This window comes from Algoriphagus sp. AGSA1, from assembly GCF_021390545.1.
Taxonomy (GTDB): Bacteria; Bacteroidota; Bacteroidia; order Cytophagales; family Cyclobacteriaceae; genus Algoriphagus.
On record NZ_JAJUWR010000029.1, the window covers coordinates 1 to 57,671 of the forward strand.

General features: G+C 43.6%; 45 protein-coding genes (1 of these 45 running past the window's edge). 22 read left to right on the top strand and 23 right to left on the bottom strand.

Annotated elements, in window-relative coordinates; all coding sequences use genetic code 11:
• The 3 genes from LZF95_RS20075 to LZF95_RS20085 form a co-directional block, all read left to right on the top strand.
• Positions 1-3,758 (top strand): gliding motility-associated C-terminal domain-containing protein (locus tag LZF95_RS20075; RefSeq protein ID WP_233756876.1); only part of this gene is annotated, 3,758 nt, incomplete at its 5' end.
• A gap of 5 nt (positions 3,759-3,763) precedes the next feature.
• Positions 3,764-4,735: a type IX secretion system membrane protein PorP/SprF gene (locus LZF95_RS20080; protein WP_233756877.1), complete on the top strand. Its 972-nt coding sequence runs from the start codon at positions 3,764-3,766 to the stop codon at positions 4,733-4,735.
• Positions 4,736-4,750: 15 nt separating this feature from the next.
• Positions 4,751-6,706, top strand: a complete 1,956-nt coding sequence (locus LZF95_RS20085) for an OmpA family protein (RefSeq protein WP_233756878.1) — start codon at positions 4,751-4,753, stop codon at positions 6,704-6,706.
• A 53-nt stretch (positions 6,707-6,759) separates the two neighbouring features.
• Here LZF95_RS20085 and LZF95_RS20090 read toward each other — a convergent pair whose 3' ends face one another.
• Positions 6,760-7,197, bottom strand: a complete 438-nt coding sequence (locus LZF95_RS20090; RefSeq protein ID WP_233756880.1) for a hypothetical protein — start codon at positions 7,195-7,197, stop codon at positions 6,760-6,762.
• Positions 7,198-7,933: 736 nt separating this feature from the next.
• On the opposite strand from LZF95_RS20090, the gene LZF95_RS20095 reads away from it, so the two are divergent.
• The gene (locus tag LZF95_RS20095; RefSeq protein ID WP_233756882.1) at positions 7,934-8,098 is read left to right on the top strand and encodes a hypothetical protein; all 165 of its coding nucleotides are present in this window, start codon (positions 7,934-7,936) and stop codon (positions 8,096-8,098) included.
• A gap of 227 nt (positions 8,099-8,325) precedes the next feature.
• Here LZF95_RS20095 and LZF95_RS20100 read toward each other — a convergent pair whose 3' ends face one another.
• The 4 genes from LZF95_RS20100 to LZF95_RS20115 all read right to left on the bottom strand — a co-directional run bounded on the left by LZF95_RS20100 (position 8,326) and on the right by LZF95_RS20115 (position 13,582).
• Entirely contained in the window at positions 8,326-8,922 is a 597-nt protein-coding gene (locus LZF95_RS20100; protein WP_233756884.1) for a hypothetical protein, read from the bottom strand.
• A gap of 185 nt (positions 8,923-9,107) precedes the next feature.
• The gene (locus LZF95_RS20105) at positions 9,108-10,241 is read right to left on the bottom strand and encodes a hypothetical protein (RefSeq protein WP_233756886.1); all 1,134 of its coding nucleotides are present in this window, start codon (positions 10,239-10,241) and stop codon (positions 9,108-9,110) included.
• Between the two features lie 76 nt (positions 10,242-10,317).
• On the bottom strand, positions 10,318-12,765 hold the full coding sequence (locus LZF95_RS20110; protein ID WP_233756887.1) for a glycoside hydrolase N-terminal domain-containing protein: 2,448 nt from the start codon (positions 12,763-12,765) through the stop codon (positions 10,318-10,320).
• Between the two features lie 244 nt (positions 12,766-13,009).
• Entirely contained in the window at positions 13,010-13,582 is a 573-nt protein-coding gene (locus tag LZF95_RS20115; RefSeq protein WP_233756889.1) for a TlpA disulfide reductase family protein, read from the bottom strand.
• A 307-nt stretch (positions 13,583-13,889) separates the two neighbouring features.
• Between LZF95_RS20115 and LZF95_RS20120 the strand changes: the two genes are divergently transcribed.
• The 4 genes from LZF95_RS20120 (at position 13,890) to LZF95_RS20135 (ending at position 21,165) form a co-directional block, all read left to right on the top strand.
• The gene (locus tag LZF95_RS20120; protein WP_233756890.1) at positions 13,890-16,151 is read left to right on the top strand and encodes a Tex family protein; all 2,262 of its coding nucleotides are present in this window, start codon (positions 13,890-13,892) and stop codon (positions 16,149-16,151) included.
• Between the two features lie 502 nt (positions 16,152-16,653).
• The gene (locus LZF95_RS20125; protein WP_233756891.1) at positions 16,654-17,217 is read left to right on the top strand and encodes a hypothetical protein; all 564 of its coding nucleotides are present in this window, start codon (positions 16,654-16,656) and stop codon (positions 17,215-17,217) included.
• Positions 17,218-17,499: 282 nt separating this feature from the next.
• Positions 17,500-17,982 (top strand): hypothetical protein, encoded by a 483-nt coding sequence (locus tag LZF95_RS20130; RefSeq protein WP_233756892.1) that lies wholly within the window; start codon positions 17,500-17,502, stop codon positions 17,980-17,982.
• Between the two features lie 765 nt (positions 17,983-18,747).
• Positions 18,748-21,165 (top strand): ABC transporter permease, encoded by a 2,418-nt coding sequence (locus tag LZF95_RS20135; protein ID WP_233756893.1) that lies wholly within the window; start codon positions 18,748-18,750, stop codon positions 21,163-21,165.
• Between the two features lie 318 nt (positions 21,166-21,483).
• On the opposite strand, the gene LZF95_RS20140 is transcribed toward LZF95_RS20135, so the two are convergent.
• Together LZF95_RS20140 and LZF95_RS20145 are read right to left on the bottom strand one after the other, a co-directional pair.
• On the bottom strand, positions 21,484-22,479 hold the full coding sequence (locus LZF95_RS20140; protein WP_233756894.1) for an LLM class flavin-dependent oxidoreductase: 996 nt from the start codon (positions 22,477-22,479) through the stop codon (positions 21,484-21,486).
• Positions 22,480-23,310: 831 nt separating this feature from the next.
• Positions 23,311-26,055: an outer membrane beta-barrel protein gene (locus LZF95_RS20145; RefSeq protein ID WP_233756895.1), complete on the bottom strand. Its 2,745-nt coding sequence runs from the start codon at positions 26,053-26,055 to the stop codon at positions 23,311-23,313.
• Positions 26,056-26,568: 513 nt separating this feature from the next.
• Here LZF95_RS20145 and LZF95_RS20150 point away from each other — a divergent pair.
• Positions 26,569-26,826, top strand: coding sequence for a hypothetical protein (locus LZF95_RS20150; RefSeq protein ID WP_233756896.1), 258 nt, complete (start codon positions 26,569-26,571; stop codon positions 26,824-26,826).
• The gene (locus tag LZF95_RS20155) at positions 26,823-27,596 is read left to right on the top strand and encodes a LexA family transcriptional regulator (protein ID WP_233756898.1); all 774 of its coding nucleotides are present in this window, start codon (positions 26,823-26,825) and stop codon (positions 27,594-27,596) included. The genes LZF95_RS20150 and LZF95_RS20155 overlap by 4 nt, the downstream gene beginning before the upstream one ends.
• On the opposite strand, the gene LZF95_RS20160 is transcribed toward LZF95_RS20155, so the two are convergent.
• The 4 genes from LZF95_RS20160 to LZF95_RS20175 form a co-directional block, all read right to left on the bottom strand.
• Positions 27,593-28,669: a toll/interleukin-1 receptor domain-containing protein gene (locus LZF95_RS20160; protein WP_233756900.1), complete on the bottom strand. Its 1,077-nt coding sequence runs from the start codon at positions 28,667-28,669 to the stop codon at positions 27,593-27,595. The genes LZF95_RS20155 and LZF95_RS20160 overlap by 4 nt on opposite strands.
• Positions 28,670-28,737: 68 nt before the next feature.
• On the bottom strand, positions 28,738-29,499 hold the full coding sequence (locus LZF95_RS20165) for a hypothetical protein (protein ID WP_233756901.1): 762 nt from the start codon (positions 29,497-29,499) through the stop codon (positions 28,738-28,740).
• Positions 29,500-29,533: 34 nt separating this feature from the next.
• Positions 29,534-29,962: a DUF2141 domain-containing protein gene (locus LZF95_RS20170; protein WP_233756903.1), complete on the bottom strand. Its 429-nt coding sequence runs from the start codon at positions 29,960-29,962 to the stop codon at positions 29,534-29,536.
• A gap of 134 nt (positions 29,963-30,096) precedes the next feature.
• Positions 30,097-31,185: an AMP-binding protein gene (locus LZF95_RS20175; protein WP_233756904.1), complete on the bottom strand. Its 1,089-nt coding sequence runs from the start codon at positions 31,183-31,185 to the stop codon at positions 30,097-30,099.
• A gap of 90 nt (positions 31,186-31,275) precedes the next feature.
• Here LZF95_RS20175 and LZF95_RS20180 point away from each other — a divergent pair, with 90 nt between their 5' ends.
• Entirely contained in the window at positions 31,276-32,109 is an 834-nt protein-coding gene (locus LZF95_RS20180; protein ID WP_233756905.1) for a 1,4-dihydroxy-2-naphthoyl-CoA synthase, read from the top strand.
• 175 nt (positions 32,110-32,284) lie between these two features.
• Here the strand turns inward: LZF95_RS20180 and LZF95_RS20185 are convergent, their stop codons facing one another.
• A complete protein-coding gene (locus tag LZF95_RS20185; protein ID WP_233756907.1) occupies positions 32,285-32,860 on the bottom strand; it encodes a DJ-1/PfpI family protein in 576 nt (191 codons plus the stop codon).
• 220 nt (positions 32,861-33,080) lie between these two features.
• On the opposite strand from LZF95_RS20185, the gene LZF95_RS20190 reads away from it, so the two are divergent.
• On the top strand, positions 33,081-33,917 hold the full coding sequence (locus LZF95_RS20190; protein WP_233756909.1) for an alpha/beta hydrolase: 837 nt from the start codon (positions 33,081-33,083) through the stop codon (positions 33,915-33,917).
• Here the strand turns inward: LZF95_RS20190 and LZF95_RS20195 are convergent.
• Positions 33,914-34,405 (bottom strand): VOC family protein, encoded by a 492-nt coding sequence (locus LZF95_RS20195; RefSeq protein ID WP_233756911.1) that lies wholly within the window; start codon positions 34,403-34,405, stop codon positions 33,914-33,916. The genes LZF95_RS20190 and LZF95_RS20195 overlap by 4 nt on opposite strands.
• A gap of 96 nt (positions 34,406-34,501) precedes the next feature.
• Positions 34,502-36,655, bottom strand: coding sequence for an alpha-glucuronidase family glycosyl hydrolase (locus LZF95_RS20200; protein WP_233756912.1), 2,154 nt, complete (start codon positions 36,653-36,655; stop codon positions 34,502-34,504).
• A gap of 128 nt (positions 36,656-36,783) precedes the next feature.
• Between LZF95_RS20200 and LZF95_RS20205 the strand changes: the two genes are divergently transcribed.
• The 3 genes from LZF95_RS20205 to LZF95_RS20215 are packed head-to-tail and all read left to right on the top strand — an operon-like array spanning position 36,784 to position 43,207.
• Entirely contained in the window at positions 36,784-40,047 is a 3,264-nt protein-coding gene (locus LZF95_RS20205) for an exodeoxyribonuclease V subunit beta (protein ID WP_306422376.1), read from the top strand.
• On the top strand, positions 40,040-42,904 hold the full coding sequence (locus tag LZF95_RS20210; RefSeq protein WP_233756913.1) for a PD-(D/E)XK nuclease family protein: 2,865 nt from the start codon (positions 40,040-40,042) through the stop codon (positions 42,902-42,904). The genes LZF95_RS20205 and LZF95_RS20210 overlap by 8 nt, the downstream gene beginning before the upstream one ends.
• Before the next feature lie 42 nt (positions 42,905-42,946).
• On the top strand, positions 42,947-43,207 hold the full coding sequence (locus LZF95_RS20215) for a hypothetical protein (RefSeq protein WP_233756914.1): 261 nt from the start codon (positions 42,947-42,949) through the stop codon (positions 43,205-43,207).
• A gap of 176 nt (positions 43,208-43,383) precedes the next feature.
• Here LZF95_RS20215 and LZF95_RS20220 read toward each other — a convergent pair whose 3' ends face one another.
• From LZF95_RS20220 to LZF95_RS20230, 3 genes are read right to left on the bottom strand one after another with little or no spacing between them, the layout of a single operon-like run.
• On the bottom strand, positions 43,384-44,079 hold the full coding sequence (locus LZF95_RS20220) for an outer membrane beta-barrel protein (protein ID WP_233756915.1): 696 nt from the start codon (positions 44,077-44,079) through the stop codon (positions 43,384-43,386).
• 28 nt (positions 44,080-44,107) lie between these two features.
• A complete protein-coding gene (locus LZF95_RS20225) occupies positions 44,108-44,728 on the bottom strand; it encodes a hypothetical protein (protein WP_233756916.1) in 621 nt (206 codons plus the stop codon).
• A gap of 7 nt (positions 44,729-44,735) precedes the next feature.
• Complete coding sequence (locus LZF95_RS20230) at positions 44,736-45,998, bottom strand: LVIVD repeat-containing protein (protein WP_233756917.1); 1,263 nt, start codon at positions 45,996-45,998, stop codon at positions 44,736-44,738.
• A 293-nt stretch (positions 45,999-46,291) separates the two neighbouring features.
• Between LZF95_RS20230 and LZF95_RS20235 the strand changes: the two genes are divergently transcribed.
• The 6 genes from LZF95_RS20235 (at position 46,292) to LZF95_RS20260 (ending at position 52,605) form a co-directional block, all read left to right on the top strand.
• Positions 46,292-48,955, top strand: a complete 2,664-nt coding sequence (locus LZF95_RS20235; protein WP_233756918.1) for a PQQ-dependent sugar dehydrogenase — start codon at positions 46,292-46,294, stop codon at positions 48,953-48,955.
• Between the two features lie 64 nt (positions 48,956-49,019).
• Positions 49,020-49,874, top strand: coding sequence for a hypothetical protein (locus LZF95_RS20240; RefSeq protein WP_233756920.1), 855 nt, complete (start codon positions 49,020-49,022; stop codon positions 49,872-49,874).
• 87 nt (positions 49,875-49,961) lie between these two features.
• On the top strand, positions 49,962-50,330 hold the full coding sequence (locus LZF95_RS20245; protein ID WP_233756922.1) for a hypothetical protein: 369 nt from the start codon (positions 49,962-49,964) through the stop codon (positions 50,328-50,330).
• A 52-nt stretch (positions 50,331-50,382) separates the two neighbouring features.
• On the top strand, positions 50,383-51,708 hold the full coding sequence (locus LZF95_RS20250; RefSeq protein WP_233756923.1) for a DEAD/DEAH box helicase: 1,326 nt from the start codon (positions 50,383-50,385) through the stop codon (positions 51,706-51,708).
• 181 nt (positions 51,709-51,889) lie between these two features.
• Positions 51,890-52,309 carry a VOC family protein gene (locus tag LZF95_RS20255; protein WP_233756925.1) on the top strand — a complete coding sequence of 140 codons (420 nt, stop codon included), beginning with the start codon at positions 51,890-51,892 and terminating at the stop codon, positions 52,307-52,309.
• Positions 52,310-52,323: 14 nt separating this feature from the next.
• A complete protein-coding gene (locus LZF95_RS20260) occupies positions 52,324-52,605 on the top strand; it encodes a GNAT family N-acetyltransferase (RefSeq protein ID WP_233756926.1) in 282 nt (93 codons plus the stop codon).
• 6 nt (positions 52,606-52,611) lie between these two features.
• On the opposite strand, the gene LZF95_RS20265 is transcribed toward LZF95_RS20260, so the two are convergent.
• The 4 genes from LZF95_RS20265 to groES all read right to left on the bottom strand — a co-directional run bounded on the left by LZF95_RS20265 (position 52,612) and on the right by groES (position 55,634).
• Complete coding sequence (locus tag LZF95_RS20265; RefSeq protein ID WP_233756928.1) at positions 52,612-52,755, bottom strand: hypothetical protein; 144 nt, start codon at positions 52,753-52,755, stop codon at positions 52,612-52,614.
• 366 nt (positions 52,756-53,121) lie between these two features.
• Positions 53,122-53,508, bottom strand: coding sequence for a response regulator (locus LZF95_RS20270; protein WP_233756930.1), 387 nt, complete (start codon positions 53,506-53,508; stop codon positions 53,122-53,124).
• Positions 53,509-53,684: 176 nt separating this feature from the next.
• Positions 53,685-55,316, bottom strand: a complete 1,632-nt coding sequence (gene groL / locus LZF95_RS20275; protein ID WP_233756931.1) for a chaperonin GroEL — start codon at positions 55,314-55,316, stop codon at positions 53,685-53,687.
• A gap of 39 nt (positions 55,317-55,355) precedes the next feature.
• A complete protein-coding gene (gene groES, locus LZF95_RS20280) occupies positions 55,356-55,634 on the bottom strand; it encodes a co-chaperone GroES (RefSeq protein WP_086542933.1) in 279 nt (92 codons plus the stop codon).
• Positions 55,635-55,849: 215 nt separating this feature from the next.
• On the opposite strand from groES, the gene LZF95_RS20285 reads away from it, so the two are divergent.
• On the top strand, positions 55,850-56,566 hold the full coding sequence (locus tag LZF95_RS20285) for a hypothetical protein (RefSeq protein ID WP_233756933.1): 717 nt from the start codon (positions 55,850-55,852) through the stop codon (positions 56,564-56,566).
• Positions 56,567-56,671: 105 nt separating this feature from the next.
• Here the strand turns inward: LZF95_RS20285 and secG are convergent, their stop codons facing one another.
• Both secG and LZF95_RS20295 read right to left on the bottom strand, forming a co-directional pair.
• On the bottom strand, positions 56,672-57,037 hold the full coding sequence (gene secG, locus LZF95_RS20290; protein WP_233756935.1) for a preprotein translocase subunit SecG: 366 nt from the start codon (positions 57,035-57,037) through the stop codon (positions 56,672-56,674).
• 12 nt (positions 57,038-57,049) lie between these two features.
• Positions 57,050-57,671 carry the 3' portion of a hypothetical protein gene (locus tag LZF95_RS20295; RefSeq protein ID WP_233756937.1) on the bottom strand. It continues 83 nt past the right edge of the window, so 622 of the gene's 705 nt are visible here — the last part of the coding sequence; its start codon lies off the right edge, out of view; the stop codon is at positions 57,050-57,052.

The following is a 57,671-nucleotide window of genomic DNA, read 5'->3' on the forward strand; positions in this document are numbered from 1 at the left end:
CTGCCGATATAGACGCCATGGGCGGCACGATCTGCGAAGGCGAGAGCTTCACGCTTACTGCCACAAGCGGAACTGTAACCAACCCTGTGTTCAGATTCTACAGCGATGCTGCACTGAGCAACGAGATCACGGATCTTAACGTGAGCCCTATGGTAACCACCACTTATTACGTGACCGTAACGGGTGACAATGTATGCGAGAATGCGTCCGGAGCCGGGGCAGAACTTACAGTGACCGTGGCTCCAAGAGCAACGGCTGCCGATATAGACGCCATGGGCGGCACGATCTGCGAGGGGGACAGCTTCATGCTGTCTGCCACTGCTGCTGGAGTGACCAACCCAGTGTTCAGATTCTACAGCGATGCCGCATTGACCAATGAGCTTACCGATCTTGATGTGAGCCCTATGGTGACTACCACTTACTATGTAACCGTAACGGGTGACAACGTATGTGAGAACGTGGCGAATACCGGGGCAGAACTGGTAGTGACCGTGGCTCCAAGAGCAACGGCAGCTGATATAGACGCCATGGGCGGCACGATCTGCGAGGGGGATAGCTTCATGCTGTCTGCCACTGCTGCTGGAGTGACCAATCCTGTATTCAGATTCTACAGCGATGCTGCGTTGACCAATGAGCTTACCGATCTTAATGTGAGCCCTATGGTAACCACCACTTACTACGTGACCGTAACCGGTGACAATGTATGCGAGAATGCGTCCGGAGACGGTGCAGAACTGGTAGTGACTGTGGCTCCAAGAGCAACGGCTGCCGATATAGACGCCATGGGCGGCACGATCTGCGAGGGGGACAGCTTCATGCTGTCTGCCACTGCTGCTGGAGTGACCAACCCAGTGTTCAGATTCTACAGCGATGCCGCACTGAGCAACGAGATCACCGATCTTGAAGTGAGCCCAATGGTGACCACCACTTACTACGTGACCGTAACCGGTGACAATGTATGCGAGAACGCGGCGAATGACGGTGCAGAACTGGTAGTGACCGTGGCTCCAAGGGCAACGGCTGCCGATATAGACGCCATGGGCGGCACGATCTGCGAGGGGGATAGCTTTACGCTTACTGCCACTGCTGCTGGAGTGACCAACCCAGTGTTCAGGTTCTACAGCGATGCCGCACTGAGCAACGAGATCACCGATCTTGATGTGAGCCCTGCTACCACTACTACTTACTATGTGACCGTAACCGGTGACAATGTATGCGAGAATGCATCCGGAGACGGGGCAGGACTGGTAGTGACCGTGGCTCCAAGGGCAACGGCTGCCGATATAGACGCCATGGGCGGTACGATCTGCGAGGGGGATAGCTTCATGCTGTCTGCCACTGCTGCTGGAGTGACCAACCCAGTGTTCAGATTCTACAGCGATGCGGCATTGACCACTGAGCTCACGGATCTTGAAGTGAGCCCTATGGTGACTACCACTTACTATGTAACCGTAACAGGCGATGGAGTTTGTGAGAACGCTGCGGGTGATGCTGCCGAACTGACAGTGAATGTAGGTAGGGAAGCACTTTCTTCTGATATTCAGGTAATGAATTCGGTGATCTGTCAAGGTGAAAGCACTTTACTGACCGCTACTAGTAACTCTGTAACAAATCCAGTATTTAGATTCTATACTGATGAAGCACTTACTGAAGAAGTAATTGATCTGAATGTGAGTCCGGCAGTTACGACAAGATACTATGTCACTGTTACCGGAGATGAAGTTTGTGAATCTAAGCCTGAGGAAGCAGCGCACCTGACAGTAACGGTTCGTTCGGTTACGGCTCCGGTTGTTACAAATCCTACTCAAACATTCTGTGGAGACACTGATAACCCTACTGTAGGATCACTTGATGTGACAGGCAGCAATATTAGCTGGTATGAATCTGAAGTTGGTGGCTTTGAGCTAGATCCTTCATCTCCACTGGTTGATGGTATGACTTATTACGCCTCTCAAACAGATCCTATGACTGGTTGCGAAAGTGTGGAAAGAGTTAGTGTCACAGTTGCACTTACATTGTGTGATCTGAATGATGGACTTCAGATTTCCAAAGCAGCAGCGAGTCCTACGGTATTACCGGGAGGTGAAATAACCTACACGATCAGTATTGTCAATACAGCCTCTGTCACAATGAGCGATGTAGTGGTAAGTGATGAGCTGGCTAATGAGCTGACATTTGTGTCAGCAAGTGATGGAGGCTCGTTTGATAATGGAACCGTTACTTGGTCTATTCCTTCTATCCCGGCCAATACTTCGATGGATCTGGTGCTGACTGTAAGTGTACCGGCGGATATCACAGCTGGCACTATGATTAGCAACGTAGCGGTGGTGACCAGTCCTGATGATCCTGATACTCCAAAAGAATCTGATCCTGAGGTGGTAGAGGTAGTTGATCCTTTATCCTTCACTATAGAGAAAGTATCAGATGTCTCAGAAGCCAAAATTGGGGATGTTATCACTTATACAATTAAAGTCAGCAATGTTTCCAGTCTTGTAAAAGAAGAGATTCAGGTGACAGATACTCTTCCGGTAGGGTTGATGTATGTGGAATCTGACCAAGGAGGAATGTTTGCTAATGGAGTGGTGACATGGATAATTCCTTCACTTGCCCCAGGACAAAACATTGAGTTGACCCTTCTTGCACAGGTAACTGATGAGGTGGAAGTAGGAGATGTTATCTTCAACACCGCGGTAGTGGATCTACCTGATGATGGTGAGGATCCTACAGAGTCTGATCCTGGAGATGGAGTGGAAGTAATAGATAGCCCTACGGATATCAACATTACCAAGACTCAAGATGTCAGTTCAGTTGTTCCGGGTGAGATGATTACTTACACAATCTTGCTTGAGAATCTTGGAGATAACATTGCCACTGGAATAGTTGTAACAGATACTTTACCACAGGGAACCCTGTTGGTTGAGACTAGCCCTGAAGCTACGGTAAGCGAGGATGTCATTACTTGGACAGTAGAGAGTCTGGGTGCGGGAGAGTCTATTTCGCTTGAACTTATAGTGATGGTAATGGCCGAAGAAGGTTCTATTGTCAATAAAGTGACAGTGGTGGGGGATAACTTCCCGGATGATAGCGACGAAACAGATCCGGTTACCATTGAAGATCCGGTCAATGAAGTCGATCTGGTACTTGACAAAGAAGTCTCTGCAAGTCTGATCCAGGTAAACTCAGTATTTGAGTACAAGCTCACGCTCACAAACAATTCTGAGAATACTGGCAACAATGTAGTCGTAACAGATATCCTCTCTGGAGCGGTAGAATATCTTGGAGCTGATGTGACTTCGGGTTCAGTTTCTTATAATCAGGATACGAGAACATTAACCTGGAATATTCCTACCGTGGATCCATTGGCAGTGGAGACTATGACAATCCGTGTGACAGCCGTTTCTGAAGGTGTTGTTTCCAATACTGCGACTGCAGAATCGGAGGATGAGGAGCTGGAACCTTCCGATAACACGGACACTGTGAGTCACGAGCAGTTGGTGTTTGAGATCCCGAATGTCTTTACGCCAAATGGAGACGGGATCAATGATACATGGGTGATCAGAGGCCTAGAGGAATTCTTCCCGCAAAATGAACTGATTGTAGTCAACCGTTGGGGCATGGAAGTTTACAGCTCTACCAATTATCAAAATGACTGGAACGGTGACAATCTAACCGGAGGGACTTATTTCTACCAATTCCAATTAAGGGATGTTCAGGGAGTAAGTCATACAATGACAGGATACGTAACTATAATTAAGTAAGCAAGATGAAACTATTTAAGGTAATTACTTTGCTCACTGGATGCCTGCTTCTGTCCCTTAGCGATAGCTTTGGGCAGCAGGTGCCCCAGTACAGCCAATACATTTTTAATCCTGTGTTTATCAATCCTGCCTATGCAGGTTATAAACAGCAGCTTTATCTGCAATCTTACTATAGAAAGCAGTGGACTGGGGTTACAGGAAGTCCTGAAACCTTTGCAGTTGCCGGAGATACCTATTTGGAAGATTCCAAACTTGGGCTAGGAGGACAATTCCTCACTGATAAACTCGGTGCCCAAAGGACAGTAGCTGCCTACGGTAACCTCGCCTATCACTTGAGACTTAGCGATACTAAATATCTGAGTTTTGGTGTGGGTGCAGGTGTGGTTAACTCCCAGTTGGATGGTTCTATGCTAAATCCTGACATAGCTGATGATCCGTCTATTCCGGCAAGCAGAGAGAGGATGACTTATCCAGATTTGAAGGTCGGATTATTTCTCTATGATGAAAAATATTACATAGGCTTGGCTTCGGATCAGATGCTTTCTTCTGTAGTGGATTTTGATAGAGGAGATGTTATGGTCAAGCCTGCTCCACATCTATATCTTACGGGAGGATATCATTTTGATCTGAATTACAATTTCTCCCTGGTGCCCTCTATCATGTATATGGATGATTTCAAAGCGCCGGCAAGGATGGATATCAACGCTGCTTTGATCCTGAATGATATGTTTTGGTTAGGCGGAGGCTATAGATTCGGTGTAGATATGCCTGGGAGAGATATAGATCCAGGTTTAAAGAAATCCACAGCCGTGCTGGGCATGGTTCAGGTGCAACTTCGTGAAGGTTTAAGATTCGGATATGCCTATGACCATACGATATCAGGATTTTCAGTAGGAGCATTTACTACCCATGATATATCCATTGCTTATTTATTTCCTCCCAAGCGAGTACGATTGGTTAGTCCACGATTTTTTTAAGAAAAAGATACCCCCATGAAAAGAATACTCTACTTTACCTGTTTCTTGATTGTTTGCTTGGTTTCCTGTAAGCCTTTATCCTATAAGAAATATATGGAAGGCATAAAGCAAACCGAAAACCTCAATTACTCTGTAGGAATAGATAAATTTCTCGAAAGTTGGAACGAATCACCCGAGCCTGAGACAGCCCGAGGGTTGGCTCAGGCTTATTCCAAGGTAAGGAATTTTGAACAGGCGGAGGAGTGGTACACAAGGCTGGAAAGAGATGGCGATCTTGAAGAGGACGACCTTAAGCCCTTTGCTGAAGCGTTGATTGCCAACTCGAAGTATTCGGAAGCTACCAATATACTTAGTCAATTGGATTCCGCACGGACCAATCCTGAGTTGGGACTGATCTGGAAGACCGCTCTGGGAGGTAAAGCTTTCCTGAATAAATCGACAGAATCTTCTGTTAGACCTGTTCCTGAGGTTAATTCTCCTTTTTCTGAATTTGGCCCACTGATTTCTGACGATACCGTACTTCATTTCACTTCGGATAGATTAATGCCTGATAAAGTACGCGTAGATCCGAATAATGCACTTAAAAGCGATGTGTATGGCTGGACAGGAAACGGTTTTCTAAAGATGTATGAATCCGCTTGGGACAGCAAAAAGAATGAGGCAATCGACTCCCCTGTCAGGTCTGAGGTGTTGGACGGAAATCTTCACGTAGGGCCATTATTTAAGAAAAAGGACAATCTGTTCTTGGTTTTTACGCAAGTTCAGAAGCATAACAAGTCTGATTCCGGATCTTCCAGGGATTATACCTTGTTTCCTGAGTTGTTTTTTGCCTTAGATACCGGAAGTTTCAGTATGGATAACTTTAGACCACTGCCATTCAATGCGCCGTTTTCTTACTCAGTATCCGACCCTTTTTTCGATGCATCTTCTCTCCGACTCTATTTTTCCTCAGATATGCCTGGTGGAAGTGGTCAGGCTGATTTGTATTATTCAGATTGGAAGGAAGGAGCATGGACTGCCCCGATTAACCTAGGTGATGTGGTAAATACCCCCGGAGACGAGAGGACTCCATTTTTGGATAAGAATGGAGTCCTTTATTTCTCCAGTAACGGTCATGCAGGTCTTGGGGGATTGGATATTTTCAGGGTGAAACTTGAGAATGGGGAATACACGGAACCTGAAAACCTGGGAAGTCCGATCAATTCCAATAGGGATGATTTTGGGCTCTCTTTACTGCCTGGAAGTGATACCCAAGCGGTTTATTCTTCTGATAGGATAGGGGGAAAAGGACTGGATGATATCTATTTTGCGGATTTGTATGTTCAAAAGGATCTGGTGATAAAAGGTTTGGTAATAGACAAGGAAACTGGGGAAAAGCTTGATGATGCGGTTGTTACACTGTTTAATAATGATAAGCAGGTAATGAATACCTATGTTTCAGAAGCAGGAGGTTCCTTTAGATTTAAAGTGGAATTTGATCAAATGATCCACTTGGAAGGAAAGAAGACCGGATATTTAACCGGTAGCAGCGGGGATATTCTTGTTCCTACCGCAGCCCAAATCCGTGATTCCGTAATCGTCCGCGATATCTATTTGGATAAAATAGCTGTAGGGAAGACCTATACCTTGGAGAATATCTACTATGATTTTGATAAATGGGATATAAGAGAAGATGCCAAACCTGAACTGGATAGACTGGTCAAGATTTTAAAAGACAATCCTACAATTAAAATCGAACTCCATTCACATACTGATTCCAGAGGCACAAATGCCTATAACCTCAAACTTTCCGATAAAAGGGCTAAGTCCGCAATCGCTTACCTAATAGAATATGGTATCGATCAAAGCAGGCTTCAACCAATAGGGTACGGGGAAGAAATGTTGATGAATTCCTGTACGGATAATGTGGCGTGTACAGAAGAGCAACATCAGGAAAATAGGAGGACGGAATTTAAAATTACAGAATATTAGGCAGTTAATCTTGGATATACTGCTGACCAGTTAGTTGATATGCTATCAGAACATCAGAAAGAAGATGTGTCGCTCTCGGTTATTTGCTGCTTGGATCCAATTTGGATTTCAGGGCAGATACCTAAATTAAACCTATAGATAACATCGACTAAATCCGCTAAATGGTTTTCGTCTTCTGATGCTCCGGTCTCTTCTGATTCTTCTATGAAATATCCAAGAAAAGATGATTCCAAATCTTCTCTAAATAGTATATGACATGTTCCCCGAAACCCAGAGAAATTAGTAATAGCCTTTATAATAAATTCCTTAAGACAGTCTTTGACAGTGTCGAAATCACCGATTATTATAGGAAGGGAGTTTGCTAGGCGAAATTTAAATGTAGCGTAGTTTAAGTCATTAATTATACTGGTTAGGAGAGAAAAACTGTCAATAGTATCTTCTCCCTGCCCTATATTAGGGCGGATTAATTGAAAATCATTAGGATATTTCATCGTAGTTGTCTTTCGAACAGTGGTGTTTAATGCGTGAAAAATCACTTGCTCTTGATTTAGGGTGAGTTTTAGAATAAGTAAAAGGGCGATATTAAGGGGGATTTATTTTAGTGGGTTAACTTGGGCTAGGATTGTTTGTTTTTTATCAGGAGGGACTTTATTTTCAAAATAAAAGCACCAAATTAAGTTTACAAGTTCCATTCCGAATTTGCTAAATACTTTTAGATGTGTTTAAACTATAAAGTATGCGTTTTTTTAATTGACTTATTGCTTATTCTTTGGATTTCGTAGAATGTATATTGATGTTTTTTTCAGAATTGGTTGGTTTATAGGGAATTAAGCAATCGTTATGCCTTTTAATTGCGAGGTGATATTTTTACTTGTCTGCATTATACACAGTTTGAGTTGGGGATACCCAGTTTGTAAATCCGAAACGGAACATCTTGAAGATTTTTTCTTTTGCTTAAACCCAAACTAGGCATTAGCAATTCTACGCCATGGCGCACAAGTTATTACAACCATTGATTGCTTCAAAATCAATCATTCTATTGCTGTTTTCAATCCTGACTTCCGTCAGGCATATCATACCCGCTGCGGTGGACTCTTCTCTAAAAAGTCATTATCTTGAAATTACAATCCTCACTACGGAGCTTAATACAAAATCCGGTTCGAACCATCAATGCTTCCGGTAGCATGTATTCGGTTGGATCACGGCACAATCATATTTCCAGTTCAAATGAAAGTGCCCGTGGGGGATATGTGGACAGGTTATTTTGAAATAATTATAATATTTCCTTACATGGATATATGGAATGATGCCGTAGCCATGATTTCTTTGCGCAGACGGACAGAAGACCTGCCTTTGCCGACAGGCAGGCCGAGGGTGGCCGGAGCGGTCTAAATGCTAGCGTAAATCATATTCTATTTTGCATTAGCCTCATTACTGGTAGAAAAGCGGATATACAAGTTATAAAGGAATTATGATTTCGCACTTTAGGATATGGCCTAGACTAAGAGATGGGGCAACTTTTGTAAAGTTGGCGGGATGGTAAGGTAGCACGCAGTAAGGGATAAATCGCTATTACTGTAGCAGGGTCTTAAAGCGCATAAGCCCTATATACTTACAGATCAATCTCTTGCCGGGGTAATCATGATATGCGCCCGATGTGTGCCCGGATCCATAATCCAAGGCATGCCGGCGGAGCTTGGCTTAAGTGGTAATCCTGTGGTCTCAGCAGTAGCCCAAGGCAAATAGACCACATACCTTAGAAAGGGATCAGAAACATCCCCCGTAGTAGAGTCATAATGTTCCGCATCGGCAGTCAGTACAAATAAGGTAGCGCCATCTTTGGGCAATTTCAGCTTTCCGTTTTTAGCCTCTGATTCCCTTATGTCAAAGATTTCCTGAAAGGATTTCCCTTCTTTCTTCAATTCCCTACCTCTTTTCATAAAAGGTTCAAGGTCAGAATGGTAGCAGGAAACGCTAAATCCTTTGCCATTAGGATCATCGGCCAGGCAAATCATCTCGTTCGTTCCTTCCCTCAATAGAGTTAACTCTCCTTTCTGATCATACCCAAGTACACTGGCATCTGACTGTTTTTCTTCCGGGGCAGCCAAAACCGCCGTTTTGATCTGAATTTCTTTGGTGGGGACCAGCACCTCTTGGGAGTAGGAAAAAGAGTGGCTTATGCCTAAAATCAGCAAAATTAAAGAGTACGTTTTCATGATAGCATCAGTAGAGTTTGAGGTTAATATAAGATTTATTAATCTACTGAACAACAAAAACTTATACCATGGGCGAGTAGCTTTATAAGGGTGATTTCTTTTCGCTCTTTGAAAGCCTATATCTTTAAAAGTCAGGGGATTAATTTATTTTTTGCGATTGTGCCTTATGCCGGATATGGGGTGTTTTAATAGTTTAATGACCAAATCCCTCCTTTTCCTGCGGGAATAGAGGGAAGGATCTCATCATTATAGACGACTATCGGATGCCCTCCTTTACCCATATCCCAGAGATTTCCATTAAAAAACACAGTAAGGCCGACTTTTGATTTCATATCCTTTAGCTGCGTAGGTAAGCTGTATTTCTCCCATGCGTCCTTGATGGTAAGTACCCCTGCATCAGCAGGATCCAGATTCTTAGGTTCATGAATTCCATCAAAGTCTTGCCATTTTGAAAGTAAAGAATGGTTTCCACTTAGAAAAGAGGGGTTTATGATAACTTCCGCATCATTTGATTTAGCACTTTCATAGGCTTGATCAAACCATGAATCATATCCTAGAATCACCGCTGTTTTTGCAAATGGCAAATTAAAAACCTGTGAGTCGGCAGAGTCGGGGAAACTGAAGTAGGTGCTTTCAGCTGAGTGTGGAAATGTTTTAAAGATGGGGTCTCCCACAACTTTTCCATCCGGGCCAAACAAAAAAGAAGCATTTCGAAGGGAGCCGTTGAGATCTACATAGATTTCACCGTTCATTACTTTAGGCCCAGGTAGTACTATAGAGCCTGCCAGCAAGTATGAGTTAGTCTCTATAGCCAGTTCACCGAATGTTTCGAAATATGCCTTGGCCATGGATTTTGCTTTCATACGGATGATAGACGAAAACTCCTTGTTTGACTCATCCCCGGTTTTGATGTATCCCAGTAGAAAATCAAAGGCGTTGCTAAAAGCAATTGCTCTCAAAACCTTATGAAGCTGTTTTTTCTCAGCGAGGTTGTGTTTTTCATTGATCAAAAAAAGCCAGGTCCCAATCGATTCGGGGTAAACTATCAAGGTGTTTTTCCTGATCAATCCTTTGGCACTTGATGCTATTATATATTTCTTTAGTTTTTCTTTGAATACTGCCTGGTTAAAATAATCTGATACTTCCATATAGGGCTGTACCCCTAAGATATTCCTCGACAGTGTGTCAGCAAGATTGATTTCCTCTACTACCGAAATATACCCATCTGGACTTTTCAGAGGGGTGTTTCTGCCTGAAAAGGACCAAACAAGCCATACAAAAACAGCTAAGGTAATCAGTGTGATAAAGTTTCTTACCATTGCCGGGATTTAAGGATTGTTTCGACGGATACCCGTTTTCCGAACGCTCAGTGATTTCAGTCTTATGGGCATGATACTATAATTCTATCTCAAAACTTTGTCCTTGATCAAGATCAAGATCCATTTCAGAGCCATCATACAAGATCATGATTTTACCACTGGATCCTGCAGTGATCCTGTAAAATTTCAGTTTTCCCCCGTTCCAGCTCATATCCACGGTGAAATTGCCCCTGGCCTTTAGCCCTGATGCACTTCCATTTTTCCATGCCTTCGGCAAGGCAGGAAGAAGCCTGACCAGACCATCTTCATGAGATTGAATAAGCATTTCAGCCACTCCCGCTGTGTAACCAAAATTGCCGTCTATTTGAAATGGGGGATGGGCGTCGAAAAGATTAGTGTAAATGGATTGGGAAAGTAGTTTTTGAATATGCTCATGGGCCATCTCACCATCCAGGAGCCTTGCAGAGAAATTTATCAGCCAGGCACGTGACCAGCCGGTGCCGGCCCCACCATTTGCCAGCCTGTACTCCAGCGTTTTTCTAGCTGCTGCAAACGCTTCTGGAGTTTTACTTTGGGTAATGGCATCTCCTGGGTGAAAAGCGTATAGATGAGACACATGTCTGTGACCAGGTTCATACTCTTCATAGGGCTGGTCCCATTCCAGGATTCTTCCGTCATCTGCGATCTGTACCCCCGGCCGCAGCTTTGCCAATTGAACCTTCACTTTTTCCTTAAGCCAGCTCTCTTTTCCGAGAATTTCCGCGGCTTTTAGATAATTGCTGAATACATCTGCTATAATCTGCTGATCCATGGCTGCCCCCATCGTCGTAGCTACATTTTCGCCCTTAGAGTTGATAAACTGGTTTTCTGGAGAGGTGGACGGTGAGGATACCAAAGTCCCGTCCTGTGGGTATTCCACCAGCCAGTCAGAATAGAATGCGGAGATGTTCTCCATGGCCGGATAAGCCCGCTCCTCCAGGAATTTTTTGTCCTGGGTAAATAGATAATGGTCCCAATAGTGCCTTCCTATCCATCCACCGGCTCCGATCCAGCCTCCCCAATAGGCGGTGGCCGCACGCAAAAAAGCTACCTGCCAAAGATCGGTGGTATGGGGAACCATAGTCCCTGCCATGTCAAAGTTCTCCCGGGCGGCATTTTCCCCGTTAGCTATTACTCCGTCGATGAAATCAAAAAGAGGTTGGTTTAAGCTACCTAGCCCCGTCACATCAGCCGGCCAATAATTCATTTGTAGGTTGATGTTTACATGGTAATCCGCATTCCAGGGAGCCGCAATGTGCTTGTTCCATATCCCTTGTAGGTTTGCTGGGTTGGTGCCGGGGCGGCTCGATGAGATCAGTAAATATCTGCCATAGTCAAAAAGTATTTTCTCCAGGTGCAGATCAGTAGTCCCTTCTTTAACCCGCTCTATTCTTTGGTCAGTTGGGATGTTGTCGGGTTCTACCGACCCAAGATCCAGTTTCATCCGATCAAACCAGAACGCATATTCCTTCTGATGTGAGTGCAGCATTTCTCCCCAGCTTTTCAACTGGATTTTTTCCAATTGCCGTCCGGCTTCTGCCTCGAAGTCCTCATGATAAAAGGAGGTTTCTGAGACCAGTTTCAGCATAAAATCCCGTACACCTGAAATTACAAGGGAAGAATCTGAGGTGGTGATATCACCAGACTGATTTTGTGCGATAAGTAAGGTACGGAACTTTACTCCCTGTAATATTTCGGTGGGTTTTGAGTCCAACTGCCCCCCACGCTGGGTGATCATGCCGGACATTTCCAGCTGACTGTCATTTAGGGCAGTGGTCTTTGCTGTTGCAAAGCCATTGTCCTCTGGCCGGCTCAAGGTGATTTTTCCGTTGAAGCCTTCAGGATGATTTGTCTTGAACCGCATGATTATGGCATTATCAGGGGCCGAGGCGATTTCTTCCTGGCTCACTTCGTATCCATCACTGTTGAATTTGGTATGTACAATAGCAGTCTCAAGATTAAGACTCCTTCTATAATTGGTCGTTTCTGACCAGTCAAAATCAAACCAAAGATCACCCATGGTCTGGTGTGATCGGGTCACGCCCTTTCTTGAGAATCTCAAAACCAACAAAGAGTCTGCTTTTTTATTTTCCCCTGCCAGCAAGTAGGCTCTGATTTGATCCAGGTCTGCTCTTTTACCTTCTGCCAAACCCCAATCTTCATATCCTCCAGGCCATAATGAATCTTCGTTGAGCTGCAGATGCTCTTGACCTGGTGCCCCCAGTACCATTGCTCCCAGACGACCATTTCCTACAGGCAAACCTTCTTCCCATTCTACAGCGGGCTGATTATACCAAAGTACTGAAGGAGATTGGGCTAAAGTGTAATTATATAGGATGGCTGAAAGCAGTATGCTTAGAAAGTACTTTTTGCATGTGATTATACTTGATACTATATAGCCACACCTGCCTGCCTGCTGACAGGTGGAATCCCGCAGGATTAAAATCACCCCACTCGGTGTCGTTCGCGTTATGCTCGATTTCATAGTTATTCTGGGTCAAAAAATAAGATTACGACAAATCTTTGAAGTCGCCAACCTAATTCCATCAAAAATACCGTTGTGGAGGCTCAAAGGTGCTTTTTTGACAGTTTTCGGTGAAATTTGTAGAGATTCTAAGGGAAAGAACAGGATTTCAGCTACTGCTTTAATTTTGGGATTTACCCTACTGACCTACATGATGATTTCTACTCTACCCATACGAATGAGTGCCGGAGATTTGGACATTTTTTCACTGGGAAATCAGGAAATTCTTAAATTCCTCCGTGTTGAAATTGCTCATTCCTTCCTGATAAAAAACAATTTTCCCTTCAGGGTTCACTACCAAAGTCGTGGGAATCGACTGGCTTTGCAGACTTTTATTCAGCCCAAAACTCGCATGCGCAGTGGGAAATGTCCAACTTTTCCCATCAATAAACCCTTGGCTTTTTTTGATGTCACTGTCTATTCCTACAAGCAAAAATGCAAGATCGGGTTCGTATTGAAGGGATTTGTATAGCTCAGCAATATGCGGCATTTCAGCCCGGCATGGTCCGCACCAGGAAGCCCATAGATTGATGAAAAGAGTTTTGTTGCGGTAACTTTCCAAGTCGATCTCCTCACCATTAAATGTCAGGAATTTCCCCCTATAGTCAAATTGCTGGTCGGTCAGGTCGGGGATTTCGATCTTGGGCTTGATGAGTCCTGTGGAGAGCAACACAGACTGTAATCCGCCTATGATCACAGGCAAAAGCCCTGTGAAATATAAAAGTGCAATAACGCTGAGCATAATTCCCCAGCTTTTGATTTCTTTTTTCCAGTTCATGTAGAAGTATGATTTACGAAATACGATTTACGAGATTTCCTGGACTTCCGTCATTATGCTCAAATTTTAATACTAAGGTTTGTCAGTTCGAGAGTCCCGTGCAGCTTTCGGAGTCGAGAACTCGGCTTCGACTTCGCTACCAATGACCGGAATTCAAAAAAGCGCGCAAATTTTTCAATTTTAAGAACATCCAATTTTACAATCTTAAAATCAGACGCTTAGTGACAACTCTCACATTTCTTACTTTTTGTCTCCAAAAGGAGGTTTAACTTGCGTCTCAAATTTAGATTAGAATTTTCTTTAGCTTATGAACTACGAAGTACAAATAGCCGCTGAACTCCAAATCAAACCACATCAGGTAGATGCCACGGTGCAATTGCTGGATGAAGGCGGTACAGTGCCTTTTATTTCCCGATATAGAAAAGAAGCCACCGGCGAATTGGACGAGGTGCAGGTGGCTGCGATTAGAGACCGGGTTTTGCAGTTGAGAGAGTTGGCAAAACGAAAAGAAGCAATCCTGAAATCCATCGATGAGCAGGGAAAACTGACTCAGGACCTGAAACAGAAAGTAGAAGCAGCCGAGACCATGTCCAAGCTGGAAGATATCTATTTGCCATACAAGCCAAAACGTCGGACTAAAGCCACAATCGCCAGAGAGAAAGGTTTGGAGCCACTGGCAGAGCAGATTTTTGAGCAGAAAACTATTGATCTGCTGTTTGAAGCCGAGAAGTTTGTAGATGCTTCCAAAGAAGTGAATTCAATAGATGAAGCCCTCCAAGGCGCCCGTGATATCATGGCTGAGTGGATCAACGAAAAGGCTGAGTTACGTGAAAGGATGCGTAAGCTTTTTCTTGAAGAAGGAGTCTTTTCGTCGAAAGTCCTGCCGGGCAAAGAGCAGGAAGCGATAAAGTACAAGGATTATTTTGATTGGTCTGAGCCTATAAAAACTGCGCCTTCTCACCGGGTTTTGGCAATGAGAAGAGGGGAAAAAGAACTTTTTCTGATGCTCGACTCAGTTCCAGAAGAAGCTTCAGCAATCTATCAAATGGAGAAAATGATTCTGGCTGATGCCGCAAATTCATCCGTGGAGCAGGTGAAACTGGCAATCAAGGATTGTTATAGAAGACTACTGAAACCCAGCATGGAGACCGAAGTTCGCCTACTTACTAAGCGTAAAGCGGACGAAGAGGCGATCAAGGTATTTACCGAAAATCTGCGTCAATTGCTTCTTGGAGCTCCTTTGGGAGAAAAGTCGGTGATGGCGATTGATCCGGGTTTCCGTACAGGGTGCAAACTGGTGTGCCTTGGACCTCAAGGGCAGTTTCTCCACTATGAGGCGATCTATCCGCATGAGCCGCAACGCAGAAGTGCGGAAGCAGGTATGACGATAAAGGGCTTGGCAGAGAAATTTGGGATTGAAGCTATAGCGATAGGTAATGGAACTGCGGGACGTGAGACGGAAGCTTTTGTAAAGAGCTTGGGCCTGTCAAAATCAGTGATTGTGACTATGGTAAACGAATCCGGGGCATCTATTTATTCCGCTTCTGATGTAGCTCGGGAAGAATTTCCTGATCTTGATTTGACCGTTAGGGGAGCTGTTTCCATTGGTCGTAGGCTCATGGATCCTTTGGCGGAATTGGTAAAAATAGACCCTAAGTCTATCGGAGTGGGGCAGTATCAGCATGACGTGGATCAGAATGCCTTGAAAAATGCACTGGATGATACCGTGATGTCCGCGGTAAACGGAGTAGGGGTAGAAGTAAATCTTGCATCGAAGCAACTGCTGACTTATGTCTCTGGTCTGGGACCGACTTTGGCTCAGAATATTGTGGAGTTCAGAAATGAAAACGGCCCTTTCAAAAGCCGGGCACAACTCAAAAAAGTCCCTAGACTTGGTGATAAGGCATTTGAGCAAGCTGCGGGTTTCTTGAGAATAAGTAAGGCTAAACATCCACTGGATTCCTCTGCTGTACACCCCGAGCGCTATGCATTGGTGGAGCAGATGGCCAAGGATGTGAACGCGTCCGTTTCAGATTTGATGAGTTCGGAGGACTTGAGAAATAGGATTTCCCTAAAAAATTATGTTTCAGAATCCGTTGGTTTGCCTACGCTGCAGGATATTTTGGAGGAACTGGCCAAGCCGGGAAGAGATCCCCGCGAGAGTTTTGAGGTATTTGCTTTCGAAGAAAGTGTGAACAGCATGTCGGATCTGAAAGTCGGCATGAAACTGCCGGGTGTAGTGACGAATATCACGGCTTTTGGAGCATTTGTGGATGTGGGAGTGCACCAGGATGGTTTGGTGCATTTGAGTCATTTGGCAGACAGGTATGTGAAGGATCCCAATGAGATTGTTTCTGTCAATCAAAAAGTGCAGGTCACGGTGATGGAAGTGGATATCCCTCGTAAAAGAATCGGTTTGAGTATGAAGTCAGATCCTTTTGCGGAGCGGATCCGGGATTCCAAATCCCGGTCATCGGAGAAAAGGCCAGCATCCAAACCTCAGCGTCAGGAACCCGAAGGCACAATGGCCGATAAATTGGCTGCGCTCAAAGGGAAGTTTGGAGGGTGAAGATAAGCCGCAAAGAGCGCGAAGAGGCACAAAGAGTCTTCGGCCTATTTTGTCACTGACGACTTTCCAATGCAACAAGACTTTTGCCTAATTTGCATTTTAAACAGAATATGTGAGTGGAGACACTCACATATTCTAAGATTTATAATGGAATAGTATTAAACCTTTTTTCCGTTGTCGTTGTGAGTGTCTCACTCACGACAACTTTAATCATTCCGCAAAGAAAACGCAGAGAGTTTTGCCGTCGTGAGTGTCCTCACTCACGACATTTTTTCTTCTCTCGAGTTAGTGTCTGACTAACTGGCCTTTGACATGTGAGTGAAGACACTCACGTGGGCGAAAGTAAACCTCAGCGTCAGTAAATTTCTCCACCAAGGTCTGTGTCCACACAGGCCTCTATTCTTCCAGATGTTTTCCTTTCTCCCTGGATGTTTTTGTGTTTTGTTGAAGCGTTTAGTGCACTTTTATCGTCCTGTCTATAGTATTCTAATTCTTAGATCTTATGAAGGCACTGTTCACATTATTGGTATTGATCACAGGGGTGATGGTTTTATCCTGTCAGGAGAGTGAAGCACCCAGCCCCCCTGTAAAAGTAGAGTTCCATCTGACAGATTCCGAAGGCAAAGCCACTACTATATTTCAGGAGGGGGAAGATATTCTTTTTGATTACAGCATAGTCAACCTGATAGATGAAACAGTCACATGGTATTTTGACAGTGCGTTTAGTTACCACAACATGTTTACTGTTTATAAAGTTGAGGAACCTGGGCCAGAGAGGCCAGGTGGCGATGTTATTAAAATCGGCACTCCGCAAACCCCTGCTTTGCAAATTGATGCAAGGACAGGAAGAATTATCCCTGCCAATGGAGAGATGCGTATCCTGATGTCCTGGACAGGAAATAGAGAAAACACATTCATGTTCGATAATTGGTCTATTTATTACCATGAAAGGGAAACCCTCACACCTGGGAAATACTTTGTGGAATTCGAACAGGGGATCACATTTGCCCTATATAATCCGTTTCATCGAAAGTTCAAAATTGTTTTTGAGGTGAGGAGCAAATAAAATATAGTATGAAAAAAACGCTACTCTTTTAGTGGTGTTGATCTTAATACTATTGCCGCCGTGAGCTCACTCACGGAAAATCGATAATTTGAATCCGCTTGGGGTAAAAAACTATTCCTCTGAAGATGTCTTGGATAGCAATTTTCTCCACCAAGGTCTGTGTCCACACAGGCCTCTATTCTTCCAGATGTTTTCCTTTCTCCCTGGATGTTTTTGTGTTTTGTTGAAGCGTTTAGTGCACTCTTATCGTCCTCTGTATAATATTACTAATTCTTAGATCTTATGAAGGCACTGGTCACATTATTGGTATTGATCACAGGGGTGATGGTTTCATCCTGTCAGGAAAGTGAAGATCCTCTTGAACCGGGGGCAACTGTTTCGCTAAACCGGATTCCCGAAAATCCTGCATACACTTCACTCCCCTTGATGGGGACTCAGTGGAAATTACTCGGTTTTGCTGACGAAAAGACCGGGAAAATCAGACTGGTGGAGCCGTATTCAGATGACAACTTTATCCTTGTTTTTGGGGAAAGTGGAACGATCACAGGCATGACTTCTACCAATGAGGCGTATGGTGAATATTCGATGAGCAATAATCAGTTATTGATTTCCAGTTTTGGCAATGCTACTGAAATCAATGAGCTTTTCGACGGTCCATTGTATATCGAGACAATGAATAAAGTGGTCACGTTCAAGATGTCCCCGAAAGGCTTGCATCTATTCTATGATGAGGAAAAGTTTCTATTGTTTCAGCAGGCCGAATAGCATCGATAATTTCCAATTGTTTAATTAAAACAGAACAGATATGAAAAGAATCATTACGTTAGTTGGTTTGTGTTTTTTATATTTTTCAGGATCTGCCCAAGTAAGATAGGTTGTTATTGCCCCAGTTAGTGCTTCCTAACTGGCCTTTGACATGTGAGTGGAGACACCAGCATGGGCGAAAGTAAACCTCAGCGTCAAGAAGAGCAAAGTTATGGTTTTCACACACATTGATTTGAAACACAGAAGCTAACTTTTGGCTTACTTGAACATTGAAAATTGATTTTTTTTTAACCTCAAAATGAGCTGAGATAGGGAAAGAAGTCCATGAGTATTTTGAAAATGCGAGTGAAGACACTCGCATGGGCAGAGCACAGGATGATTCTGTTTTGAACCACAGAGAACGCGGAGGTTTACACAGAGGCCACAATTTCTTTTGCCGTCGTGAGTGCTCACTAACTGGCTTTTGGCATGGGAGTGAAGACACTCACATGGGCAGAGCACAGAGGAATTGGGTAGAATCCTGTGATGAAAGTCATTGGATTTTGTTTTTTAAGAATTTGTCGATTTGAGACGACAACTTTACGAGCGTTTTGTCGATCTCATTCGGCAATTTCCAATTAACCTTCGCCCGAAAGCGGACAAAATTGTTCGGAAAGTTTTACTCGATTTGAAGACAATCTTCATTCTAAGCTCAAAAGGGCTTATTTTTTCTGGTTTGATCTTGGTTTGAGAGTGGCCAGTTAGACAATTCTGAATACAAAACCTATGTGGAAAATATACTCTAAAATCGCTTGGCGTAACCTGAAGAAAGGCAAACGCGTCACGCTGATCAATGTTTTCGGCCTTACCTTAGGGATCACAGCCGCCATTTTGCTTTTCACAGTAGTCGGCTACGAACTTAGTTTTGACAAATTTCAATCCCATTCAGATCAGATCTATCGAGTGGTGACCCAGGATGAATATTCCGATGGGATGAGTTACACCCCCGGGGTGTCACCCCCCATGCCCGAGGCACTGAAGGCTGATCTATCGGGAATTGATGCGATTGTACCCGTAGTCAACTCTTCTGTTTTTGTGACCTTGGATGATGCTGTGAATTCTTCAGGCACTACTAATTTTCTTGTGGAAGATGTCTTTTTTACCACCGGGGATTATGCTTCACTGTTTGATGTGGAGGTGCTGGCAGGAAACCTAAATACCCTAAATAATCCTGGACAAGTGGTACTTACTGAGACTGAGGCCAAGAAACTTTTTGGAACTTGGGAAAATGCGTTAGGGAAGTCAGTGGTCCTGTCCAAACGTATAGAAGCCTCTGTGGGAGCGATAGTTGCGGATATTCCTGACAACAGTAATTTCAAATTCAACATGCTGGCCTCCTATAAGACTATGGAAAGCAATGAGGAGGTATTTGATACCTACTTTGACGAATGGGGGAGCTTTGGCAGTAATTTTCAGGTCTATGTAAAATTACCGGAATCAGGTAACGCAGACCAGGTCAATAAGCAGTTACTTGCCTTTGCGGAAAAGAACTACAAGAACCGAGGAACCTCGAAGAAGTCATTTTTCCTGCAGGCAATGGAAGATATCCACTTTGACACTCGCTTCGACCCTATCAGTGGGGAAATGATACGTAAAGGAACCATTTATACCTTAGCGTTGATCGGCGTTTTCATCCTCCTGATGGCCTCAATCAATTTTGTAAACCTCTCCACCGCCCAGGCCATTGGCAAAAGCAAGGAAGTGGGAATCCGGAAAGTAATGGGAGGCAGCAGGACGCAGGTCATTTTTCAATCTTTTGGAGAAACATTCATGGTTGTATTTATTTCGGCAATCATTTCTACGTTGGTAGCGACGATACTACTCCCTTATCTCAGCAAATTCACCGAATTACCTGAATCAATCCGCTTGATCACACCTGGTTTCCTGCTGTTCTCTGCGGGGATAGTTATCGGGGTTACGTTGCTTTCAGGCCTTTATCCGGCTATGGTCCTGTCTGGATTCCAGCCTGTTCAGGCACTCAAAAACAAGATACAGGTGGCTCAGATAGGCGGAGTGTCCTTGCGGAGAGGCCTGGTGGTCACGCAGTTCGTGATAGCCCAGGTTTTGATGATCGCCACAGTAATCGCCGTGAGGCAAATGACAGAAATCCAGAATGCGGATCTTGGCTTTTCTAAGGAAGCTGTTTATTATTTTGATCTTCCGTCGGATGAGAGAAAAGACAGCCGGCTCGCTACGCTGAAGCAGCGCTTAGCTGCCAATTCCCAGATCAAAACTGTCAGCGTATCCAGTGATGTACCCTCTTCGAATAATAATTGGGCTTCTAATTTTTGGTTCGATGGACGAAGGGAAAATGTGCCGTTTATGACTTCACTGAAGTACGGTGATGCGGATTATTTTGATAATTACGGATTGAAATTTGTAGCTGGGACTGGTTTTTCTGAAAGTGATACACTCAAAGAAGCCGTAATCAATGAGACCATGGCTAAAAAACTGAACCTCTCCAGTCCGGATGAAGCCATAGGCAAAACGATAACCATCGGTGGGGGAGAACCATGGATGACGATCACAGGTGTAGTGAAGGATTTTGCGCAAAACTCGCTTCGGGAAGAAGTGAAGCCATTTATTATCGCCACCGAACTATCCCGATACGGAGTTATAGGCTTGAAATTGGAGAAGAATGCTAGTCAGGAAACATTGGCAAGCATAGAAGAGGAGTTCAAAAACAGCTATCCAGATGCCATTTATTCAGGAGAGTTTTTGGATGAAACGATTGCGAATTTCTACCGACGAGAAAACCAGCTATCGCTTGTCTATAAAATCTTTGCCATGCTCTCGATTGTCATTTCTTCTATTGGGCTGTACGGTCTGATTTCTTTCTTGGTAGGGCAGAAGCTCAAGGAAATCGGAATCCGAAAAGTGCTGGGAGCCTCTATCGCACAAATCACCTTTTTGCTGTCCAAGGAATTTATTTATCTGGTGCTTGTGGCATGTGTGATAGCCGTGCCACTCGGCTACTACCTTACGGATCAGTGGTTGCAGAATTTCTCCTATAAAACTTCAGTTCCGATCAGTTTATACGTTTTGGTAATCCTGGCATCACTTGCGATCACTGCGGCTACAGTAGGGGTTAGGTCTATAAGAGCTGCATTGAGCAATCCTGTGGATAGTCTGGCGGATGAATAATAAACGAAAGTGAAAACTAGATTGATTTCCCGCAGACCTGACTGCCGTCAGGCAGGTTAGCGCAAAAAAGTTTCCCGCAGATAATCGCTGATAACTAAATTTTAGCAGTTATAATTTTGATAAGGAATCCGCAAAAATCCGCGGTATTTGTCAACGAGTATCCGCAGGAAAAGTATTCCCTCAATTAGGTTTATAGAAAAGCCTCTGAATCTCGACGATCCAGAGGCTTTTACAATTTCTAAAAGTCGGCTTTAATCTTCCAAGTAGCCAAATTCCCCCACATTGAAGCCGTTGAATGCTTCCATCAATTCCGCTTTGTTATTTCCCCAGCACCTCAGCCGTGATCTCTAATGATCTAAGACGCTTGGCAGGGTCATAAATATTCGAGGACACCATCAATTCATCCACTTCCACCTGCTTGAAGAAACTTTCAAATTGTGGAATGAGTGACTCCTTAGTACCGATAAAGGTACATGCCATCATATTCTGTATGGCAGCGGCTTCCGGCTCGGTCCAGATTCCTTCCATGCTTTTTACAGGTTTTTTCATCGGATAGGATTTGCCCCGGATAATACCCAGAGCTGTCTGATAGAAGGAAGTGGCCAAATAATGCGCTTCCTCATCCGTATCCGCCGCGATCACATTCACGCAGGAGATAAAGTAAGGCTTGGAAAAATGCTCAGAAGGCTGAAAATTTTCCCGGTAATACTTGGAAGCGCTAATCAGATACCCTGGGGCAAAGTGGCTGGCGAAAGCATAGGGAAGGCCTTTCTGAGAAGCAAGTACGGCACTGCTCATGCTGGACCCAAGCAGGTAAATGGGAATGTCAAGTCCCTCCGCCGGAAAGGCGCGTACTTTTGAGTCCATGTTCTCTTCAGAGAAATACTGTCGAAGGTCATCGAGGTCATTTGGGAATTCCTGAACCGATTCATGCCTTCCTCTTCGCAGGGCGGCAGCAGTGGTCTGATCTGTTCCGGGAGCCCTTCCAAGCCCAAGATCAATCCGGTTTGGATAAAGCGTGGCCAATGTCCCAAATTGCTCGGCGATAATCAACGGACTGTGATTGGGCAGCATGATTCCGCCCGAACCCAAACGGATAGTAGAAGTGCCGTTGGCCAGGTATCCTATCAGGATCTGAGGGGAGGAGCTGCCAACATTGGCCATGTTGTGGTGCTCTGCGAGCCACATTCTGGTGTATCCAAGTTGCTCTGCATGCCGGGCGATCTGCAGGCTTCTGTCGTAGGCATCTTTGGCATCAAAGTCTTCCCGGATAATGGCCAGCTCAAGCAGAGAGTATGGTTTGGTAGTATTCAAAACAGGTGGTTTAGTAGTGTTATAGAGCAAATAGATTTTTGGGCAGGAAAGTTTCTGCTAATCGATAAATACTTAGACTTTGCTGTTGGGGCAATCCCCAGTTTGAGATAGTATTTCCTCATATTTGCTTGAAAAACAGTTGGTTTTCATGGCGGACTACCCGCTGGTCCCCTTTAAGGTTGCAGGCAATTGATGGCTTTAAATTTGAATAATTAGTGTTACGTGACAACTAAGAAATGGCAACTAAAGATCAAGCTGCCTTTTCATGCAAGATTTATAGTTAACTAAATGATTGTCTTATGAACACGATGTCAAAAATTAAAAACAGTGTAATCGAATCCTGTGAAAAATGCATAGATGTTTGCCAAAGATGTATAGAAGACTGCCAGGACAAACCAGGTATGGGGGACTGCATCAAACTCTGTGAGCGGTGTATAGATGCTTGTAACGGCTGTATTAATAGGAATGAAAGCTCCTTAGATGAAGCTATCGCAATGCAACAATGCATCGACGCATGTTATAATTGCGCCAAGGAATGTGAAAAACAAGAGCATCAAAGCTGCCAGGAATGTGCTCGGGCTTGTCGGGATTGTATAGCGGAATGCGAATCCATGATGGCTTAAACGAAAAGGCTGATCGGGTATCCGGTCAGCCTTTGGTTTATTTAGGTTTATGAATAAATGCTGCTTCTTTGCAGGGAGCATTTAATAGGGACATCTGATTGGAAAAACCGCTGGTTTTAAGCTGATTCGATCAATTTCCCATCAAAGGAGGGGATTCATGGCTGTACAGCAAAAAGACCAGTCACTGGAATTAGTAAGACTAGTCTCCTTAATTGTTATAGATTTCATTATAGTCATCCATACTGGTGCCTTTATTGAAATGACGGATGTTATAAGAAAACGATAACATAAAATAACGCTGCATGACATTGTTTTGCCCGTCCTCAACAAATGCATCAGTCACGTTTCTGTAAACGCTTCTATTTTGTCCCAGTAGGTCATATACATTCACCGATAGCTCACCACGTTGGTTGTTGAATATTTTTTTCCCCACACTCATATTCATGAGAAGTACATTGGCATCGAATCCTTCCGATAGGCCGGAGTTTACCTGATGGTTCATATCAACTCTATAGATAAATCCTTCCCAGATTATCCAGCTGAGGTTCAACCTGGAGCGTTGGTTATAATAATTGTTGTTCAGACTGGAATTCAAGGTGTTTTCCACATCGTTGTAAGAAAACCGTGTGGAGATATTAAAATCAACTTGATCGGAGATATTGCTGCTTAGTGAGATTCCTGTGCTGAGTCTAGAGGAATTGTTGAAGCTTATCTCATTGTTTACCTGACCCGGTCTGTTTGTGCTGCTGAATCCCCCGTTGATATTAAAATTTGATTTGATAAAATCCAATGGAATTCCGTAGCTCACCCAAGACCTGAAATCCTTGAAGCCATTCAGGTTTACGGGCATGAAAAGCTGGGAGCCTTTTTCCAGAATGATCCCACCAGGAAGTTCCGTAGCCTCCTCAGCAGTGAAGGTACTGTTGGAAACGGCATCATCTACCAGACGGTATTGGGCAAAGACAAACCAAGAGCGGTCCGTCTCCGGATTATTGCTTCTGAACCTCAGTCTTATTCGATTAGAATAGGATTGATCCAAGCCTGGATTCCCTGTTCTCAGCTGCAAGGGGTTAGAATTGTCTATTACATTTTGCAGTTGATCCACGGAGGGTGCATCCACATCTGTGTCATAGTCCAGTTCGAAATTGGTGTTTTTTGAGATGGTGTATGCAAATCTCACAGTAGGCATAAAGCTTTTAAAGGTCCTGTCCAACTCCCCTTCCGCAGGAAAAAATTGCTGGTTTTGGAGTGAGGCGTTTTGATATTCCAGTTCAGCCTGAAATCTCAGTTTTTCCAGTTTGTATTGGTAGCCCAATTCAATTTCCTGGCGAAGGTATTTGCTTTCAAAGGAATTGCTCAGTGCAGTATCAAGGGAAAGATTGGGATTGTTGACATCATCATTCAGGATGTCAAAGGTGAGCTGGTCAGAATCATTCATTCGGTTGCCGATTTCATATTCCAGTTCCATCTGCCCGTTTTTACCTATAGGTTCGGTATAGGAAATCCCCGTTTCCCAGTCATAGCCGGATCGGTCCCGGGTGATCTGCTGGTTGATCAGTTCTGTTCTTTCTTCCGGCTGGAAGTAAATGTTTTGTGCGCTTCTTAGTGCATCATCATTGTTGATATGGTTGCCAGTTTGCGCACGGAGTGTAAGGGTTCTTCCTTTTTTGCTGAAATTATGGCTGTAAAACAAGCGGTGAAACATATCCAGATCTTCATAGTCTGCTTTGCGTATGTTTTCTGTCTGGTTCAGTGGCCCTTCCTGATTCACACTTTGACCAAAGAATCCTGAATTTTCTTTTTCGAAGGAAGCGGAAATTCTAGGACGGTATAGTATCCTGTTGTTTTCATTGATATTATATTCGAACCTCATGTCAAACCTATGGTCCTGGGTGGTCCGTGTTTCCCGGCTTTCTTCCGAGTAAATCTGATCAGATTCAGAGCCGGTCACATATTCCCTTACCAAGCTGGATATTCCCTCGTTTTTACGATTATTATATATGTAGCTCGCACTGACTTGGATTTTCTCTCCCCAGTTATCTGAATAATTCAATCCGAGGATATTGGTCGTTATAATCCCGTTTTGAGGGCGGTTGTTATTCTGGGCATTGGCATCACTTGAATAGTCCAATACATTGATGTTGTTGCTCAGCCCGGTGAAAGTAATACGCTGGTCCTCATTAAATGAATTGACACTGGCTCCTGCCAAGTAGCGGTCATCTGTGCCGTATCCTACTGTAGTCTTGCCAAATTGCCCCTTTCTTCTATTGGGTTTGGTGATGATGTTGATCGTTTTCATACGCTCTCCATCATCAAATCCACTGAGCTGTGCCTGATCACTTTTTTGATCAAAAATCTCTATGCCCTGGATTACTTCCGCTGGTAAATTTTGCAAGGCCGTCGTAATATCCCCTCCAAAAAACGGCTTGCCGTCCACCAGGATTTGTGCAATGTTTTCCCCTTGGGCCTGTAGCGCGCCATCTTGCATCACCACACCCGGAAGCTTTTGTACCAGAGACTGGGCACTTGCGTCTTTCATGGTTTTAAAAGCATCTGCATTAAAAAGGGTGGTGTCCCCTTTTTGCTCTCCCTGGGATCTTCTGGCACTGATGGTCACTTCCTCCAGATCGGTGGATTCCTCCCGCAGGTTAAGCACTCCCAAATCGAGATCCTGTGCTACATGTATAGACTTAAATAGGTTTTCATAGCCTAAGTATTGGATTTTCAGAAGATATTCACCTTCTTTTATATTGGTGATTTCAAATTCCCCGTCCATATCAGATATCATGCCGTCCACTTGAACGGAATCAGGGAGATTCTGGACCAAGACGGTGGCATTTGGGATGGTGATTTCCGTGCCCATTTGTTTAATTTTCCCTTTTATGGAATAAGTCTGGGCGGTGGCTTGGGAAAGACATAAAAAGGTTAAAATCAAATAGATAAAATTTTTCATCGAGATAGGTTAATTGGGAGAGCTAAGTAACTATTCTTAGTCGCTTGAATGAATGACCCGGCATCGCTGGGTTGCCTTGTGTATTTTTAACAAAGAAAAGCACTTGGGGTTCGGATTGGGAGCGATTATTGTCTAAGCGGTAATATGTTGAATTAAGCAGCGGTTTTTCGCAGATCCCCTCTCGATTATAGAGGGGTTTAGTTGTTGAGATCAGGTTTGATGGGCTTTGTTTTCATGGTATCAGTATTAAAAAGTCAGTTGGATTGAGGTGAACTTAACTGCACCTTACCTTTTCCCCACTTCTTAGATAGTACGTTTCCATCGGTTGGCTGTATAGGATTTCCCGTCATCAGTTTCCTTAGGTAAAGATTGATATGTTAATGAATAGGCTTTAAGTTTTTTGTCTGGAGTTCATCAAATGACATTTTGTGTCAATATAATGTTAATTTTTAAAACATACTTGTGTTAATAAAAACAACACTCTATCTTAGCTGATGTTAAAACAAACCAGATATGGAAAACCAGGAAAAAATCAGCATCACGACAAAGACCTTGGCATCCGGAAATTGCCAGGTTAAATTTTTCATCGAAGATGAGGCTAAGCCCCAATATGGCTATCTGCTAGTGAACGGTCCCAAACCAGTAGGGGAGATCATCGATGAGATCAAGCGGCGGATGGAAAGAAGAAGAAACGCGGCCTTGAATATGAATCCGTTTTTCCCTGTCCCTGCTTCTCCTGAGGATCATAACTTTTATCTATACTCAGCATGAAGTGTCTGGCTTCCAACTTACGGTTTTTGCGGAAGCAAAAAGGCATAACCCAAAGTGATCTTGCTGATCAATTGGATGTGCAGCGCACAATGATTTCTGCCTATGAAGATGGAAGGTCAGAACCTAAGCTTTTGACGCTTGGAAAGCTATCAGATATATTGGATGTAGGGATAGAGGAGCTGTTGTATCATGATATAAAGGGCAGAGGAAGAAAGGCAGTACAAAAGAGAGGGATCAATATCCTGACTATTGCCTGCGATGAGGATGAGAAAGAAAATATCACGCTGGTAGGACAAAAAGCCTCCGCTGGATACTTAAATGGGTATGCTGACTCTGAATACATGGAGAGCCTTCCCCAGTTTCAGATTCCTACGCTTTCCAGACAGGCAACCTATAGGGCTTTTGAGCTTGCCGGGGATTCCATGCTTCCACTGACCTCCGGCACTATAGTGATAGGTGCATATGTGGAGCAGCTTCAGGATATCAAAAGTGGCAAAACCTATGTGTTGGTGACGGAGACAGAAGGTGTGGTATATAAGCGGGTCTTCAATTACCTACAAGAGAATGGGAAATTGTATCTTGTCTCGGATAATGAACAATACAAGCCTTATGAGGTGAAAGGGGAGGATGTGATGGAAGTATGGGAGGCAAAGGCCTTTATCAGTACAGACTTCCCCAATCCCGGTGATAAGAAAAAGCCATTGACCTTAGAAGATCTGGGTGAAATGATCTCGGATATCCGTGCGGATCTGAGAACGCTTAAAGGTTAATCTTTCCGCATTTCCGCAGTAGCAGGAATTCCGTTGTTGAATGTCTGCCCGACCCAACTTATTCCTCCATCATTTGATCCAAATGTAAATCCATAATTATTTGGGTCACCAATTATCTTAAATTGGGTGGAATACAGGTAGGTGCCGTCATACTCCCCTGTACCTTCCCCTGTTTTTTGATTGAAAAAGTAGTAGTCGAAAGTAAAATAAAATCCATCTTGGTTTATTACTATATACCCCATTCTAACGCCCTCTTCCCATATCCACCATTTACCTGAGTAGTCAAAGGATGCTTGGGATGCTGGTGGGGCAGTATTGTTGTTGTTTGATTCCAGATTTTCATAGGTTACAGTTCCTGCAGGATTATCTTCACTTAAGGTATTGATGTCCGCCTGGCTCAGTTTATCGGTTTCAGTAGCAGGAGTGCCATTCAGCCCTTCTTGGTAGCCTTTCTGAAAATCTTCGCTACTGATCATCAATACAATGAGCACTACAAAAATCCCCAGTACCCATAGATAGTTTTTTGCCCACCAGCTTTTCGGGGGCTTGGGTACATGGACAGGTCTCGGATGGGGAGTAGGTTCTGGTTCAGCTTTCTTTTTTCTGGGGATAAGTTTGGCAAGCGCTTCTACCAACACGCCTAAATCATATTTCCAGCGTGTGATGGAAATCTCGAAAGTTTGAAGATCGGCCAGTTCCTGTAAATCTTCGGGGAGTTGATCTGAGGTAGGTCTGCTGGCACCTTTGAGTAACAAGGGAATCACCCGGGTGTCCGGCCTGCTCAGCGCAGCACTCACTTCCCGATGTACCCAGTCTTTCGGTTGAAAAAGTCTCTTGACCCCATTTTCATCCGGGGCACCAAACCAATCCGGCCCAATAGCAACCAGTACTACCTTGCTTTCAGCCAATGCCTTTTCGATAGCATCGGCAAAGCGGATTCCCGGTTCAAGATTTTCTATATCCAGAAAAACAGCATCCTTCCCAAACTCTTCTTCCAGGGTCTCTCTGATCCTGTGACAGTCACTTTGGGTGTCTGAATGCCTGTGGCTGAGAAAAATTTTATTCTTTTCCATAAAAAACCTGATTCATTCTATCTAAAGTTAAGTGAATCAGGTTCTTATTTTCAAGATATTGTGGTTTTTTATTCTTCTAGCAGATTTTCAAATCCATCTTTTATCTTTCCAACTGCATCAAAGGAGCTGTCAATGTTGACTACCCCTTTGCCTAGCTCATGCCAATAGCCGTCTCCACATTCTATGTATGAGCCTTCCTTTGTAGGGGCGTCTTCCTTGGCGATTTCGTAATTATAATCAGGAGAAAATACCAGCTTCATCAACTGTACAGCATATTCCCAATTGATGATCCGAGACATATGTTTAGTCAGGAAGACAGCTTCTCTGGTAGAAAAATTCATGGTAATGGAGCAGTCGCTTTTTTCTTCTCCGGCCACCTGACGATAGTTGACAGTGAGCGGTGCTTCCTTCTTGGCAGTCTCATATATTGCCTGGATTACATCCTGGGCGAGTAGTTGCCATCCTTCCTGCTCTGCTGGAGCCTTTGCCTGCTGGGGTTTGCCATTCTCCAGGGCCGCGATAGTAATCCCACCTTCGGTAATGATTTTACCACTCCATTTGCTTGCTTCATAGTGCTTGGACACTACTTTCTTCCACACCCGATCCAATGTGCCTTTAAATGTGTAATCATCATTTAAAGTAAACCCTTCGTCCAGTATTTCCTCTTCAGACAGATCTTCTCTGTCCGTGTAATGTATATCCAGCTCAGCTACTAAATCAGAAGTGCTCCAATCCAGAGAAAGTCTATATACATGGCTATATGGAGGTGGAATAACACCTGAATCAAATTCAATGATAATGCCGGTAGTCTGGTCGTTACTCTTTTTCATTGCTGCAAAAGTACGCCTTTTACCTCAAAATCTTTTAGCGGAGTTCAATATCAAATTGAGTAGTAACAGCGGGGTTTACTTTTTTACTGCATTTGGAGAAGGAAGGCACACCAAAAAGCAGACTTGGATTGTTGGAAAATCCAAAGGAATCGAGTGGATATCCTACTTTGTTTTTTCGGATCTTCCCGTCTTCGTCATGATCATGAAAGACCGTAACAGCATAATTCCCGGGTGGAACATCTGCGATTGTCTTTCTGGCCACCTTATTTTCAATTGGGATGGTGAGCATTTTCCAGGCTTTATCCAGTGATTCAGGCCATCCATCATCCTTATTAAAAATGAGCACCTGAACCACTCCCTCCTCTGAAGAAGTTTCAGAAATGCTGATTTCAATAGTGCCAGAATCCCTTTGATCTTGAGTGCTGGCTAGCAATAAGAAAAGGCTAAATATGGCTAGTTTCATTTTCGGTTTTTGGAGTTAATGACATGTTCCTTTATGAAATATGAAAGAGGTGGATTATGTTTATCGAATTTGGATGCCGTGAGGCAGGGAATTCCTCAGCCTAAGCAGATCAGTGGAGGTGGTTTTCATCAGGTTCAGTTCCCCAGATTTTCAATGGTTTTCAACCGGTTGATTTTACCTGACTCTGTTCTTGCGAACGCCTGAATGATAAAAATGTTTTTAGGAATTTCGAATCGGGTTAATACTTTCTTCAGCTCAAACAAAAGATTTTCGGTTTTCTCTGACCCATGGTTACTTTCTATTGCCAGACATAATTTCTCTCCGAGTCTATCATCTTTTTTCCCGAAAAAGAAGAATGATGAAGTAGGGAAAAAACTGTAAATGGTGGCTTCCGATTTTGATTCCAAAAGCTCAGGGTGGAGTTTCACCCCACCTGAATTGACTACAAAGTCTGCCCTTCCCAGCCATCGGAATGAACTGTTATCCACTAATTCCACCAAATCATTCGTCTGAACTTTTTTGTAGTTGCTTGAAGCTGATGTTATCCAAAGTGCGCTGCGCCCATCCAGTCCAAATTCTACATCAGGCAGGAAAGAATAGATCAACTCTCCGGAAGTGATTTTAGCCAAAGCGATATGGGACACGGTCTCGGTCATACCATAAGTTTGGTAGGCCTGGATGTCATTTTCTAGTAGTTTCTCCTTCAGGGCAGATGAAATGGGGGCACCACCGATAATGAGGTGATCTATAGCTTTCAGCTTCTTAAGTGAGGATTTATCAGCTAGGCATGTTTCTACTTGCAGAGGAACCATCGCTACAAAATCGGCTAGTACCCTTAATCCTCCCAGTGGGTTTGACTTAGGTTCAGCTAGGTGGATAGGACTGTTCCATACCATTGCCCGTACCAGCATCATTTTGCCAGCGATGTATCGTGGGTCTAGACAGCAGAGCAAGGTAGAGCCTTCATCTGTACGGAAAAATGACTGGGTTCCCTTTGCACTGGCAATCATTTGAGCTCGGGAAATCTCTATTTCTTTTGGTGTTCCTGTGGATCCCGATGTCTGCTGCACAAAACTGGTGGATCCTGATAGCCAACTCCCGCAAAATTCCATTGCTGCCTGCGCATAATAAGGGAAATCGGCAATGTCCAGGCCAAGATCCGTCAGGTTTTGAAATTTGTATTTACCGAAAGTAAGTTGAAACATTTTCTTGTTACTGTTCATGCCTTTTCCCGAAGGTAAGTATCCTTCTTCAAAATTCGGGGAAGGCTGTTATCTTGCAAAAGAATTAGATTTTTACCCAAATCGAAAGATATGAACTGGATCACTGTAAAAGAATACGAAGATATCACCTATAAAAAATGCGATGGAGTAGCAAGAATTGCCTTCAACAGGCCGGAAGTGAGAAATGCCTTTCGTCCAAAAACCACCGCTGAACTGTACGATGCTTTTTACGATGCCCAGGAAGATACTTCCATCGGTGTAGTCTTACTGAGTGGGGAAGGGCCGTCCGCAAAAGATGGTGGTTGGGCATTTTGCTCTGGCGGAGACCAAAAGGCCAGAGGAAATCAAGGCTATGTAGGGGAGGACGGGTATCATCGCTTAAATATCCTGGAAGTGCAACGTCTGATCCGTTTTATGCCTAAAGTGGTGATAGCAGTAGTTCCCGGCTGGGCTGTTGGGGGAGGACATAGCCTGCACGTGGTCTGTGATCTAACCCTGGCGAGTAAAGAGCATGCGATATTCAAACAGACTGATGCTGATGTGACCAGCTTCGATGGTGGTTACGGCTCTGCTTATCTGGCAAAAATGGTAGGGCAAAAAAAAGCACGTGAGATTTTCTTCCTTGGAAGAAACTATTCCGCCAAAGAAGCCTACGAAATGGGTATGGTGAATGCGGTGATCCCTCACGCTGAACTTGAGTCAACAGCATATGAGTGGGCTCAGGAGATATTGGCTAAGTCACCTACTTCCATTAAGATGCTGAAGTTTGCGATGAACCTGACGGATGACGGTATGGTCGGCCAGCAGGTTTTTGCCGGAGAGGCGACTCGATTGGCTTATGGTACAGAAGAGGCTAAGGAAGGTAGGAATGCTTTTTTGGAAAAGAGAAAGCCGGATTTTGGCAAGAATAAGTGGATACCGTAAAGAGATAATAGTAGTAAGACATTAGTATCAAGAATTAACAAATTAGAGCCAAGAAGCTAGATCGGAATAGCCTAGAATCTTGGCTCTAATATTTTTTCTAAAGTACTTTTTTTGTGAGAAGCACATATTGCTATTTGTCACATCGGACATCGGTCACCTGACACCAAACATTTTGTCAAATCTCGATTTTTGCTCCCAGCACTTTCAGAAATTCACGGATCCAGGCTGGATGACCCGGCCAGGCTGGGGATGTGACCAGATTGCCATCCACATATGCGTCCGTGGCAGGAATATCCTGAAAATCCCCGCCAGCTATAGTCACTTCCGGGCCGACAGCAGGATAGGCGGTCAACTTTCTGCCTTTAACAACACCTGCTGCTGTAAGAATCTGTATCCCATGACATACCGCGGCCACAGGTTTATTGGTATCAAAGAAGTGTTTGACGATTTCCAATAACTTGTGGTTTAACCTCAAATATTCGGGAGCCCGTCCACCGGCGATTGCGAGTCCCACATAATCATCCACATCGACCTGATCAAAGGAATAACTCAGCATAAAGTTGTGACCAGGTTTCTCAGTATAGGTTAGGTCCCCCTCAAAGTCATGGATAGCAGTTTTGACTGTTTCTCCCTTTTTCTTCCCTGGGCAAACGGAATGAACTTCATAGCCTACCATTTCCAGCATTTGGACCGGCACCATGGTTTCGTAATCTTCTGCGAAATCCCCTGTGAGGAATAATATCTTTTTCATGATTTTGTAGTTAGTGTATTTGAAAAGTAGGTAGGATTCTACTTGACTTAAGTATCTAAATTTAAAAAAATCTCTCTTCAAGCGTATGAACTTCTGGTTAAGTTTTGCTAATCAGCTTGGTTTGTGTGGAAATGGAAATTGAAAGACGTTTTTTCCGGTTGTTTTTTTTATGCAACTTATACCATTAACCATTAACCATTAACCATTAACGTAATATTCTGTGAAGCATTTGGAAACTTCTTATCAGACTCATGACGGTCTGGAACTCTATTTACAAGCTTGGATACCTGAGACTGCAAAAGCTGCATTGTTGCTTGTACATGGCTTGGGAGAGCATAGTTCAAGATACAAGCATTTGGTTGAGATGTTAAATGACATAGGATTGTCCGTTTTTACTTTTGATGGGAGAGGTCATGGTAAATCCGCAAAAGGTAAGCCGGATGCATATTTTGACTCTGCCGAAGATTATCTCCAGGACATTGATGCTTTGTTTGGCAAGGTAAAATCGTATGCTCCCGGTTTACCAATTTTCATCTATGGTCATAGCATGGGAGGAGGATTGGTGGCCGCATACGTATTGAAATATAAACCAGGAGCCACAGGTGTGATTTTAAGCTCACCGGCAATAATGGAGGCAGAAGGCACACCAAAGCTCCTGAAGGTAATTTCTGGGGTGGTCAGTAGGTATTTACCAAGGCTAAAAGCTTTGAAACTGAATGCCAACAAGATTTCAAGAATCCCGGAAGAAGTATCCAGCTACCTTAGTGATCCACTGATTTATACTCAAGCTATTCCTGCAAGAACAGGCTATGAATTGTTGCAAATAATGAAGTATATCCAAGAAAATGCCGAGAGCTTTAGCTTGCCATTTTTGCTCATTCATGGATCCGCGGATGAGCTTACCAATCCGCACGGTTCAGAATTGCTTTTCGAAAAAGCTGCTTCTAGTGACAAAACCCTGAAAATATTCTCCGGAGGATACCATGAATTGGTCAATGATCTGGATAGGGAAGAGGTAATGGCGCTGATTGTGGATTGGATAAAGGATAGGATCTAAATCTCAGCCAAAAGTCCATTGATGTCCAGTTGCCGTGTGTACATCATGATACTTCCGTCAGGGTTGAGAGGCCAGTCTTCTTTAGCCCTGTCCCAGTATAATTCCACACCGTTTTCATCAGGATCATCCAAATACAAGGCTTCTGAAACTCCATGATCTGCCGCACCGGTAAGTGGATAGTTTGCATCTACGAGCCTTTTCAAGAGTACGGCCAAATCACGTCTGCTTGGAAGAAGAATAGCCGTGTGGAAAAGCCCTGCGGTATTCTTAGGAGCAGGCCTTCCCCCTTTGCTCTGCCAGGTATTCAGTCCAATGTGATGATGGTATCCTCCCGCTGATATAAACGCTGCATCTTGCCCGTACATAGTGACAAGTTCAAAACCCAATAAGCCCTGATAGAAATCCAATGACCTCTGGAGGTCGGATACTTTCAAATGAACATGGCCAATGCGGGTGGCGGCGGGAATGGTATAGTTGGGAAGATCCATGAGTTTGAAGTTTGAGATTTGAAATTAACCGAACTGACCCTTGGTTAGTGCCAGAATTATGGAAAATCTCAAATCTCAAATAAGAAATTTCAAATTTTATATCCCTGGTGCGTTCGGGAACTGCAAGCTCTTATAATATTCCAGATCTCCTTCAGGTTGCTCGATATCTGATGGAAAAGGCCTGTTTGAGAAGGTTTGAAAGTAAAGTAAGCAGGCATTTCTCCACCATTCTGCTTCCTGTTCCTGGATTTCCAAAAGCTGTCTGACATGATCAAATTCCTCAGGATCGATTTTGGATTCCAAGGAAGCCCAGGTTGCCTGCATTGCCCTCACTTCTTTTACGCCGAGGTCATATCGGTAGGCTATTCCTTCCCAGAGTGTATTTCCATCTTTCAATTGGAAATCCCAAGGGAGATGATGGAACCAGAGCAGGTATTTCTCCGGTATTTGATTTGGATCAGACCATTTTTCTACAATTTCAGGAGCATATTGCTCCAAAGCTCCGCTTCCTTCACCTGTCCTGTCAAAACCTATCCCCAGACTATCAGCCTGATGGTAATAAGGCGCAGTCCAGTCAGCTCTTCCTCCCATTACCCATGGCCCCGGGCCATAATGATGGCTTCTTCCCATGATGTGATGCAGTCCCAGAGGAGTCATATAGTCCACTGCGGTCTCATGGGATTCCATCAGAATTTCTCCGACTTTTGATACTACTTCCCGATCTAAGCCGAAAGTAAGCTTTGTCCATTCTTCGGCTATTTCTTGTGAGGTGACCTCCGGATTCCAGGCCATTTTCCCAAAAGCAAACCAATTGGACTGGGCGAAAAGGTGCCCCGTCCAGTTGCGGTCGGTTCCTATATTGGATACTCCGGCGATCAGGGTCATTTTCTGTCCTGTATCCTTCCCTTCCAGAATACTGCCGACGGTGGAAGTAGGGCTTGGACTGTAAGTTTTACTTTTGAGCACTTCCTCCCACATAGGGGCTAGATAAACGAGATTGGTGGCCTGCCCGAGATACTCTTGGGTAATCTGAAACTCCATTCCCACATTGGTTTCATTGATCGCTCCATACAGCGGATGGAATGGCTCGCGTGGCTGAAAGTCTATCGCACCGTTTTTGATCTGTATGATCACATTGTCTTTGAATTTCCCGTCAAGCGGTCCGAATTCATTATTCGCCTGCATGTGTCTATCCACTTCGTCTTCATGGGAATAGACAAATGCACGCCAGATCAGCACTCCTCCATGAGGAGCCAAAGCATCCGCAAGCATGTTTGCTCCTTCGGCATGATTACGACCATATTCGTGAGGGCCCGGTTGCCCTTCGGAATTGGCCTTGACCAGAAATCCACCAAAATCAGGAATATGTGAATATAACTCATCTGCCTTTTTCTTCCAGAAAGCTATTACTTCAGGGTCTAGGGGGTCGGCTGTTTTTAGTCCTTCCAGTTGCATAGGAGCAGAGAAGCGGGCAGTAAGGAATACTTTGATCCCATAAGGCCTAAAAACATCAGCCAAGGCTTTTGCTTTCTTCATGAAGTCAGTAGTCAAGATCAAGGCATTTGCATTGACATTGGTCAGAGAAACGGCGTTGATACCTATGGACGCATTTGCTCTTGCATAGTCCACGTATCGGGGATCTATGTACCCGGGAAGCCTGTGCCAATCCCAGATTGAAAAACCGGCATAGCCTCTCTCGACGGTTCTGTCCAGATTGTCCCAATGGTTTAACATCCTTATCTTAATTTTTGGAAAATCAGATGCTTCTGTTTGTTTATTGAAAGTATTGCTTTGTATAGAATTCAGCCAGTTATATACCCCGTAGAGCGTTCCAACCGGGCGGTTTCCTATGATGGCATAAAATGGTTTTCCATCCAACTCTACGGTTCCTCTCCAGTATCCATCTTCTCCCAATGCTTTGATTTCTGTCTGTTTAGTAAGGGAGAGAACCTGGGATAGTTGCTCTCTTGTACCTATCCAGAGTTTTGTGTTTTGTAGCCTGTCTTTGGAATAGCCAGGCCCTTTATCAAGCATGCTTTGGGAAGCAAGATTCAGCTCATTTCTGATAGCTTCATAAGTAGGATTTTCGCCGAAAAAGTAGATCCCTGACAGGAGCGATTCCACTTCTGATCTGAGTTGGCTTTCTTTGATAGGCTGATAATCCAACCAGAGTTTGTAGCCGTCATTGGCATAGGAACCCAGTGAGATGCACAGCCAAAGAAGAGCCGTTAGATAAATAGGTTTGTGCATAGGTATTTTGGTTTGAAAGTCAAAAGATCGAAAAATCAGGGCTAATTGCAATGGATTGCATGAAATATTCATAAAAGTTGCAATCGGGGATTTTCAGACATTCCATGTCAATCCTCGCGATAAGAAAGATGAATTATCCTGCTCTTCCTTATCTTAGAGGCTCACTTTCTATCATGGAACAAAAACCCTTCATCATCTATAAATCCTCCGCCGGGTCCGGAAAAACCTATACCCTCACACTGGAGTATCTGAAACTTGCCCTTCAAAGCCCCCATGCCTATAAGCAGATTCTCGCAGTGACCTTCACCAATAAGGCAACTCAGGAAATGAAAGAGCGGATAGTAGAAGAGCTAAAAAGACTGAGGTCTGAGGTCGATCCGGCTGAGAAAATGGATGCAGAATTGATGAATGCTCTGAAAGTGGATGAGGCTGGCTTAAAGCAACTGGCACAGCAGACCCTTACAGCTATTTTGCATGATTATGGCAGGTTTTCTGTCACTACTATAGACAGCTTCTTTCAAAAGGTAGTACGTGCATTTGCCAGAGAGATAGATCTGAATGCCAAGTTTGATGTGGAATTAGATCAACTGGCAGTGTTGGAGCGTGTGGTGGATCGGGTGGTAATGCTTGTGATGGAAGATGAATTCCTGCATAAATGGCTAGTGGACTATGCATATGAACAAATCCAAAATGGAAAATCCTGGGACATTAGGAGAAACATACGTGGTCTTGGGCAGCAGATTTTCCAGGAAGATTTTAAAAAATATGCTCCTGAAATTAAGGCCTTTCTGGAGGATAAGCAAAATATTACTTTACTACAGTCCTTCGTCAGGGAGCGAAAAAATGAAATTATCGCTATCGCAAAGGAGTTGGGAAAGCAAGCTGATGCAATCCGGATTTCAAATGGATTGGAATGGACGGATTTTGCCGGAGGTTCAAGATCCTTCGCAAGGGTTTTTGAAAAATTTGGCGAACGAAATCAGCCTATACCAGTTCTTACGGATTCCCAGCTGGGGAAAATCGATAATCCTGACGCGTGGTTTTCTAAATCGAGTAAGCAAATTGACTCAATTTTAGCTGCCTATGATCAGGGGCTGAATCAGATTTTACATCAAACCGTAGCTTTAACCTCTAAATGGAATACGCTTCAGGCTATCGCCAAAAACAGTTATGTGTATGGGGTATTCAGAAATCTCCTCGATGAACTTACCTTGATAAAAGACGAGGAGAATATCCTATTGATCTCAGATGCCAATGAATTTTTGAAGGAAATCACCAAAGGAAATGACACGCCTTTTATCTACGAGAAAGTAGGGAATCAATACAAAAATTACCTGATCGATGAATTTCAGGATACTTCCGGATTTCAATGGGATAGCTTTAAGCCTCTTTTGGAAAACTCTCTGGGGAATGGCCAGATAAATCTTCTGGTAGGCGATGTGAAGCAGTCTATTTACCGCTGGAGGGGTGGGGAAATGAAGTTATTGCTTTCCGAGGTGGAGGATGAAATAGGCAAAGAGAATATCAAACTGGAAAATCTGGATACCAATTACAGGAGCCTTCCCAATATCATCAACTTTAATAATGCCGTATTTAAGGTTCTTCCACCGGCAATGGAGCAGGTATTAAGTACTTCCTATGGAGTTGAAAATCCGCAAATATTATCCCAGGCCTATGCAGACTCCTTTCAGAAAGTTTCACCCAAGAAGTCCAAATCTGAATTTAAAGGGAAAGTAAGGCTGGAGTTCATTGATCCTAAAGAAGAGGAGGAGGAGAACAGTTTTGATGATTTGGTTTTGGCAAAATTACCCGAAATGGTCATGGAGCTGCAGGATCATGGCTATGCCCTGGAAGACATCGCTTTTCTAGTCAGAAGAAAATCAGAAGGCGAAGCTATTGCGGATCGCATGATGGGTTATGCGGTGGCACATCCTGATTTACCGTATGGTTTTGACGTGCTGTCGGACGAATCCATGTACCTGAACAAGGCCGCCTCGGTGAAGGCTTTGATCTCGGGTTTCAACTACCTGCACAATCCGGCTGACAAAGTTCAGTTCAAAACCATGTGGTATTATCTGGCGGTCTTGATGGATGCGCACATAGACCACGAGCTTTTTGCCCTGGACAAAATGCCGCTTTACCTTCAGGAGCAAGTCATTGCTTTCCAAAAGAAGGAGCATTTAATGCTTCAGTTGCCTCTGATGGAAGCTTTGGAAGAGCTGATCAAGGTTCTCGGCTTGATGGAATTGGGTCTGGAAAAGGCCTACATCTCTGGGTTTAAAGAGGCGGTGTATGACTTTACAGCAAATAATAGGGCGGATCTAAGTGGATTTCTGGAGTGGTGGGAAATCAATAAAACCAAAAGAACGGTCAAAATCCCCGAAGGTCACAATGCCATGAGGATTCTCACCATACACAAGTCCAAGGGGCTTCAGTTCAAAGTGGTAGTGATGCCTTTTTTGAAATGGACAATCTTCGACACCAATAAAGGAAATGTGGTCTGGTCTCCCTTTGAAGACACGGAAAAGGGGCTTTCTGCTATAATTCCGCTTACGCTGAACGGGGATCTTGCTAATTCTGATTTCAGCGAAACCTATGCGGAAGAGGCGACCATGGCTTATTTGGATAGTCTGAATATGTTGTACGTGGCACTCACCAGGGCAGAGGATGTATTTATAGGATATATTCCCTACAAGGAAAAAATAGGATCCCAGAATTCCATGGAAGTGCAGCTTCAGCAATTGATCCAGTCACCTACAGATCAAAAGGAAAATTTGAGCTTGGTCAATTATTATGACCCTGAGTCAAAAGTATTTGAATTTGGGGACTGGCCAGCCAGTCAGATTACAGCCATTGTTCCATTTCGGTCTCCGGAACTCCGCTGGGCATATAAAAACTGGTCTGAGGTATTGACTCTAAAAAAATATGCTGTTGATTTTTCTGAGGAAGGATTGGAGCAGCGGAAAAAGCAAAAATTTGGTTTGATCGTCCATGAAATCCTTGAACTCTCCAAGAACAAAGTCAGTGCCCGTCAGAATTTGCAGAAGTTTTATTTTGAGGGACGTCTGAATGAAGAAGAGAAACTATTGGTGGAGGGACAACTCGACCGTCTGTTTGAAGACCCAATTTTTGCCTCATGGTTTGGTACAGAAGGCATTTTGCTTTCTGAGCAGGGTATTCTTCTTCCCGGAGGAAAGCAAAAAAGGCCAGATCGGATTATATTAAATGAAAAGGAAGCCGTCATTGTTGATTTCAAAACAGGAGAAGCGCAGAGCCGCTATGCCAACCAAGTGAGGGAATACATGTCTTTAGTTTCCGGTCTTTCCCACAAGAAGACAAAAGGCTATTTATGTTATCTGGAATCAGGGTTAATCGAGGAGATTTATGCATAGTTTTTTAAGAAATACAGCAAGAGGGATTCTCAAGAGCGGAGTAGATCTGCAAAACCTTACTGTTGTGTTGCCAAATAGGCGAGCGGGATTGTTCTTTACCCAGCATTTGGGAAACCTGATCAGTGAACCTACTTGGATGCCGGAAGTGAAAACGATAGAAGAAATTTTCTATGAACTCGCCGGAAATCGTCCGGCGGATGACCTGACACTGATTTTTGAGTTGTTTCGCGTCTATCAGGATCTCAACCCTGAAGCGGAAACTTTTGATCGGTTTTATTTTTGGGGGGAAATGATCCTCAAGGATTTCAATGATGTGGATCAGTTTATGGCTGATGCGGGCAAGCTTTATCATCACCTGTCCGAAATCAAAGAGTTGGAGTCAGACCTGAGTTTTTTGAACGAAAGTCAAATCCAACTCATCAAACAATTTTGGTCTTCTTTTGTGCGTCAGGACAGAGATCATCAGGAGAAGTTTCTCAAATTCTGGCAGCTGCTCAGTCCCCTTTATACAGGCTTTCAGGCTTCCCTGGCAGTATCTGGAATGGCGTATTCAGGGATGCTTTACAGGAAAGTAGCAGAAGCACTTGCTACTATTCCTCAGCCTGAGAAGGTACATCATTTTGTAGGGTTTAATGCATTCACAGGAACTGAGGAAGCATTGATCAAGCATTATATCACTGAGTTTGATGCAAAAATCCATTGGGACGTGGATGCTTATTATCTGGAAGACCAAGCGCAGGAGGCAGGCATGTTTTTCCGGGACTATCGAAAGGATAAAATATTTGGGCCTACTTTCCCAGAACACATCCCGACCCTGATAGAAGAAAGAAAAGCAGCTATAAAGACGTATGCTACTCCTCTGAAGACAAATCAGGCAAATCTTGTAGGATCGATTTTGGGGAAAATCCCTGCGGGAGAGGCATGGGAAGAAACGGTGGTGATTTTGCCAGATGAGCAGATGCTGTTTCCGGTGTTGCACACGCTGCCCGATCAAGTGGATAAGGTAAACGTCACCATGGGATATCCGGTGAAAAATGCCCCGGTTTATTCATTTTTGGAGGCGGTGCTGGAGATGCAGCGATTCATCAAGGAGGAAGATGGAAAAGTACTGTTTTACCATACCGCTGTCAAAAACCTGTTGAGCTCGACTTACCTGAAAAGCGTAAACCCTGGCTTTGCCAGTAAGCTGATGGAGGAAATGCAGCTTTTGAACCAGATTCATGTTTCTGCCGAAAAATTACATCAGGGTGGACTCCTTTATCAGCTTATCTTTCAGAAACTGGAGAATGATTCTCTGTTCCCTTATTTGGCTACGTTGATGGAAGCCCTGGCTGGGCAATTGAAAGACGAGCCTTTGCAACGTTCCTATCTTTATCAGTGCTTCAAGCAGTTGACCCGATTGAGGGAGATTTTTGCCGGTCAGGATATTCTGAGCATCAACAGGGAGTTTTTTATCCGTTTATTCCGTCAGGTTTTCCGGGAGGTGAAGCTGCCTTTCGAAGGAGAGCCGTTACAAGGATTGCAGATCATGGGGGTGCTGGAGTCAAGGAATCTTGATTTCAAACGGGTGATTATCTGCAATATGAACGAAGATAGCTTTCCACCTTCTGCTGGTTTGAATTCAATGATCCCTTTCAATATCCGAAAGGCCTTTGGCTTGCCGGTGCAGGAGCAGAATGACTCGATTTATGCCTATACCTTTTATCGCCTTTTGCATAGTGCTGAGGAAGTGCATATGATCTACACCACTGCTTCGGACCAGGGAAAAGCAGGGGAAAAGAGCCGGTATATCCAGCAGATGGCAGTGGAACTGGGAAGGGAAATGGAAGAAGAGGTGGTTTTCATCCCGATAGACCAGAAGTCACCAGAAGCTATCACCATCCATAAAGACAGGGAGGTTTTGGCCTTGTTGGACAAGTATCTGATCGATGAGCATGGATCTTCCCAAACTTCCTTTTCGCCCTCTGCCCTGAGCGTTTTCTTGGATTGCAGGCTGAAATTTTACCTTCAGTACCTGGCGAATATCCAAGAAAAACAGGAAGTGAGTGAGGAGATTGATGCGGCTGTTTTTGGAAATTTGGCGCACCTGGGTATGGAGATTCTGTATCAGGATTTTGCGAAAAGGAAGGGGAGGACTCTGGTGGAAAAGTCAGATTTCGAGGAATTGGGCAAAAACTGGGTTTTTCCTGCCATAGAAAAAGCCATTCGTCAATTTTATCACTTGGAAGGGGAAGCGGACACCAAACTGAACGGTCAGATGGCTATAGCCAGGGATGTGCTTCAGAAATACCTGCATCAGATTCTGAAAATTGATAAGGAATCCGCTCCATTCCGGTTGATTTCTCTGGAAAAGGAGAAAAAATACACGGCAGGTTTACCGATAGAAACCGCTATGGGACATCAGATGATTTCCCTAAAGGGAATAATTGATCGGGTGGATGAACATAATGGTTCTGTAAGGTTAATTGATTATAAATCAGGACAGGACAACAAAACCTTTCCGGATGTCCCCTCACTTTTTGACAGGAACAATAAATCCAGGAATAAGGCAGCTATGCAGACGATGTTCTATGGCTTGATCTATCAGGCCACGCATCCTGAGAGCTCGCTGCCCCTGAAACCTGCCATATTCAACCTCAGGGAGATGTTTGGTGATGATTTCAACCCTTATTTACAGCAGAAGTTGCCAAGAAAGGAAGGAGTTGAAGTCAATGACTACCGACAGTTTGAGGATGAATACAGAGCTGGATTGAAGGGATTATTGGAGGATATTTACAATCCGGAAATCCCTTTTGACCAGACGGAAGACTTGAAGAAATGTGAGTACTGTCCTTATCAGGAAATTTGCGGGAGGTAGTTCTTCGGCTTTGAATATTGTCATGCAGTACGGATTATAACTATGAATATGCGACAGCGGTTTGAAAGCTGTTTAGTGTCAACCAAAAAGGAGATTCTGTTGTCATACGAAGATTATTTCGAATTGAACCGATGCTTAGGGCTTGCTGAAAAGTCTCAGGTATGCCAGCCCTGGATGCAGGCAAGGCAGGTTCAAGGCGGCCGAGTGATGATGTATGCTTATACCTCGAATGAGGCTAAGGTAGAAGAAGGTATGGCTGAGGCTAGTTTAAAAATCCCGATTTTGGGATTTTCTGATGTATAGATAAAGACCTATTGTGGTCAATAAGCTTGTACTAGACTAGCTGAAAAACCGGTCACATGAAAAATAGATCAGTCATTTAAAATGATAGTTTTTGATCTATTACTGGCGTCTTTCAGCATGTCCTACTTAACTTTTACCAAGTGTTACTTTAGTTTTCAGTAAGGTGTGTTCTTCTTTCAAAATTGATAAAGCAATAAAAAGTGTGATCCGTAGTTGTCAAAACTTGTTCGCTCTTTCTCGCGTCCGGTTATCAGAATTGGATCTAATCGTTGCTTGTGAGCAAGGCGCATAAAAGGTTCAGCAATAAATTTTATATTGTCTGTTGCTTTGTAAGCAAATCCTATACTGCCTGTCAGAGAAGTTGAAAAATGATTAACCTCACGTTTTTTTTTAGTTTCCATTTTAGGTATGTATGAAATGTAAAACGATTGAAAATCGTATGCTGTCACAGCATTCAAACTCATATATAGCTCCCATTTTTCTTTAGAAATAATATATTTATTGATTCCTAACGGTATTTCAATGGTGTTATAACCGTATTTTTCAACGTGAGCCAGAATTTTGGTACAACCTACACCTGGTTCCGAGAAGTGACAGTGGTCAAATGGAACAATCATTTCATAATGTCTTTTGATGTAATTAGCACCGAAGTTGAGCCCCCAAGAATTCATAAACCTCTTTTGCATTCGAATTCCAATTCCAAAAAAATCTGTCTTGCTATTTCTTTCTTCGTGTCCGGGACCATAAATCATTTTACTGCGGGTCTCGCTTTGGAATGAAAAAGCTGGTCCGATAAAAAAATCACTGGTTTGTGCGAAGATTGAGAAAGTCATCCATAGTATTGTCGTTATAGTTAGTATTGTTTTCTTCATGACTTGTCATTTTGAAGTTAGTAATAGCTTAATACATCAGCCCAATCCGGAAAACCATACTTCGATACAGGTACTCTGTTTCATTCAATGAATTAAACCCTGGGGGGAGCTGGTCTGTAGCAACGACCTGGGCACCAGGCTGTATCAAGCTTCCCTGAAAATAGGATAGGTCCTGCCGCTTGTATGCCACACTGAAAGAAAGGGCGGTATTGCCTTTTCGGGCAGGAAAGCTGATACCTACAGAAGGACTGAACAGCAATCCACCACGGTACCAGCTTTTATTCCATTCAGTACTTACTTTTTCTTCCAGAAGTGCAGAGCCTATTCCCAGATCCAAGCCTCCGAAAATCTTCGGCCTGCCATCTTTTCCCAGAAAACCCCGGTAGCCAAACGCAAAAGGAATAATAGAAATATCATCATACTGATCCAGTCCAACTGAAAAACCCACTATATGATTTCGGCTTATACGCGCACCATGAAAACTCATGAGACTGATATCTCTGCGCTTTTCATGAGTTCCGTCCCACTGTTCGGCACCTTTCCCGATTAGCATGCCGATTTCCGTCTGCCCAAAATAGAGTTTATCCTGCGCCTTGACCTGAAAGAAAAATATAAATCCAGCAAATAAGATTAGTAGAAATTTAGCCATTCGTTGATCAATAGACATTGATTGGATTTTTGACTTGTATGCAGCTTAGTTTTTGCAGTTTTGCGGGATTGCTATAATCAAATTGGCATACGCCGTCAGGGCCAATTACGATAAGAGATTTTGGGCCGGGAATCAGATCAACAGACTTTTGGCTGGTCAGAAACTCAAGTTGGTTTTGGTCTATAGCCATCACATCATTGACGTTAAAGCTTTTCAGACCATGAATTCCTTCTGCTATATAGAGGTATTGACCTGCCAGTCCCAATCCATGTGGGTTGAGCATGGGATATGCTTTTTTAAGTGTAGGATTATATAGGTTTTTGATGTCAATTACCTGAAGTTCATTCACGCCATTCCAGCATGCATTGCCATTTCTTAGGGTCACAAATGCATGATCGGAATTCACCACCACTGGGTCACAAGCCTGGACATGCTCGTAAACGGCCATTCTTGTAGGGGAATTAGGTGTGCTGGCATCATAGATGTGCATACCTACATTGGATCCGATAAACAGCTTGTCCTGAAATGGGAAAATTGTTTCGATTCCCCAACCTAGGTCAATGGGTTTGACAAAGGATGGATCGGAAGGATTAGCCACATCAAATACTCGAAGTGTGGTTTCATCTACTGCATATAAATGCTTGTTTGACAGGGTAAACCGGGCCATGGATCCTCCAGTGCCATAGCTCTGGGACGCAGCTGAAAGGTTGGCGGAAAAGCTCATCCTAGAATCCATCATCCATACACCTTGTTGCCATCCACCTCTTTCCCATCCAGGATTTTCTGTGGTGAGTACAGTGTCTTTAAATGTGATGATTTCACCAGTTTCATGGTAATACATATGGGTAAACACATCCTCAACCCGTTTTGTAAGTTTGATATTGTCAATATTGCTTAGGTCAAATGCCAATAGATCGACATAATTATCCGCATAAAGGATGTTTCCATTTACGGCCATGTCCACGTTACCCGCTATGGGGATGAAGCTTAAATTAACAGGGTGTGCAGGATCCTCATTGTTCAGGATGTGAATTCCCTTGGTAGGTTCGTTGATAAAAAGGTAATCTTCATAAATGTAGATTTTCCCTGGATTATCCAGAGGCATTGCGGGCTCAGTAGTGATGGTTCTTGCCCTGATGTCGCTCATTTCATAATAAACGGGCATCATCGTATGATAGGTGTATGAGTTCGTGACTTCATCCTGACAGGAAGAAAATGCAAGGATCACAAACAACAATAAAAGTGGAAAGGGATTGTAGAAAGATTTCATATGGATAGGATTTAGCGGTATAAATGTGTTTTATCTATAGACGAATCTGAACAATGATTTGCTACACAGGAAGTTATAGAAATTTTACTTTAGAATGGGCTTGCCTGTTCTTTATGAAAGATTAGGTGTCTTTTCTAATGAAAATAGAATGTCTATCTCACTGGATATAGCGCTGATTCGTGTTTTTTGCGCTAATATTCAAAACTTGGCTATACAAACCATTAATCAAATTCATAGGCCAAGATTTTCAAATTTCTTTACCTTCAAGATCTGAAAATATCCAAGCCAGTCCTATGAGAAAGTATCTGCTGCTGCTTGCAGTATGTTGTGTGTGTGTGTTGAGTTGTACTTCAAAAGTTGAGGATCCCTTCGCCGAGGTAAAGCCCGATGAATCAAGATTTACGAAGGTCCCATTGGCGGGAAATTTCAATGAACCCATGGAAATCGAGGTGTTGGACAACGGCGATGTATTGATCATTGAGCGGCATGGAAATCTTAAATTATACCAGGCCGAAACTGGACAAACTTCGATAGTGGGAACCTTGGATGTATTTCCCGAGCGGGAAGATGGCTTGATGGGGATGGCAAAGGATCCGGATTTTGAAAAAAACAATTGGCTGTATCTGTACTACGCTCCCGTCAGTGAGCCTGCATTGAATAGAATTTCCCGCTTTGATTTTGTGGACAATAAGCTGGATTTGAGCTCCGAAGTACTGATTTTGGATGTGGATATCTACCGTGGATGCTGCCACTCAGGTGGAGGTTTGGAATTTGATTCAGAAGGTAATCTGTATTTGGGCATCGGAGATGATTCCACACCTTTTGAGTCCAGCAATTTCAATCCTATAGACGAGCGTCAGGATCAGCCCAAAAACGTGGATGCCCAGAGGACTTCTGGGAACACAAATGACTTGAGAGGGGCAATTCTCAGGATCAAACCCAAACCTGAAGGAGGTTACACTATTCCAGATGGGAATTTATTTCCCGTAGGCACACCAAATACCCGTCCGGAAATCTACGTAAAAGGAAACCGGAATCCATTTAGGTTCTCAATAGACAGCCATAATGGAAATCTTTATTGGGGGGAAGTAGGCCCGGATGCTTCCGAAGATAAAGAAGGCAGAGGGCCTAGAGGCTATGATGAGATCAATGTGGCTACTGGCCCGGGATATTATGGCTGGCCTTATTTTGTGGGAAATAATTATGCCTATTGGAAGTATGATTTTACTACCGGAGAAAGTTTGTTTCAGTTTGATCCTAAAGCACCCAAAAATACTTCCCCAAATAATACGGGGATGGAAATACTTCCAGAGGCTCAACCGGCTTTGATTTATTATCCATATGCCGAATCCGATGAATTCCCCATGCTAGGGCAGGGAGGGAGAAATGCCATGGCTGGTCAGGTCTATTACCGGGAGGATTATGAAGATTCCAAGGTGAGGTTTCCCGGTTATTACAATGGTAAGCTTTTTATCTATGATTGGATGCGAAACTGGATTTTTACGGTCAGCCTGACTGAAAATTTCGAATACGATACCATGGAGCGCTTTATGCCGGAAACCCATTTTGAGAAACCTATGGATATGCAGTTTGCCAAAGATGGTTCTTTGTATTTATTGGAATACGGTACATTCTGGCGGGCAAACAATGACGATTCCGGCTTATATAGAATTGTTTTCTCCGAAGGGAATAGAAAACCGGAAGTGAAAATATCTGCTGACCAGATACAAGGTTCGGCTCCATTGACGGTGGATTTTTCCTCAGCAGGAACACAAGATCCGGACATGGAAGATAAAATCACATTTCATTGGGATTTTGGAGACAATGAAGCTATATCCGCCGAAGAGAACCCTTCGCATACATTCGAATCGCCTGGTGTGTACAAGGTGACCTTGACAGCAACTGATCAGGAAGGCGAATCAGCAACTTCCTTTTTGGAAGTAAGAGTTGGGAATGAGGCACCTGTTGTTTCCATTGAGTGGGAGGGCAACCGAAGTTTTTATTTCGGAAAGGAGACGGTCAACTATACCGTAAAAGCAACAGACAAGGAAGATGGGGAGATAGATCCAAAGCAAATTAATGTAACCATAGACTATCTGGAAGGGGGATATGATCAGATCGAAATGGGGCATCGGGAAGAAGTCTTGAGCATAGGAGAGACATACATCAATGAGGCGGGGTGCAAGGCCTGTCACGGAATCAGCAATGAGTCTGTAGGCCCGGATTATACGGCAGTATCGGAGAAATACAAAAATGATCCCAATGCAAAAGCCTATCTGGTCGATAAAATAAAAAATGGTGGTTCTGGAGTCTGGGGAGAGCAGATTATGCCGGGGCATACACACCTGGAGGAGACTAGAGTGAGTCAGATGGTTGACTTTGTGTTGGGTATTGCCAATCCAAATGCAAAATCTGCGTTGCCGGCAGCTGGCAGTTATACCATTGAATCTACAGATGAAGAGGATGGGTTTTACATGGTGCAGGCATCTTATGAGGATCAGGGTGCCAACGGGATTCCTCCGATAAAAACCACAACTCAACTAAAACTGAGGAATACACTGGTATCTGCCTATAGTGCTGATGGTTTAAAAGGTGCGGCAAGGGCTAATCCTGAAGACGAATACTATGTGCAATTTACCGAATCAGGTTCTTGGCTAATGCTTAAAGACCTTGATTTAGATCACATCAATAATATCACACTTTCTGTAATGCCAGGAAACACTATAGGCAAAATCCAGGTGAGGGCAGGGTCACCCGATGGACCGCTAGTGGGAGAAACTGACCTTTTGAATAGAGAATCCAGACCGGTCACAGGGCCTGAAGAGGGCTGGTTTGAAGTTCTGTTACCAATTAGGACTTCGGATTTTTACGGGGATTTATATTTCGTATATGTGTCAGAAAGGGGTGTCAATATCTGGAACACCTTCAATCTCAAAACTATAAATTTCAAAAGGTAATTGAAACCATTTCCTGTGTTATTAGTTAAAAGAGGTAAGCTTAAACCACTAACCAACTATAACTATGAAATTTTACACAATTATTGTGATGATTCTGTTCACATGTATAGGGACAGCTTCCTACGCTCAAAATTCTGTATTTCAGATTTCCGATGGCAAGAAAGATTTTGAACTCCGGGCAGTTGCCGAATTGGGGTTTTTAGGAGTTCTGAGCCATAAAGTGCAGTTTGGAGAAAATGGTACTTACTTCGATTATAAAAAAAGCGGTGGGCAAAATGTTCTTTTCCCGGTAGGTAGAGTCTCACTCGAACTGGACATAAAAGAAAGAAATACCGTTATTCTATTATACCAGCCACTTACGATTCAGACACAGGCCTTGCTGACAGAGGATGTGGTAGTAAATGATTTGACATTTCCTGCTAACAGTTCCGTTGATTTACTGTACAATTTTCCCTTTTATAGAGTTAGTTATTTGCGGGAACTGCTTCCAGACCAAGAAAGATGGGGACTGGCAGTGGGGGGTAGTGTGCAGCTGAGAAATGCTACCATTACATTCGAATCCACGGACGGGGAGAGATTCCGAACTAACCAAGACGTAGGGGTGGTACCTGCATTGAAAGTGCGGAGTAGGTATGATCTATCGAAACTGCTATACCTAGAGTTGGAGGCTGACGGAATCTATGCGCCGATCAGCTATCTGAATGGCAGTGACAATGAGGTGAAGGGTGCTATTTTGGATGCAAGTATCCGATCTGGTCTTAAAGTGACCCAGGATGTAAATGCATTTCTCAATCTTCGATATCTTGGTGGAGGAGCGGAAGGCGCATCAGACGATGAGCCAGGGCCGGGAGATGGTTATGTGAAGAACTGGCTTAACTTTATTACTGTTTCGACAGGCTTTGTATATAAGTTTAATTGACGATAATTATTGTGGGAGATTGAATTTTCAGTCTCCCACTATTTTTTTTGAAACTATTTTTTTAAATTCCTTCAAACTTTTTAGCGTATGGCAATTGAGAAAAAATACTGTTTGAACTGCAATGCAGTGATCCAGGGTAGAATTGATAAGAAATTCTGTGATGATCAATGCAGGAATACCTACAATAATCAGCAGAATGCATTTTCTACCAACTATATCCGGCGGGTTAATCACAGCCTGAAGAAAAACCGCAATATTCTGGAAGGTGTCATTCCTGCAGGAGAAGATATGGGAAAAACAACCCGGGACCGTTTGCTTCGGGATGGTTTTCTGTTCAAGTATTTTACCCATATCTATGAGACCAAAAAAGGCAACATCTATCATTATTGCTATGATTATGGATATTTGGAGCTGGAGAGCGATTGGTTTTTGGTGGTGAAGGGAAAGGAAGTTTAGTGAGACAGCAGGAATAAAATGTATAGCTCACAAGAAATAGGTACTTTTGGGCGTGTCAGAAAATATCCAAGAAACCACCGCCCAGTATCTCAAAAGCCTTTCGATTGACAGCCTCAATGAAATGCAGACTGAGTTTATCTCCAGAGCTGCCAAGAATCCAAATATCGTTCTTTTGTCTCCTACAGGTTCAGGCAAAACAGTCGCGTTTTTAATCCCTCTTCTTAATTCACTGAAGGAAAATGTACGTGAAGTTCAGGCGCTGATCATTGTGCCATCCCGTGAATTGGCAATCCAGATCGAGCAGGTTTTCAAGGGTATGAAAACTCCCTTTAGAGTCAGTACAGTATATGGCGGGCACTCTTCCAAACTAGAATCGAACAGCCTAGGCGAATCGCCAGAAGTGATTATAGGTACTCCCGGAAGATTGGCAGATCATATAGGACGGGAATCGTTTGATGCCAAGACTATTCAGACTGTGGTTTTGGATGAGTTTGACAAATCACTTCAAATGGGCTTTCATGAGCAGTTGAAGGTGATTTTCGCAGCGCTCTCTGGGCAGCAAAGACATATGTTGACTTCTGCGACAGCACTGAAGCGCATGCCTGATTTTCTACCCTTTGTGGATCATCGCACCGTCAATTTTCTAAAAGATGTGGCGGAGTCCAAACTTGAGTTGAAGATCGTTCACAGTTCGAGTAAAGAAAAGGGAGAGACGCTGATGCGTTTGGTGGCAGGTTTTCAGGATGAATCCTGCATAGTATTTTGTAATCACAGGGATGCAGTGGATAGACTAAGCACCTTGCTTAATGATTATGGTTATTTTCATTCGGTTCTACATGGAGGTCTGGAGCAGATCGACCGGGAGAAGAATTTGATCAGGTTCCGGAGCAAGGTCACCAATTTGTTGATTGCTACGGATTTGGCTTCACGGGGATTGGATATTCCCGAGATCAAGCATGTGGTGCATTACCAACTACCCCCAAAAGAAGACGCTTTTATCCATAGGAATGGACGGACGGCAAGAATGCATGCCGAAGGCTTGTCTTATTTAATTCTTGCCAACGATGAATCCAAGCCAGAATATTTGGAAGGATTTATAGATGAGGTTAAAGTGGGGGAGAAGTTAGTACCGCCGATTTCCCAGGAATGGACCTGTCTATATGTGAGTGCAGGTAAAAAAGACAAGGTGAGCAAAGGCGATATCGTAGGGATGCTCACCAAAAAAGGCGGGTTGACAAGTTCGGAAATCGGTTTGATCACAATCATGGATTTTGCTTCTTATGTGGCTGTGAAAAGCAATTTGGTGCAAAAACTTCTACCCAAACTAAAGAACGAACGGGTGAAAAAAGTGAAAGTGAGAATAGAGGAAGCGAATTAGTTTTCAGTGGGGAGTTTCTCAGCGGTCAAGATGTTAACCCTATATCCATTTAATAGTGAAGTTCAATTGACATGAGTGGCGCAAGGGGGATTTCTGTCGCAATGCTTAAAAGGGGCATTGATTTCCATTTTAAACTCTCAATTTCCTTAACTTAGGGTTTGCTGAAAAACCAAGCAGTCTTATGCAAAAGCGCGTCACCGGAATAGGAGGTATCTTTTTCAAAGTAAAAGATCCGGCAAAAACCAAGTCTTGGTATCAGGAACACCTCGGGCTCAATACGGATGCTTATGGGTCTGCTTTCGAGTGGCGAAGCTCTGAAAATCCGGATCGAAAGGGCTTCACGCAATGGTCTCCTATGAAAGACGATACAGCCTATTTCAAACCTTCGGAAAAGGATTTTATGATCAATTACCGTGTAGAGAATCTTCTGGAACTGGTAAAGGAATTAAAAGCTGAAGGTGTGGTGGTCCTGGATGAGATCGATGAAACCGAATATGGCAAGTTCGTGCATATTCTGGATCCGGATGGGCATAGTATCGAACTTTGGGAGCCGGTGGATGAAGTTTATGATGAGCTGGTAGTAGGAAGAACAAAAAGCTAAAACTTACTAATGAGATGAAAATACAACACGAATTTGACGGAAAAAAAGGTTCTTTTTACCTAGAAGAAGGAGCGAAGCGCTCGGCTGAAATGGTCTATGTGATGGCTGGTCCAGCCAAGATGATCATTGAGCATACTGAAGTCGATGAAAGCCTGAAAGGGCAAGGGATAGGCGGAAAGCTACTGGAAGAATTGGTGGCCTATGTCAGGAAGGAGGAGATTAAAGTGATTCCGCTTTGTCCCTTTGCAAAAGCGATGTTTAAGAAAAAGGAAGATTTGCGGGATGTTCTTGCCTAAGATATATCAAGAAAACAGCATATATAAAAGCAAGCCGATAATAAGAGAAACCAATCCGGCGAAGAAATAGCTGCTTCTCGCAAATGAACTTCGTCTGTCCATTCTATAATTAATGCTGTCATCTATGTTTTTCAGATCGGCCTTGTCCATGTTTTTTTCTCTGGAAATACCTTCAGATCCCCTGCGTTTTGGGCGTATCTTTCCAAGGTTTCGATTTTCCTTCGAAGATTTATTTGCTGAGGAAATAAAGCCGGCACCTCCTGTCATAAAAAACTAATTGTCTTTAAAAATAGTGATTTCCTAGCGTAGTTGAAAAGTGAATTCCATGTGTCTTTTTAAAAATGCTCCAAATGCAAAGATCAGTACAAGGTAGGTCAGTGGTGTCTATTGGTCTGTATTACCCTTTTTTCTGGTTTCATATGCTGTAGCTCAAAAACCGGAACATAATCCATCTGCAGTTGATCCTGGAGATTTGGAAGCAATTTGCGCCCGTGATAAAATGAGCTGTTAGTATAATCATTGATATTTCTCCATTTGGAGCTTGATTTTCTCCAAGGTCAAGGGTTTTTCCAGAAAACCTGAGACGATGGAATATTCCTGGGCTTTAAACCTGTCCTGATAATCGATGGAGCTGGACAGGATGACTATTTTATCTTCTCTTCCGGGGTGTAGTTGCAGGTATTTATCCAGAAATTCCCAGCCATTCAATACCGGCATATTGATATCCAAAAAGATCAGGAGGGACTGCTTTGGATCCAGGTCATTGAGCCTGATGAGCGCTTCCTCACCCTCAAGGAATTCTTCTATTTTTTCAGCGATACCAACTTTTCCAAGTAGTCTTTTATTGATCAGGTTGTTTATCGGATCATCATCCACTAGAAAAATGGTGTCAAATTGAGCCATTGAGAGAATACGGGTGTGGGAAAAGGGAGTTTTATACTTAGCCAAAATACAATTAATACTGATCCAAGAAAAAGGTTTAACTACCTTTTTTAATTTTATCCTATAGAAATGCTAGTATTCAGGCAATAAAAAAGGAGGTCCCTGGGAACCTCCTTTTGGATTTTTGGAGTGGATGATTACATCATGCCGCCCATTCCTCCGCCGCCGCCCATTGGAGGCATGGCAGGAGCATCTTCTTTGATATCAGCTACTACACACTCAGTAGTCAAAAGAAGCGCGGCGATAGAGGCCGCATTTTCCAATGCCAGACGGGTTACTTTAGTAGGATCGATTACACCAGCTTTGAACAAGTCTTCATAGACATCAGTTCTGGCGTTGTAACCATAGTTTCCTTTGTTTTCCCTGATCTTATTGATCACCACGGAAGGCTCTCCACCTGCATTGGAAACAATTGTTCTGAGTGGGGACTCGATAGCCTGTCTGATGATGTTGATACCTGTATCTTCATCTTCATTTAGACCTTTGAGCTCATTAAGTGCTTCAGCAGCTCTTACCAGTGCGACACCGCCACCTACTACAACGCCTTCTTGGACGGCAGCTCTAGTAGCGTGAAGAGCATCATCTACACGGTCTTTTTTCTCTTTCATTTCCACTTCAGTGGCAGCACCGATATATAGGATAGCTACACCGCCGGATAGTTTTGCAAGTCTTTCCTGCAGTTTCTCCCTGTCGTAATCAGAAGTGGTTTTGTCGATTTGTGCTTTGATCTCAGAGATTCTGCCTTTGATGGCAGCGGCATCACCTGAACCGTTTACGATAGTCGTGTTATCCTTGTCGATGTTGATTTTCTCAGCTCTACCTAGCATGTCGATAGTCGCGTTCTCCAGTTTGAAGCCTCTCTCTTCGGAGATCACAGTGCCTCCCGTAAGGATAGCGATGTCTTCCAACATAGCCTTTCTTCTGTCACCGAAACCTGGAGCTTTCACAGCGGCCACTTTCAGAGCGCCACGGATTTTGTTTACTACTAGGGTCGCAAGAGCTTCGCCATCTACATCTTCAGAGATGATTACCAAAGGCTTACCTGACTGGGCCACTGGCTCAAGTACTGGAAGAAGCTCCTTCATGGAAGAGATCTTCTTGTCGTAGATCAAAATGTATGGTTGTTCCAGTTCAGCCTCCATTTTCTCCGTATTGGTCACGAAGTAAGGAGAAAGGTAACCTCTGTCAAACTGCATACCTTCTACAGTTTTCACTTCAGTTTCAGTGCCTTTAGCCTCTTCTACGGTGATGACACCGTCTTTGCCTACTTTGTCCATTGCATCAGAAATCATCGTTCCGATTTCCTCGTCATTGTTGGCAGATACGGTTGCCACCTGAGCGATTTCTTTGGAAGTAGAGATTTGCTTGGAGTCAGCCTGAAGTTGCTTTACCACAGCGGATACAGCTTTATCAATACCTCTCTTAAGGTCCATTGGGTTAGCTCCGGCAGCTACGTTTTTGATACCTACGCCGAAGATAGATTGGGCAAGTACAGTAGCGGTAGTAGTACCGTCACCTGCATTGTCAGCGGTTTTGGAAGCTACTTCTTTTACCAGCTGCGCACCCATGTTTTCGATTGGCTCTTCCAATTCGATTTCTTTTGCTACCGATACACCATCTTTGGTAATGGTAGGGGCACCGAATTTCTTATCGATGATCACGTTACGACCTTTTGGTCCCAAGGTCACTTTTACCGCATCTGCAAGTGCATCTACACCTTTTTTCAGCTGATCTCTCGCGCTGGTATTGAAAAATAATTGCTTAGCCATTTTGTTAAATGTTTTTGGTTAACGATTTAGGATGATTGATTAAAGGATTGCAAAGATGTCTGACTCTCTCATGATGAGGTAGTCGCTTCCTTCTACACTGAGTTCTGTGCCGGAGTATTTGCCGTACAGTACAGTGTCCCCGACTTTCACAGTCAAAGGCTCATCTTTTTTGCCATTTCCTACTGCCACTACAGTGCCTTTTTGTGGTTTCTCTTTCGCCGTATCTGGGATGTAAAGACCAGATGCTGTTTTCTCTTCAGCTGCAGCAGGTTGTACCAAAACTCTGTCTGCAAGAGGTTTGATGTTCACATTTGACATAATATAAATTCGTTTAAGGTTAGTTTAAAATGTATTTGCCTAATAGCACTTCCTGTGCCAATGAAATAATAGGGCCAAAGGCTGACAAATCGGCCGTAAATGTCCGTCAATAGGGCCGAGAGGCTAAATTTAATTGGCAGAAATCACTGCCATTTTTGCTAACAATGATACAGAATTGTCAGAATTTCGTAATTTATAGTCAAACCTATTTGCTTATGACTACACTACCTAAAAACTGGATCACAGAAGGCCACATAGATTTTGAGTATAAAAAGTATCAGTTGCTAGCCTATCTACAGGAGTCCAACAGACGATTCCAGCAAATAAAGCTTTATCCCGTTTTAGCTGAATTGATAGACCACTACCGGAATCTGCAAGAATTGAAGTCAGGTAAAACTGAATTGAAAAACCTCTTTCCAAAAACCCTGGAATCCATCGACCTCCAACGTGGGAAACTCAATTACCTTTCTACCATCAATGAGGAAGGGATTATGAAAGAGCTTTCCCTGATTACTGAATATGCCCTGCCCAAATTTGGTGCCCAGATAGAGGAAGGCAAGGCCATCTACGACTATGTGGAAGACCAGTTGGAATTCGAACCCGTGGGGATATTGCCTATCTACAATCAGGAAGGCTATATTTTGCTTTCAAGAGAAAAGAAAAAAGAAATACATGCTTTCCGGTACAAGTCTGGTTTGATACATTTTGCCGGCGAAAAATTCCGCAGTATCAGCATGTGGCTAATAGGCGTATTCCAGCGCAGTCTGGTCAATACCTTGGAAAAAATCAAAATGGATCTGGTCAAAGAAATCAAGGAGCTGCCAAACCCCGCTACGTGGAGGATTCATAGCCAGCAGGAATTCCCCATAGAGGAGACCTTGGTGCCCATCAGTAAGCGGCTTTTGTTAAAGACTGTTTCTGTCAAGTCCTAGAAGGGTTGAGTCCCCTTTTCTAAAGATTTGATTTTAAGAAAGGCATATATACAAGAAAAGTCTGCCCTTTCGGAGCAGACTTTATGTGCTGAGCGACTATTTCACTTAGTCAACTGAGTCAGTATCACTTTCTTCAGGAGCCTCTTCAGTAGCGGCAGGAAGTAGGCTTTCATCCTCGCCAAATGAAGGGGCAACTATTTGCTGCTTGGCGTTCTCGATATTTGGAGATGAAAACTGATTGGATTGAGGGCCGCCATAAAACGCAGATGAGGCCAAGGAAAGCACCAATATGGAAACCGCCAAAACCCAGGTGGCTTTCTCCAGTACGTTTCCGGTACGGGTCACACCCATGATTTGGGAGGCGCCTCCTCCAAATGCTGCACCAACACCTCCTTTAGAGTTCTGGCCTAAGATTACTAAAATCAGCAGTACTGCCAATATTAGAATAATTGTAATCAATAAAGTAAACATATTAAGTGGGTGTTAATCTTTCAGTTTTTCAATCAAGTCCGCAAAGTAAGCCCTTTTATCCGGAAACTTCAATAGCAATTTCTCATAAATTTCGATGGCCAGCTGCTTCTTCCCTTGTTTTGCAAGAATTTTCGCATAAGACTCTGACAGAAGATTGTCATTGATTTTGGTGCTGTTGGCTGCCAGATTTTCGGTATTCTGGTTTGCCTCGATCTCTTTGATGGTGGCTAGCTTTATGGTTTTTTTGCTAAAAGCTTTGATCAGATCAATCTGCTCCTTTTTCTTCGTATCAAGTATTGCTTTTTTTTCTTTTTTCTTGATGGTCTCTATAAGATCATCCTGCGGTGGTTTTCTTCTTCTTGGCCTTGACTTGGCCGGTGCGGCTTTGACCTCCGGATGGGGCTCACTTTTATGGGTTGCGGCTTCCTCGGGAACAGGGTCTTTTGGCTTCTCTATCGACACTTTTGCACTAGGGACCTCCATTGCTGGCTTTTCTATCAGGCTTTTAAGCCAAACTCTGTCAGGACTCGTAATGGCTGCATAGCCTAGTGTCGGGATGTTTTCGATACCGTCTTTCTGATATTCAAATCGGGCCGTGAGGACGTAGGGAATCTGGAAATAAGGGAAATTCTCC

Coding starts and splice junctions, on each gene's coding strand:
- LZF95_RS20080 (WP_233756877.1), top strand. CDS start 3,764: ATGAAACTATTTAAGGTAATTACTTTGCTCACTGGATGCCTGCTTCTG.
- LZF95_RS20085 (WP_233756878.1), top strand. CDS start 4,751: ATGAAAAGAATACTCTACTTTACCTGTTTCTTGATTGTTTGCTTGGTT.
- LZF95_RS20090 (WP_233756880.1), bottom strand. CDS start 7,197: ATGAAATATCCTAATGATTTTCAATTAATCCGCCCTAATATAGGGCAG.
- LZF95_RS20095 (WP_233756882.1), top strand. CDS start 7,934: ATGAAAGTGCCCGTGGGGGATATGTGGACAGGTTATTTTGAAATAATT.
- LZF95_RS20100 (WP_233756884.1), bottom strand. CDS start 8,922: ATGAAAACGTACTCTTTAATTTTGCTGATTTTAGGCATAAGCCACTCT.
- LZF95_RS20105 (WP_233756886.1), bottom strand. CDS start 10,241: ATGGTAAGAAACTTTATCACACTGATTACCTTAGCTGTTTTTGTATGG.
- LZF95_RS20110 (WP_233756887.1), bottom strand. CDS start 12,765: ATGAAATCGAGCATAACGCGAACGACACCGAGTGGGGTGATTTTAATC.
- LZF95_RS20115 (WP_233756889.1), bottom strand. CDS start 13,582: ATGAACTGGAAAAAAGAAATCAAAAGCTGGGGAATTATGCTCAGCGTT.
- LZF95_RS20120 (WP_233756890.1), top strand. CDS start 13,890: ATGAACTACGAAGTACAAATAGCCGCTGAACTCCAAATCAAACCACAT.
- LZF95_RS20125 (WP_233756891.1), top strand. CDS start 16,654: ATGAAGGCACTGTTCACATTATTGGTATTGATCACAGGGGTGATGGTT.
- LZF95_RS20130 (WP_233756892.1), top strand. CDS start 17,500: ATGAAGGCACTGGTCACATTATTGGTATTGATCACAGGGGTGATGGTT.
- LZF95_RS20135 (WP_233756893.1), top strand. CDS start 18,748: ATGTGGAAAATATACTCTAAAATCGCTTGGCGTAACCTGAAGAAAGGC.
- LZF95_RS20145 (WP_233756895.1), bottom strand. CDS start 26,055: ATGAAAAATTTTATCTATTTGATTTTAACCTTTTTATGTCTTTCCCAA.
- LZF95_RS20150 (WP_233756896.1), top strand. CDS start 26,569: ATGGAAAACCAGGAAAAAATCAGCATCACGACAAAGACCTTGGCATCC.
- LZF95_RS20155 (WP_233756898.1), top strand. CDS start 26,823: ATGAAGTGTCTGGCTTCCAACTTACGGTTTTTGCGGAAGCAAAAAGGC.
- LZF95_RS20160 (WP_233756900.1), bottom strand. CDS start 28,669: ATGGAAAAGAATAAAATTTTTCTCAGCCACAGGCATTCAGACACCCAA.
- LZF95_RS20165 (WP_233756901.1), bottom strand. CDS start 29,499: ATGAAAAAGAGTAACGACCAGACTACCGGCATTATCATTGAATTTGAT.
- LZF95_RS20170 (WP_233756903.1), bottom strand. CDS start 29,962: ATGAAACTAGCCATATTTAGCCTTTTCTTATTGCTAGCCAGCACTCAA.
- LZF95_RS20175 (WP_233756904.1), bottom strand. CDS start 31,185: ATGAACAGTAACAAGAAAATGTTTCAACTTACTTTCGGTAAATACAAA.
- LZF95_RS20180 (WP_233756905.1), top strand. CDS start 31,276: ATGAACTGGATCACTGTAAAAGAATACGAAGATATCACCTATAAAAAA.
- LZF95_RS20185 (WP_233756907.1), bottom strand. CDS start 32,860: ATGAAAAAGATATTATTCCTCACAGGGGATTTCGCAGAAGATTACGAA.
- LZF95_RS20195 (WP_233756911.1), bottom strand. CDS start 34,405: ATGGATCTTCCCAACTATACCATTCCCGCCGCCACCCGCATTGGCCAT.
- LZF95_RS20200 (WP_233756912.1), bottom strand. CDS start 36,655: ATGCACAAACCTATTTATCTAACGGCTCTTCTTTGGCTGTGCATCTCA.
- LZF95_RS20205 (WP_306422376.1), top strand. CDS start 36,784: ATGAATTATCCTGCTCTTCCTTATCTTAGAGGCTCACTTTCTATCATG.
- LZF95_RS20210 (WP_233756913.1), top strand. CDS start 40,040: ATGCATAGTTTTTTAAGAAATACAGCAAGAGGGATTCTCAAGAGCGGA.
- LZF95_RS20215 (WP_233756914.1), top strand. CDS start 42,947: ATGAATATGCGACAGCGGTTTGAAAGCTGTTTAGTGTCAACCAAAAAG.
- LZF95_RS20220 (WP_233756915.1), bottom strand. CDS start 44,079: ATGAAGAAAACAATACTAACTATAACGACAATACTATGGATGACTTTC.
- LZF95_RS20225 (WP_233756916.1), bottom strand. CDS start 44,728: ATGGCTAAATTTCTACTAATCTTATTTGCTGGATTTATATTTTTCTTT.
- LZF95_RS20230 (WP_233756917.1), bottom strand. CDS start 45,998: ATGAAATCTTTCTACAATCCCTTTCCACTTTTATTGTTGTTTGTGATC.
- LZF95_RS20235 (WP_233756918.1), top strand. CDS start 46,292: ATGAGAAAGTATCTGCTGCTGCTTGCAGTATGTTGTGTGTGTGTGTTG.
- LZF95_RS20240 (WP_233756920.1), top strand. CDS start 49,020: ATGAAATTTTACACAATTATTGTGATGATTCTGTTCACATGTATAGGG.
- LZF95_RS20245 (WP_233756922.1), top strand. CDS start 49,962: ATGGCAATTGAGAAAAAATACTGTTTGAACTGCAATGCAGTGATCCAG.
- LZF95_RS20255 (WP_233756925.1), top strand. CDS start 51,890: ATGCAAAAGCGCGTCACCGGAATAGGAGGTATCTTTTTCAAAGTAAAA.
- LZF95_RS20260 (WP_233756926.1), top strand. CDS start 52,324: ATGAAAATACAACACGAATTTGACGGAAAAAAAGGTTCTTTTTACCTA.
- LZF95_RS20265 (WP_233756928.1), bottom strand. CDS start 52,755: ATGGACAAGGCCGATCTGAAAAACATAGATGACAGCATTAATTATAGA.
- LZF95_RS20270 (WP_233756930.1), bottom strand. CDS start 53,508: ATGGCTCAATTTGACACCATTTTTCTAGTGGATGATGATCCGATAAAC.
- groL (WP_233756931.1), bottom strand. CDS start 55,316: ATGGCTAAGCAATTATTTTTCAATACCAGCGCGAGAGATCAGCTGAAA.
- groES (WP_086542933.1), bottom strand. CDS start 55,634: ATGTCAAATGTGAACATCAAACCTCTTGCAGACAGAGTTTTGGTACAA.
- LZF95_RS20285 (WP_233756933.1), top strand. CDS start 55,850: ATGACTACACTACCTAAAAACTGGATCACAGAAGGCCACATAGATTTT.
- secG (WP_233756935.1), bottom strand. CDS start 57,037: ATGTTTACTTTATTGATTACAATTATTCTAATATTGGCAGTACTGCTG.